Origin of the sequence: Clostridium sp. AF23-6LB, assembly GCF_003461085.1 — a bacterium.
In the GTDB taxonomy this organism is placed as follows: domain Bacteria; phylum Bacillota; class Clostridia; order Lachnospirales; family Lachnospiraceae; genus Coprococcus; species Coprococcus ammoniilyticus.
In genome coordinates this window covers 115,343-173,013 of sequence record NZ_QTWK01000005.1, presented here as the reverse complement: position 1 = coordinate 173,013, position 57,671 = coordinate 115,343, and the positions used below count along the sequence as shown (strand labels likewise).

Sequence of the window (57,671 nt, the reverse complement as noted above, 5' to 3'; positions counted from 1 at the left end):
TGTTCTGCCGACATAGCCATTCTTGACAAATGCCGTTCCGTATGGAATGCCGGATTCCAGTGAATATCCCTGAGCTGCTGCATTTCCCGATTCCGGAACACCTACAACCATATCTGCATCTACCGGACTGTCCTTTGCAAGACATCTTCCCGCGATCAGTCGGGATTCATAGATTCCCATTCCGTCAAATACGGAATCCGGACGGGCAAAATAGATATATTCAAAGATACATCTTGCATGCTTCTCCTGACACATATCCTTATAGGACTGAATACCATACTCCGGTGAGATCGTTACGACTTCTCCGGGCTCTACATCACGGATAAATTCTGCACCGATCGTATCAAGGGCACAGCTTTCCGATGCAAGAATATAGGCATTATCACGTTTTCCGATACAGAGCGGGCGGAATCCAAATGGATCTCTGGCTCCGATCAGCTTTCTTGGACTCATTACTACAAGTGAATAAGATCCCTTCACTTTTCTGAGTGCTTTCATAACTGCTTCCTCGGCACTTGCACTGTTCACACGTTCTCTTGCGATATGATAAGCAATAACCTCGGAGTCGATCGTCGTCTGGAAGATCGCACCTGTAAGTGCCAGTTCCTTACGAAGCTCCGGCGCATTGATCAGATTACCGTTGTGTGCAAGACCAAGTGTACCTTTTACATAGTTCAAGACTAATGGCTGAGCATTTTCTATCGTACTCGCGCCGGCAGTTGAATATCTGACATGTCCGACACCGATATTTCCTTTTAATTTCTCAAAGGATTCAGGTGTGTACACCTCGTTTACCAGACCCATGCCCTTCATGGAGCTTACCTTCCCCTTGGGACCTTCCGTGTCTGATACTGCGATACCACAGCTCTCCTGTCCTCGATGCTGCAATGCAAACAATCCATAATAAATGGAGGTTGCAACATCATTGTTGTCAAAATCATACATTCCGAAAACACCACATTCTTCATGCATCTTGTCATCATTCTCAAAATAATGGGATCTTATATTCTCGTTCATGTTTTGCCTCTCGTATTTTATTTTTTAACACACTAAGACTTTATACGTTTTCTGTTTTTCTGTCAATGTTGGAATGTGAAAAATTATTCCGGAAATTAACAGCCATTTTCTCTATATTGCATAACCTTTCTCTTTGATCAGATCTACCATCTGATATACATATTTGTTGCAGAGCTCATCACTCTCTGCTTCTACCATAACACGGATAAGCGGTTCTGTTCCGCTCTGGCGAAGAAGAAGTCTTCCGTCAGAACCAAGCTCCTCTGCGATCTTCTGATTTAATGCCTGCACATCCGGATCATTCATAACCGCATCCTTACTGGATACCTTTACATTCACCAGAAGCTGTGGGAAAATTGTCAGGCTCTTGAAGCACTCTGATAATTTACATTTGCGTTCCAGAATAACTTCCATGATCTTCAAAGACGTCAATACACCATCTCCGGTCGTTGCATATTTGGAGAAGATGATATGTCCTGACTGTTCGCCGCCGATAGAATATCCATGCTCCATCATGGATTCAAATACATATTTGTCACCGACTGCTGTCTTATCATAGGAGATTCCCTTCTTATCCAGTGCTTTATATAAGCCAAGGTTTGACATGATCGTTGTTACGATGGTATTCTTATTCAGTTCTCCACGTTCCTTCATATAACGTCCGCAGACATACAGGATCTTATCTCCGTCTACTAACTCACCCTTATCATCAACACACAGACAACGATCTGCATCACCGTCATAAGCAAATCCTACATCCAGTCCTTTTTCTACTACAAACTTCTGCAGTCCCTCAATATGGGTAGATCCACAATTTGTATTGATATTGGTTCCGTCCGGATCATTATTGATTACATAGGTCTTTGCTCCGAGTGCATCAAATACTGCCTTTGCAACCTGATAGGCTGCACCATTTGCACAGTCCAGGCCAACTCTCATATTCTTAAAGGATCGGGTAGGGATCGTCATCAGGTATCCCATGTAACGGTTTCTTCCCATAGAGTAATCAATCGTGCATCCGATATTTTCTTTTGTAGCCAGTGGAATCTCCGGAATCTCACCATCGATATAACGCTCGATCTCTTCTTCAACCGCAGCCTCTAATTTGTAACCCATGCCATTGATGATCTTGATACCATTGTCATAGTATGGATTATGGCTTGCCGAGATCATGATTCCACAGTCGAAGCCATCCGTTCTGACAATATAAGAAACACTTGGCGTCGGTGTTACATGCATCAGATATACATCTGCACCACTTGCCGTTAAGCCCGCAACTAATGCATATTCAAACATATAACTTGAACGTCTGGTATCCTTACCGATAACCACCTTTGCCTTGCCTTCCGGATTCTTCTTGCCATAATAATAGCCAAGATAACGTCCGACCTTGAAGCTGTGCTGTACAGTAAGATCCTTATTTGCCTCACCTCTGAATCCATCTGTTCCAAAATATTTACCCATAACTGTAAACCTCTTTCTTTCAACTCAGTTTGAACTACTTAACTTCTTCTTTTTCTTCTTCCGGTGATACCAGCAGAGAAACTGCTCTCCGATGTACAGAGATCTCGGATGTGGTATACTCCCCGCCATACTCTCCATCCAGTGTCCATGCGATCGGTTCTTCGCTCTCGATCACGACACGATTGGTTCGGAATGCTACCATATTGGTCTCATTCGTATTTCCAAGGAGCAGCGAATTGATGATTCTCTGGAGATCTGCAAGATTCTGGATCTTGCGAATCAGGACTCCTTCAAATAAACCATCGTCGAATTCAACTCCATGGCTGGTCAGACTTTTATATCCGCCGACCGATACTGAATTCGATATCATACCGAACATAAACTCACCGGTATATGTCTGGTTATTAAATTCTATCTTCAGATTATATGTGGGAACATTTACAAGACTCTTCATACCCTGTAATACATATGCCGCATGTCCTAAAATATTCTTCATATTCTGAGGGGTTGCATATGATGTATCAGAGAATATGCCAAATGCTGCAACATAGACAAAATAATTCTTATTCAATTCTCCGACATCTACTGAAAAAGGTGCGGCAGTGACAAGCTGTTCTGCTGCCTCGATTGCTTCTTTCGGGATCTCAAGACTTCTGGCATAATCATTTGTCGAGCCACATGGGATATAGCCAAGCGGCCGGTTCAGTCCACATTCCATAAATCCTGTGACTGTATTACCAAGCGTTCCGTCACCTCCGGCACATACGATCACATCGTAGTTCTCTCCTTCTTCTTTTACGACACGGGCAGCATCGCCGACTCCCTGTGTCAGATAAATTCTGACTTCATATTCTTTCTTGCAAAAGACATCTATCACATCTATAAGACAATTCTTCAAAGTTGTTCGTCCCGCTTTGGGATTTACAATAAACAGCATCTTCTTCATATTCATACCTCATTACTGTTTACAGGAACACATTTATCCGATTGCTCTGTTCCCGTCTGACTTATGCTTTATGCATTGTGATTCTTTTTATATTCCATGTAAAGATCGTATCCTTTTTTTCTGAGCTTACAGGATGGACAATGACCGCATCCTTCACCCGGAATACCATTATAACAAGTAAGTGTCATATCTCTGATAACATCAAGTCCGCCGAGTTCATCTGCCAGCTTCCATGTCTCCATCTTATCGATCCACATCAATGGTGTGATAATATCGAATTCATAGTCCATCGCAAGATTCAGTGTTGTATTCAATGATTTGATGAAAATATCTCTGCAGTCAGGATAGCCGGAGAAATCACTCTGGCTGACACCTGTTATGATGTCGCTGACGCCCTTCTGTTTTGCGTAGATCGCTACAAATGTCAGGAATACCATGTTTCTTCCATCTACAAATGTATTCGGTGTACCGACCTCCGGCGCATTCTCGTCTACCTTCATCTCTCTTCTTGTCAATGAATTTGGTGCAAGCTGATTCAACAGACTCATATCCAGAATATGATGCTCTACTCCAAATTTTTCAGCAATCTTCTTTGCACATTCTAATTCTTTTACATGCTTTTGTCCATAGTCAAATGATACTGCGTATACTTTTTTATACTTCTTAAGTGCCCATAACAGACAGGTCGTACTGTCCTGTCCACCACTGAATACAACAACTGCTTCATCTCTGTTCTTCAAATTCTGCATCTTTCATATCCTCCTATCGGTTCATCATCAATACTTTATTCTGTAAATTCACATCATTCTCAAATGCTCCACGGAACGTCGTTGTATAGGTCTTCGTTCCCGGCTTCTTAATGCCCCTTGCTGTCATGCAGCTATGATTGGCCTCGATCAATACGGCTACATCCGGTGAGCCTGCTGCCTTTCCAACCACATATGCGATATCGGATCCGATCCGCTCCTGAAGCTGCAACCGCTTCGCTACCATGTCTGCGATCCGTGCGATCTTGCTGAGTCCTAAGACCCTGCCATGTGGGATGTATGCCACTGACACCTTCATATCATACATCAGTGCCATATGATGTTCGCAGTAACTGAACACCTCGATATCCTTTACGAATACCATATCACTTGTATGTGCCGCATCTTCCTCTTTGAATGTCTTGCCAAACATCTCAGCAATCTCATCGTTGGTATAATTCATTCCCTCAAATACTTCTTCATACATTCGCGCAACACGGTCCGGTGTCTCTTTTAAGCCTTCCCGGTCAGGGTCATCACCAAGTGCTACAAGAATTCCACGAATATGCTCCTTTATTGCTTCTTTATCAATTGCCATTTCTACTCCATTCTCTTATTACTCTTAATCGATTATGCAAATAATATGTTAATATCAATATCTGCGGTTTCATCCGTTTTACACTCCACGCATCTCCGGATCCCAGATATACTTATGAAGCTGTAACTGTAATTTTACACCATTCATTTCATTCTCGATCATAAAATCAACGATATCCTCCGGATTGATCTTGCCGTATACCGGACTGATATAGACGTTTGATTTGATATCCAATGCCCATTCATGAATAATGTCTCTTGCTGTTTCCAGATCCTTGATCGAGCCGGATACGAACTTTACCGCATCCTTCTTATCAATGTAGTTATAATTGGAGAAACACATATTGCTTTCCATTCCGCTTCCCGGAAGCTTATAATCAAGTGTAAATGCTACCCGGTCTGTCAACGCTTTAAACTCTGCGATATCCACACTTCCGTTTGTCTCTACTTCTACCTGAAGTTCCTCATCCATCGCCAGCATCAGGAGCAGCTTATCGATATCCTTCTGGATCAATGGTTCTCCACCGGTTAATGTCACGTTTCTGACTCCGGTTCGCTTGATATAGTCATAGATCTCTGCATCCGTCAGTTCTTCGTATGGGGCATCTGCTTCATTTGCCCATTTGGTATCACAGTAACTGCAATTCAGGTTACAGCCTGTAAAACGAATAAATACCGCCAGTTCTCCGGCTTTTACGGATTCACCGTTGATGCTGACAAATCGTTCTGCTACTTTAAATTTTGCCATTTCTATTTCCTTCTTACTTTTTGTATATGATATTCTTCGATGTCATATCTCTGATATGACACCTTTGATCGATTTCATTTATTATCATTTTCTTTTATTATGCTTCCGCATAAGTTGCTGCATTGGTCGGGGTCTCATAAACTGTGGTACGAAGCACCTGATATCCCTTATCTGCCATATATTCATAAAAATACTTTGCCAGATTCTCTGCTGTCGGACGTACCGGAAGCTCGATGATACGGAACTGTTCTTCTGCCAGTGCTTCCATCGTCTTTTCCTTTAATGTACCTTTCTCCATGATCAGGCAATGATCCATCTCTTCTGTTTTCTCTCTAAGATCCTTTTTCAGATCTCCAAAATCTACAACCATGCCTCTGGTCTGTCCGTCCTGCATCAGCTTCTCGCCGCCGACTTCAACTTCAACCGTCCAACGGTGTCCGTGCAGATTTCTGCATTTACCCTCATAGCCCGCAAGGAAATGCGCGCTGTCAAAACTTGAATTTGTCTTTAAACTGTACATATTTTCCTCTTTCTTTTATTTTCGAATGTTATATTACACAGTTGTCAGCTTGTACGATGTAATAAGCATCGACATTTGTGTAGTTTCGTTATGAGACCTGCACTAGCTGTCAGCACCAAGCCCATGTTTGAACCCGTATGGGTGAGTTTGGGCGACTGCTGACAAATAGGCGTGCAGGTCGAATAGAAACGAAACAAGTCGGGCGATTACATCGTACAAACTGACAGCTGTGCAATATAACATTCCTATGTAAAAAACGCGCATATAGGAAAATGCCCTTCATGCGCGTTTTTTCCTAGTTTTGTTTAGTGACAGGATGGTATTAATGAACTGTCATTTATTCTGTTTCTGTATTGCCTGTCAGATATGACCGGCATCTGTTTTTAGATATTTAAGAACTTCTTTACGACGCTCTCCATTTCTTCTTTGTCACATACTGTGTCGTGAAGAACAGGAGCTGTACGGATGTCCTCAATCGCCTGTGGAACCTTTACGCCGGATAACTTGCACAGCTCATCGACTAATTCAAAGTCGCTCTTTGCTGCATAAGCTTCATCAATAGATTCCATAACACTTCTTGTAAACTTATATGGGCTTGCTGTAGAAGCGATAACCGTAGGAGTCTTATCTCCTGTTTCATTTACATACTTGTCATATACGGTTGCCGCTACTGCTGTATGTGTATCCATAATGTAAGAATCCGATTCATATACCTTCTTGATCGTTGCTGAGGTTTCTGCTTCCGTTGCATAACCGCCCGCAAATTCAGCAAGCTTTGCTTTCATCTCATCTGTGATTGTATATACGCCTTCTGTGCTTAACTGCTTCATCAGTGCTGCATTCTTCTCTGCATCATTTCCTGCAATCTTGTAGATCAGTCTCTCTAAGTTGCTTGAGATCAGGATATCCATAGATGGTGATGTTGTTAAGATAAATTCACGATTTCTGTCATAAGTACCTGTTGTAAAGAAATCATATAATACCTTATTGTCATTTGATGCACATACGAACTTCGCGATCGGAAGTCCCATTTCTTTTGCATAATATGCTGCAAGGATATTTCCAAAGTTACCGGTTGGTACAACAACATTGATCTTGTCGCCAGCCTGGATCGTACCGTCCTTAACCAGTCTTGTATATGCATATACATAATAAACCATCTGCGGAACCAGACGTCCGATATTGATTGAATTGGCGGATGAGAACTGATATCCTTTCTCGTCCATGTATGAAGCAAGCTTCTCATCTGAGAACATCTTCTTAACACCTGTCTGTGCGTCATCGAAGTTGCCTGTAATTCCTACGACAAATGTGTTTTCACCCTTCTGGGTTACCATCTGCTTCTCCTGGATCGGGCTTACACCATGCTTTGGATAGAATACGATGATCTTTGTTCCCGGTACATCTGCAAATCCTGCAAGTGCTGCCTTTCCTGTATCACCGGAAGTAGCTGTCAGAATAACGATCTCGTTCTTTACATGATTCTTCTTTGCGGATGTTGTAAGCAGATAAGGAAGAATGGATAATGCCATATCCTTAAATGCAATCGTTGAACCGTGGAATAATTCCAGATAATATGCACCTGCTTTATGTACGAGTGGTGCGATCTCCGGTGTATCAAATTTCTTGTCATATGCTGAATTGATACAATGCTTTAACTCTTCTTCTGTAAAATCCGTAAACATCAGCTTCATTACTTCATAAGCAACCTGCTGATAGTTCATCTGCGCCAGATCTGTAAGACTGACATCAAGAGCAGGAATACTGTCAGGAACAAATAATCCTCCTTCATTCGCAAGACCTTTTAAGATTGCTTCTGATGCGGTTGCTGTTTCATTTGCATTTCTTGTACTTCTGTATATCAATTCCATATGGCACTCTCCTTCTGTTTTATTTACTCTTTTGATTTATGCAGGCTTTCTTTTTCCGATGCTTTCATCCAGACATCCTGAATTCGACCTGCAAGCGTCCACATTATAGCATACCCATTTTCAAAACACAAGACGGCGGAGGTATCTCTCAAATCTGTTTTTTATATTTTATAGAATTTGATCGATCTTCCGCCATCTGTATTTTCTATTCCCTTCTGTTACAAATGGAATTAATTATTTTACTTTAATGGTAATGGTTGCTTTCTTACCACTTCCATCTTTTGCTTTTGCTGTGATCTTAACCGTTCCCTTCTTCTTTCCGGTTACCTTACCCTTAGCTGTTACCTTTGCAACCTTCGGATTACCGGAGGTCCATGTCACTTCTTTACTGATTCCCTTTGTCGGAGTCAGCTTTGCTTTTAAGGTTATAGACTGTTTCTTCTTGATCGTTACTTTCTTTACTGCCTTTTTCTTCGATGTGATCGTAACCTTCTTAACTGCCTTTTTCATAACCTTAACCGTATAGGTTGCTTTCACCTTGCTGTTGCCAACCGCTGTTGCTGTTACCTTGATCGTCCTTCCCTTAGCTGCTTTCTTCACTGTCAGCACACCCTTGCTATTAATAGATGCATATTTCTTATCCGATTTACGGATTGTCCATTTTACCTTCTTATTTGTCGCTTTCTTAGGTGTAACAGTTGCTTTCAAAGTCAGCTTCTTTCCCGGAGCGATCTTTTTGGTTGCTGCCTGAATCTTGACCTTTGTCGGTTTGACTGTCTTCTTTGGTGCTTCTGTTGTTAGTTTCTCGGTCGTCGGCTTTTCGATCGCAGGTTTCTCGGTTGTCGGCTTTTCCGGATTCGGTGTTGGTGTTACTGTTTCTTTCTTCTTTACCGTAACGGTGCAGGAGCCTGTAACACCACTTCCGTCCTTCGCTGTTACCGTAATAACTGCAGTTCCGGCACTTACTCCCTTCACTTCACCAGTCTGCGATACACTTGCCACTTTCTCGTTGCTGCTCTTCCAGTCAAATGTCTTCAGTGTTGCATTTGCAGGTATAACGGCCGCTACTGCGATCCGTTCTGTATCACCAATATTTAATACCACGCTGGTCTTGTTTAACGTGATCTTCTCGATCAGTATCGTATCCGGAATCTCATCTCCATTTTCATCCTTTGGTTTCGATGAAAAGATATCCTTTGAACCTGAAGAGGATGCTACTGTATTGTCTCCAGCCAGAATGATATTGTCTGATTTGATCGGTGGATTCTTCGTATCCTGATTCGCTCCGACCGTTACCTTAGACTCCTCGATCCGTACAGTATCTGCTTTGATCGCCGTTCCTGTCTCATCTGTACCTGCGACAAGCTCTGCATCCCGGATCAGAACTGTGCCGCCTGCTAAGACGCCTCCATCAACCGATACCTTTCCGCCTTTGATCGTTATATCTCCTGCTGCAGATATCTTTCCGGATACTGTAAGGAATCCATCTCCGCTGATCACAAGTCCGCCGTCCGTCTCAACATTACCTGCGATCGTTACCGTTCCTTTTCTTGCAATCTCCGTCTTACCATCTGCATTTCCAATGATCGCAACGGCTCCAACCTCTGCCTGATCCAGTGTGACCCTGGTTGCCCCACCTGCCTTAATAACAAGCTCCTTATTCTTACCTGTGATCACATAGTCCCTGCCGTCTTCCGTAAGTGTGAGAACCGGTTCCGTATAGTTGACTGTTATTTTGCCATCATCTGTCCGTAAAGCATCCTGATATTCTTTGTCCGTAATCTTTGCTATATCGATCGTATATGGATCCTGAACAAGGGTATATACCGTAAGCAATTCCACTGCTTTTCCTGCATATGCAGTTGCAGTTTCTGCATATCTGCCTGAAACTGTATACTTTGTAAAGCTACGTAATCCGGCAAATTCAATTGTCTCTCCATTGGAGACTGCCTGTTTCCATGTCGTTCCATCTACGGAATACCGGACACCCGCTTGACCGGAGATCCGGATCGTATCCTTTGTTCTTGCAAGAAGATCCACACTATCCGGAACCGCTGTCTGTTTTGCCTTTCGTACTTTTACAGAAACCATCTTTTTATAAACAGCATCTTCATCAGAGTTCTCGATCTGATACTGCTTCTTGCTTGCATCACTCCATGTAAATACAACCTCATACTGATTGATACTATTTTCTACTTCCTGTTCGCCCATTGTTACATCCGGGGTGCTCCATGCAAATGTTCCATACCCGGTTGAACCGCCAGCAAGGGTAGAATCAGAAAGCTTCTGTCCATATACCAGCTCAGAAGCCTCCGGGAATGTGATAGCCGGAAGTCCTGCTCTGCTGACTGTTATCGTCACATTCTGTGTGATCGTTCCTGCTGCCGCATCATACCCTGTGATCTGGTCAAATGCATAATTCTTCTTCGCATCGGAACAAAGGGTTAATACCACCTGTCCCTGATACGTTCCTCGTTCCGGTTTTGCTGCTGCATCTGCCCATGCAAATGTTCCATAGGTCTCATCTCCACCGGATAATCCTGACTCAGAAAGAGTCTGACCGGTTACGATCATTCCTGCTGTCGGGAATGTAATTCCCGTTACCGGACATTTCGCAACCGTTGCAGATACCGGAATCTGAAAGGACTGTCCATTATCTGCCTCTATCAGCAGATTGTCGCTGTAAGTACCTGCATCCTTACCATTCTTTAATGATACGATCACAGTTGTTTTTCCTGCCGGTGCAAGCTTTCTTTCACTATCACCAGATAACGCAAATGCACTTCCTGCACCTTTCTCCAACTGAAGCGCTGCAGTTCCATCTGCATCTCCTTTATTCTCTAATACCAGTTCTGCCGTAGAACCGGTCTCATATCCATAAATAACCGGTGCACAGGTCAGTACAGTCTGGTCTGTTGAAAATACTGCCTTCGGTGCTGCTTTTACCGTAAGCTTGCAGCTTGCCGTAAGCTTGGTCCCATCCATCGTTGCCGCCGTAATCGTTGTTGTTCCTGCTGCAAGAGCAGTTACCTTTCCGGCATCCGAAACCGTTGCAATCTTTTCATTCTCAGACTTCCAGGTAACCTTCTGTTCCGCTGTCTTTGGTATGACCGTTGCTCGAAGTGTAACTGTTTCCCCTTCTGTCAGCGCACAGATTTCCTGATTCAGCTTGATCTCTGTTGCCTTTACTTCTTCCTCTGTATCATCACCGGAATTTGTTCCATAATAAGTCTTCACGCCTACAGCAGCAAGTTCTGCCGCAGAGGCTGTCTTTGTACTATAATTCGTTGCATTCTTCTTTGCATAAGATAACTTTACTGTCTTATCATTCTTGTGAACCAGATAAAGTCCTGCTGCCGCACCAACCAGTCCGGCATTATAATCAAGTGCTACTTCATTGCAATAATAATCTCCCTGATCATCTTTATAGGTTCCATTTGCACCAGGTCCTCCTACCAATGCCCCAAGCAGCGTATAATGATTGCTGTTTATAATCTTTGAATCTGTCGATCTGGATGCCGCTCTGTGATGCGGATATTTACTGGAGTTCTCGTTATAGCCTACGATATAGCATCGTTTATTCGGATTATCTCCTAACATATAGTTCATCTGACTGGTTGCCCAGTCTGCATATGTTGTTTTTCCTGTCAGCTTATCATATACCAGACCGGTAAACTGCTCTGCTGCACTGTATCTGCAGGAGCCCCAGTCACTAACACAGTTAAATACTCCATCGATGGCACTCTTGCCTTTGCATACATCTGTAATGCTTGCAATCTTTGCAGTATCCTTCTGCAGCATGCATGCCAGCGCTCCGGTATTTCCCCAGTCCAATACCCAGTACTGATTCACACCATTATCAGAATTATCTTTATATTCGTTATAAATAGAATTATAAGAGGTATCACCTGTCGCAGCAGCAAGTGCACTTGCTGCAAATGCATAGTCATCACCATATGATCTTGATGCATAAAATGTTGATGCGCCCTCGGTTGCACATGCTTTATTATTTTTCTCTACAAATGTAAAGAGATCCTTTGCTGTCTTTAAATCCTCATTATTTCCAAAGTTAATATAGTTCAATGCCAGCGCTGCGATCGCAACACTCACTTCATCTGTAGCCGGATTGCTCGCATCTGCAAAGAATGCCGGACGACTGATCGTCTGTCCCTCCGGTGCTGTCCATACACCATGATCTGTATTACCGTCACCTACCTGATAGCAGAATGCGATAACCTGATCTCCCTCATACACTGTACACCGCTTAAAGTAATCGCAGAAATAATCCGTGATCTTCTTCAGATGTTTCTTCTGACCAAGCTCGTCAAATGCATCCTTGAACTGATAATAGCTCATTCCAAGCATAGATGCTGCATATCCCTGTGGAAGTCCGAATTTCACATGATCGCCTGCATCATGGAAACCACCGGAAGCATCTACATTGTAGATTTTTCCATTCTTTGTATATGTTACATTTTTATCATAGGTATGGCAGTTTCCACGCCAGGAAAGTGCACAGGTGTCTTCCAGATAACCACACATATTTGCATCATAGAAATACAGACTTTCCTGTAATGCCTTTGCATAGTTGAATTCTACATCCAGATCTTTATTCGTTGTGGTATCACCGGATGAGGTTCCACCGGAACCGCCGGAGCCGCCTGTATTATCATTGGTATCTCCCTTAGAATAATCTACAGAAGATGAAGTTCCTTTGTTATAATAAACTCCCTTTACCTGAATACTGGATGCATCTACATATTTTGCTGCGAATCCACCACCTGGTATATCATTCTGCATTGTTCCTGCCGCAAGGACTGCATTTCCCCCACTCTGCATCGGATACATATAGATCGTATCACCATCTGCCACAAAGGTTGCATTCCAACACTTAAATGCCGAAGCAGTACCGGATGGTACCTGTAATACTACGATCCAGTCACAAATCGATGCTCCCGTATTATTGCTGATCGCCATTTCAAAGCCTGACCAGTCATTGCTTGGTGTTCCTTGATTCTTCACGGTTGCTGTCACACCTGATGAATACTCTCTCTCTGTTCCAAAATCAGAAGAATCGGAACCGCTGCCGGAATCTCCACCTGAACTGCTGCCTGAGTTTACCAGAACCGCCTCTTTAATCTTGTATGTAATACTTGTTACATTTTCAAACTGAAAACCGAAATTATATAACTGACCGGATTTGCTATAGAATTGTGTCAGGTCCAGTTCTACGGTCTGAGTGCCGGAGCCTGCATTCACATTGATCCATTCACCCTTCCATGTTCCTTTCGCATTTACAAACGCCTGTCCGCCAATATTTCCGGTTCCATCGGCTGATGATACCTCGAAGCTGACACGAAGCTTGGTAAGCCCCGCACTCTTAAGCTCCGACAGATCGCTGTATCCGCCATTTCCAAGATCAAGGCTGACCTGATTATCCACATTTCCACTTGCTGTCACCTGATCCGTACTGTAAGACAGCGCAATCGTCTCCCCCGCTGCTTCTGTCTTGTCTGAAGGAATCACCACAAGGCTTACTGCCATTGCAAATGACAGCATCCATGCTATGACCCTTGTAACCCATTTGTCCCTTTGTCTGCTCATACCTTCTCCTTCCTTTTTCTCAAAAGCCGTTCCAGCAATACCCCACTCATCCATTACCTGTCTGCAACAGCTTTTTCTATAAATTCACAGTTAAATTAATTATACCAATAACTGCCAGATCCCACAATGAAAATTGCCTGCCTAATCTCACAAATATTCCCCTCTATTTTCGTACATACGGGACAAAATATAAGGTCCGGATACTTATCTGCGCGATGAATTCTGGCCGTCATATAGAAATATGTGCAAGCACAATTTCTGCATAACATGTATAACAGATAAAGCCCATGTATGGTAACAGTCTTCTATGATCGGGAATGACATTCATGTAGTTTCGTAATGAGATACACTCTAGCTGTCAGCACCAAGCCCTTGTCTGAACCCGCAGGGTGAGTTAGGGCGACTGCTGACAAATAGATGAGTGTATCGAATAGAAACGAAATGAGTCATAACCGATCATAGAAAACTGTTACCATACATGGGCTTTATCGTTGCCACACAGTGAGCAGGGCATGGTCTACTCGCTGCGCAAAAAAGGACAGAACCTTTTGGGTTCTGTCCCGCTCTGTCTATACTGAATTATTTAACATATACATCAACAGTTCTTCTTCCGTAGTTTAAAGCTGCCTGATGGCTTGAGAAGAAAATATCAATTCTGTTACCATGAATTGCACCACCTCTGTCCTCAACGACATATGTGTGCCCATCAATGATAAGCTCTGTACCAAATGCAAAACTGCTTGGTGCTGCAATGGTTCTTCCTTCTGTTGCATAAGTACCGCTGGCTGTAATTCCATCGGACTTACCACAGCAACGAGAACATCCACAATAAGCTGTTGTTGTGTATGTACCAAGATAAGTTCCTGGCTGGTAGCTGTCATCTTCTACAAGAATTGCACCTGCTGTTGCTTCCTCTGTAGCTTCTGTTGCTTCGATTCCTGTCTGCTGCTTCTTATCTGTAGCCTCTGTTGTATTCTTCTTTGATTTCTTACCGTTTGACTTTGCTAATTCTGTCTCTTCTGTAGTTGTTACTTCTGTGTCCTCTGTTGTTACCAGCTCGGTTGTAATATCTTCTGCAGTGATATCTGCGGAGGATGCTTCCTCTGTTGGTTCTTCAGCAGTCTCTTCTGTAACATCCTCTACGAGGTTTGCACTTGTTGTATCTTCCTTCTCAGCAAAAGCAAGCTCTGCTTCTGTAGCTATTGTGGCATCCTCTGTCGGTACTTCTTCTTTCTTTGCCAATGCAACTGCTTCTGTTACTTTTCCGGTCTTCTCAATCTTAGCTGATAACTCAGCGTCCTTGATCGACTTCTGTAAATCTGTGTATTCAATCTTAGAATATTCAACCTTAGTATCTTCAATTGCTGTAGATTCAAGCTGGGATACAGCTATCATTTTTGCATCGGAATGGAGTTTGGATTCATCGGATGCAAATGCGATCACAGATGCAACTCCAAGGGAAGTGGATACTACAGCAATACCTGCTCTTTTCAGATATTTCTTAAGATTCTCAGAAAACATCTGGCTGGAGCTTGAAAATTTCTTCATAATATTCTCTCCTTAATTTCTTTTCGGTTTCGAAATTGTTACAAAAAGATTAACTCTTGTTTGTATCGTTATTATAATGCCTGACAATCAAAAGGTCAAGCAAACCAGCCATTTTTATCAATTATGTCGTAGCTACAAAATCTTTCATCATTATTTCGTGGTATTTATAACCAATTTGTGCATTAATTAATTGTGTATATTGCACATTTTAGCATCTTAACAATTATGCAACAACTTAGCACATTGGACACTTCCACGAAGGTAATTTCTTAAATTTTAGCATCAAAAGTGCATTTTTTCTTAAAAAAAATAGAAATAATTTTGAATCACGCACGCATCCGGCTGCATATATTTCAAAATCATCTCTATTTGTTTCTATTATCCTTATTAATTATGTTAAAACATTTTCAAAACTGTATCATAACTGCATCTAAACGTATTATATTATAACTCCAAACAACGTCTGACACACCTGCGGATTCATACATGACTTAAAGCAGCATTCCATCTGTCCATGCATCAAGCAGTTCCACCATCTCGTCATAGTTCTCTACCTGATTGATCAGATTCCGAAGTCTGGAAGAATCATACATACCTGCCGAATACCATGCCACATGCTTCCGCATCTCATGGATTCCTGTAAATTCCCCTTTAAAATCAATCATCAGTCTGGCATGGCGAAGCATCGTCTCCTTCACCTGCTGCTTATCCGGTCTTGCCGGAATCTCTCCTGTCTCAAAGTATGTCTTTAATTCATGGAAGATCCATGGATTGCCACGCGCACCTCTTCCGATCATAAAGGCATCACAGTTGGTCTGCTCTTTCATCCGAATTACATCCTCCGGAGTCAGAATATCACCATTCCCGATCACAGGAATCTTCACAGCCGCTTTCACGTCTGCGATCACGCCCCAGTCTGCATGTCCGTGATAATACTGTTCTCTGGTCCTGCCATGAACAGCCACAGCAGCCGCACCGCTTTCCTCTGCTATATGTGCAATCTCCGGCGCGTTAATATGCCCACTGTCAAAGCCGCTGCGGATCTTGATCGTGATTGGCAGCTTACACGCTTTTGTCATTGCCGACACGATCTTTCCTATTAGCAACGGATCCTTCATCAGTGCAGATCCCTCGCCGTTATTTACAATCTTTGGAACCGGACATCCCATATTCACATCGACAAATGCAAATCCACGGTCTTCGATCTTCCTCGCCATCTCTGCAAGCAGCTCCGGATCCGAACCAAACAGCTGCACACCGATCGGATCCTCTGCCGGCGATACCGCAAGAAGCGGTACTGTATTCTTATTATTATAATACAGTCCCTTTGCACTGATCATTTCCGTATATAAAATATCGCAGCCCTGTTCTTTCGCCAACAAACGAAATGGCTGGTCACACACCCCAGCCATTGGCGCCAAAACAAGTTTATTCGTAAAATCCATAAATACTCCTATGCCTGTTTTTGTTTATCCATAATAATTCGAAGACCATACAGTGTCAGATCCGGATCATAGGTATCGATGCAGTCGGTATTCTCATAAATCATCTTACCAAGTCCACCGGTCGCAACAACCTTCATATTATCAAAGCCGGATTCCTTCCGCATACGCTTTACAATGTATTCTGTCTGTCCGATATAGCCAAGACATACACCTGCCTGCATACTGGAGATCGTATCCTTACACAGTACCGTATCCGGCACCTTGATCTCAATTTCCGGCAGCTTCGCTGTTCCGCTCCATAATGCATTTGCACCCAGGCGAATACCCGGTGAAGTTACACCTGCTATAAATGAACCATCTCCATTTACCAGATCATATGTGGTTGCAGTTCCAAAATCGATCACCAGCACAGGTCCGCCATACATATGGTACGCTGCTACCGCATCTACGATACGGTCTGCACCAAGCTGTCTTGGATTTGGAATCGTAATATTAATACCTGTTTTTACCCCAGGCTCCACGATCAGAGGATCTAACTTAAAATATTTTCTTATTCCATTTGTCAGGGAATGCATCACATTTGGTACTACAGATGCAATAATAACTTCATCAATTACATCTAACGGAAGATTTCTCATTCGAAGCAATTCTCCCAAAAATACACCAAACTCATCTGAAGTTCTCGATATTCCCGTCGTCATACGGAATGTCTTCTCTAACTTTTCTCCGTCAAATAATCCCATCGTGATATTCGTATTTCCTACATCAATTGCAAATAGCATCTCTCACCTCTAATAGTCTTCCAGATAAAATACCTTATAAAACAATTCCAGACTGGAAAACAACTGCTGCTTGTCCTTCTGTAACTGCTTGATCTTCAACTCACATCCGATCTCATCATATAACAAATCCTCATCAAATGCTTCTGTTACAAGATTCAGGCTTCCCTCCTGGTCAAATTCAAGCCTCAGTATACCACCTACATCCTCTGTAAACAATACACACATGATTTTTAATTCTTTTTTTATTTCTTCCGGAAGTCCTTTAAACTCCTCATTCAGATAAAATTTCTGTTCGTACTTCGAACTAGCACATAATACAACCTTTTCTGGTTTCATTGTTTCTCCTATCCTATCACATCTGCCATATCATACATGCCTGCCGGTTTTCCTGCTAGGAATTTTGCGGCTTCTACTGCGCCCTTTGCAAATACTGACTTGGAATATGCTGTATGCTTGAACTCGATCACTTCATCGATTCCCGCAAAGATGACCTCATGTTCTCCAACAATCGTTCCGCCACGAACGGCTGAGATACCAAGCTCTTTCTTATCTCTCTTTTTTCTGACCTGACTTCTGTCGTAGACATATTCATATTCTCCGCCTCTTGCTTCATTAATAGAATCCGCAAGTGCTATCGCTGTTCCGGATGGTGCATCTACCTTCTGGTTATGATGCTTCTCAACGATCTCGATATCATAGCCTGCCGGTGCAAATACATTTGCGGCATCCTTTAACAGCTTCATCAAAGTGTTGATTCCAAGTGACATATTGGCTGACTTTAAGATTGCAACCTTTGCACTGCATTCTTTTACCTTTGCAAGCTGTTCATCACTTAAACCGGTTGTACAGAGAACTACCGGGATCTGTTTTTCCACACTGTAATCAAGAAGTGCATCCACTGCTACTGCTGCTGCAAAGTCAACGATTACATCTGCCGCCACATCACACTTTTTAATATCTGTAAATACCGGATATCCGTTATCTCTGTTATCTGCGATATCAATGCCTGCAACGATCTGTGCATTCGGATCATCCGCTACAAGTCCTGTGATCACCTGTCCCATCTTACCATTACATCCATGCATTATAATTCGAACCATTTTCTTTTCCTCCATTTATCCTGTGTTTTTCTCATTCTGCCGTAGCAGCCGCCAAATCTCTCATGCAGACATGAGCTTTGGCTGAGTACCCGCAAACTAAACAAAAATCCCGCAGAACCTGCGGGATTTTATATACTACAGACAGATTCCTGTATCCCTTCTGTCCATCTTTGTTTATATCATACAGCCTAATCCTCTACTGGATCATCTGTATTTTCTTTTTATTCTAAAGTAAGCCGTACGCTGTCATTGCGGCCTTTAACTTCTCTACATGTGCAGGTTCCATCTCTGTTAATGGCATTCTCATTGTTCCGCCGCATAAGCCCATAAGCTCAACTGCTTTCTTAACAGGAATTGGATTTACTTCACAGAACAGTGCCTCACACAAATCGATCGTCTTTAACTGGATATCAAGACTTCCCTTTACATCGCCGTCCATGAATTTCTTAACCATATCATGTACATCTCTTGGAGCAATATTTGCTGTTACAGAGATAACACCCTTTCCACCTAATGACAGGAGTGGTACTACCTGATCATCGTTACCGGAATAAATATCGATACAGCCATCTGCCAGTTTTGCAAGCTTAACTACCTGTGCGATATTACCGGACGCTTCCTTGATACCTACGATATTTGGTACAGTCTTTGCAAGTGTAACTGCTGTCTCCGGCTGAATGTTACATCCTGTACGGGATGGTACATTGTATAAGATAATTGGAATCTTTACAGAATTCGCAATAGCTGTAAAGTGTGCGATCAGACCATTCTGGGTTGCCTTGTTGTAATATGGTGTTACTAACAGTAATCCATCTACGCCATAGCTCTCTGCCTCTGTAGAAAGGTAAATAGCTGTTCCTGTACAATTAGAACCTGCACCTGCGATAACAGGGATTCTGTGATCTACATATTCTACACATGCCTTTATACATGCGAGATGTTCTTCATGTGATAATGTAGATGCTTCACCTGTTGTTCCACATACGATAATGGCATCTGTACCATTTGCAATATGGAATTCAACAAGCTCCTTCATCTTATCGAAATCAACCTCGCCATTCTCCTTAAATGGTGTTACTAACGCTACACCTGAACCTTCAAAAATTGACATAAATTTTTCCTCCTTAAAATCTAAAACCTGTAAATCCTCGTGGAATCAATTTTACTTCTTCTATACAGTATAAAAGGCCGGCACGCGAGCGCCGACCTTTAGAAATAATATACTTTCTGAAAAAGTAGCCCTCCATCTGTGACGATGACAGTCATACAGTTATTCGCTGCACAACCAGGTTACAGCCCTATGGATAACTGCTTCCTTCGGCGGTATCCCCTTTCAACACATATCATCTACCTCCATATATATCCATATATTTACTGATAAATACCGCGCCTCTACTGAATTTTCTTTTTTCCATTAGATAAAATTACTATATCATTCCTGTCTGTTTCTGTCAATATGTAACAACTTCTTTTCCCTGCCTGTTCATTGCTTTACCATCCCTTTGCCGTGCTACTCCAGACATTCCATTTTGCTGACAGATACCTCATAAGCCGTCTTGCTGATGATCTGGTCATTCCCGATCCGTTTCTGATATTCCCGGCTCTGGATCCTGCCCCAGACCGCAACATGCTCCCCTACCTTCAGCTTCCCTGCAAATCTTGCATTTCTGCCCCAGCAGATACATGGAATATAGTCACTCTTGCCATATGCCCGGTTAACTGCAAGCAGAATATCTGCAATCTCTCTTCCAAGTGGTGTCATACGGTACACCGGCTCCTTGCAGATATAACCATCCAGATAAATCTGATTTGGTTTGTTTTCCGCTTCGTCCTCCTCATCATCCAGTACCGATATCTCCCTGACAAATACCGATAAGATCAGACGGTTTCTCGTCTCCTCATGTTTGTTATAAGAACGGAACTGTCCTCTTGCAACCACCTTTTCCCCAATATGGGAATTTTCTACATCAAATAACCGGTCAGATACCATAAGTGGTATTACGTCATAGGTATCACTCAGTCTGGCAACAACAAGATCCACCATATAAAATCCCTCTCCGAAGATCTCATGACTGAACGTAAAGTCTGACGCGATCTCCCCCGCTACGATCACCTGGTTATTGTTTAATGTTTTTTCCATGCTTTTTCTCCCTTCTGGTATATCCCTTCGAATGTATACCATAAAATATATTCTTATATACCAGAAGATATGCTGCCTTTTTTTGTCTTGTTTTGTCTATTATCCGATCATTTTCGCTGCCTGTATGCTTCATATGCAAGAAGTGTCGCTGAAATTGCAGCATTTAAGGATTCCACCTGACCTGCCATCGGAATACGGATCAGGCGGTCAGCCTTTGCAGAAAGTTCATAGGTCAGACCGTTTCCTTCATTTCCAATCAGGAATGCATTGTTCTTTTCAAGTTTTCCCGCGTACAGATCCTGTCCGTCCAGATGCGCCCCATAGACAACAATTCCATGTTCCTTTAACCTGTCAACCGTACCCATGAGATCATCCACATAGACAAATGGCACCCGGAAGATCGTTCCCATTGTAGATCGTACCACCTTAGGATTGTATATATCACAGGAATCCCCTCCAATGATAATACCTGTAACGTCAGCAGCCTCTGCTGTCCGCACGATCGTACCCAGATTACCGGGATCCTGTATGGATTCCAGCACCAAAAAAGTGTTTCCCCCCTCATGTTTAGCCATCACAGAAATCAAATCATCCATCGTGTAATGATATCTATCCACGACAGCAAGAAGTCCCTGCGGGGTTTTCGTCTGTGACATCGACTGAAACACACTGTCTGATACAACAACCAGTCGTCCGTCCTGTTCTGTGATCCCTTTTACAGAAAGCTCCGCTTCATATTTTCTATATGCCGTTTCCGATACAAACACCTGCTTTACCCGGTCAACCGGAAGTTCCCGGAACATACGGCTTCCTTCTACTATAAATACCTGTTCTTCTTTGCGGAATGCCGCATTTTTATTTAACTTGTTGATATTCTTTATCTTAGGATTTGAATTTGCAGTAATGATCTCCATACCTGCATCCTCCTGTCATTTTCTTTTCCAGCAATCCTTCAGAATCTGCCATGTAAGCAATCCAGACACGACCGCTGCTATTTCTTCTTATTCGGACGAACGGTTACACGGCTGACACCATATTCCAGCTTCAGCCGGTCTACGATACCGGAAGCTCCGTCTACCATAAAGCCCCTTCCCATATTCTTGTATTGCTTTTCCTGTTTGATGAATATATATACCGGACAGTTTCCTTTATATTCTTCCAGGATTGACAGGAACTCTTTCTCCAGCTCATCATATTCTTTTCTATCATCAAAGCATACCCAGACCTGCAGATCACCCTCTATAAATTCCGGTTTTCCTGTATTTTCTCTGCGAGGCTTCTTCCTGCCACTGTTATTATAACGGCTGAAATCATTTCCTGCCGCCACTTCATCAAAGGTCAGGATCTCTTCCGCGATCAGCTTCGCGTCCTCCTCTGAAACCGTCGCCCGACCCTTTACAAAGATCTTATTATCTGTCGTCAGTTTCTCCCGGTAATCTTCATATTTCTTTGGAAATACAATGATCTCCGTCTGTCCGACCATGTCCTCCAACGTAACAAATGCCATGTTCTGATTGTTCTTTGTCAGCTTCACCGTAACACCTGCTACCATGCCGCCAAGAATACAGATACTCTGATCCGGAACTCTTGCCCGTCCTTCTTCCTCATCGATCATGAAATCCACCGATGAAAATGCCGTTTTCTCACTCATCAGTTTCTCATAATCAAGAAGCGGGTGGCCGGATATATAGATACCAAGCACAGATTTCTCAAGTGCCAGCTTCTCCTGCTCGTCATATTCCTCTACATCCGGAAATTTCGTCTTTGCCGCTTCTGCAAACTCACCGCCAAAAAATTCTGCAAATGACATCTGTCCTGCAGATGAATTTTTCCGCTCTTTATAGACTTCATCGATCATCATCGGATATGCCATCATCATCTGGCGTCTCTTCACACCAAAGCTGTCAAATGCACCTCCAAGGATCAATGCTTCTACCGTCTTCTTATTGGTCTCCTTCGGTGTCATACGAACCAGAAAGTCCTTCATGTCTTTATACGGTCCATTTGCCTCCCGTTCTTCTACAATCCGGTCTACTACTGCACTTCCGACACTCTTGATCCCTGACATGCCATATCGTATCGCACCCTTGGCTGCTGAGAAGCCGCTGTAGCCTTCATTGATATCCGGCGGCAGGATCTGGATTCCCATCTGGCGGCAGGACTGAATATAACCCGCCACCTTGGAACTGTTATCCTTTACTGATGACATCAGCGCCGCCATAAATTCAACCGGATAATAGCATTTTAAAAATGCTGTCTGATAGGCAACAACCGCATATGCTGCTGCATGAGATTTGTTAAATGCATATTTTGCAAAATCCGTCATATCATCGAAGATTTTATTTGCAGTTGCTTCCGGGATGCCTCTGGCGATACAGCCCGGCACTCCTAATTCTTCATTTCCATATACGAAATACTGGCGTTCCTTCGCCATGACATCTGCTTTCTTCTTTGACATGGCACGGCGCACCAGATCGCTTCGTCCTAGTGTATATCCGGCAAGCTTCATAACGATCTGCATAACCTGCTCCTGATATACAATACAGCCATAGGTTGGTTCCAGAATCTCCTGAAGCTCCGGCACGTCATAGGTAATCTTCTCCGGATGTTCCTTACCATTGATATAGTTTGGAATAAAATCCATAGGTCCCGGGCGGTACAGAGAGATTCCGGCTATGACATCTTCCAGACTCTGAGGCTTTAACTCCTTCATGAAGTTCTTCATACCGGAACTTTCAAGCTGGAAGATACCCTCTGTCTTACCTGACGTAATCAACTCGAATACCTTTTTATCATCATAATCGATATGATCGATATCAATATCAACGCCGGTCTCCTGCTTTATAAACTTTACTGCATCCTGAATAACGGTCAGAGTACGAAGTCCAAGAAAGTCCATTTTCAGAAGTCCTAATCGCTCGATCGTTGTCATTGTAAACTGGGTGATGATCGAATCATCACCGCCTCTTGCAAGCGGTACATATTCATCGATAGAATCTCTGCCGATCACGACCCCGGCCGCATGCATACCGGTATTTCTTGGAAGTCCCTCTAACTTTCTTGCCATATCGATCAACTGTTTGACATCTGCATTTTCCTCATACATCTCTTTCAGATCCTTGCTAACCTTCAGAGCTGTGTCAATATTCATGCCGATCTCCATCGGGATCGTCTTTGCTACCGCATCACAAAGTGCATATGGGAGATCCAGTGCGCGACCAACATCACGGATAACATTTCGTGCCGCCATCGTCTGGAAGGTTACGATCTGTACGACCTTTTCTTTTCCATATTTACGGACAACATAATCGATAACTTCCTGCCTTCTCTCGTAACAAAAATCCACGTCGATATCAGGCATGGATACACGCTCCGGGTTCAGGAATCGTTCAAACAGTAAGTTATAACGGATTGGATCAATATTTGTGATCTCAAGGCAATAGGCTACGATACTGCCTGCCGCAGATCCACGACCGGGTCCGACAGCAATCCCATGATCCTTTGCATATCTTATAAAGTCCGATACGATCAGAAAATAATCTACATATCCCATTTTCTTGATCGTATTGATCTCATAGGTCAGACGCTCCATCAACTCCGGTGTTACCGGGTTATAACGCTTCCTGATTCCCTCCATACAGAGCCTTTCCAGATACTCCTCGGCCGTCAGTCCATCCGGCACATCAAATTCCGGCACCTTCTGCTCGCCAAATACGATCTCTACATTACAACGGTCTGCAATCTTCTGTGTATTTGCAAGAGCCTCCTTCGCATAAGGGAAAAGCTCATACATTTCTTCCTTGGATTTCAGATAATACTGTCCACCTGTATAGCGCATACGATCTTCTTCATGTACCTTCCGGTTTGTCTGGATACACAGAAGGATATCGTGTGCCTCCCAATCCTCCGCAAGTATATAGTGAGAATCATTCGTTACGACCATCGGAATACCCAGCTCTTTGGACAACCGCATAACACCCGCATTTACCGTTGCCTGTTCTGCCAGCCCATGATCCTGCATCTCAAGGAAATAGTTGTTTTCTCCAAATATCTTCAAATGACGGAGTGCTGCCTCTTTCGCTCCTTCATAGTTATTCTTTCTTAAATTGACGGCAACCTCCCCCGCCAGACAGGCTGAAAGCGCGATAATGCCCTCATGGTATTGTTCCAGCACTTCCAGATCTACTCTTGGCTTATAATAAAAGCCCTCCGTAAATCCTCTGGATACGATCTTAGACAGGTTCTTATATCCCTGATTGTTCTCTGCGAGCAGCACCAGATGATAATATCGTTCCTCACCTCTGGTATTCTCACGGTCAAATCGTGACCCCGGACTGACATAGATCTCGCAGCCTATGATCGGCTTGATTCCCTCTGCCCTTGCTGCCTCATAAAAATCAATAACTCCATACATAACGCCATGATCGGTAATCGCAAGTGAATCATACCCCAGTTCCTTCGCACGCTTTACCAGACTCTTGATCTTCGCCGATCCATCCAGCAAGCTATATTCTGTATGCACATGTAAATGTGTAAAATCCATATTTATCCCTCCGGCTTTTCAGCCTCTCTTCCGTTTGTTTACTTTCTCCAGTCTGACGTTACTGTCAATAACGATCTTATTTCTATTTTTCTTCGGTTTTTTATTATGCAATACTTCCCGCCGTATATAGTCAAAAGTATAATCTTCCCCTTTTTCTGCCAGCATAACCAGCAGACTCTCAAGCAATGCATCCGTTTCCGGATGGAGCAGATGATTCTTTCTAGCCTTACCTTTTCTGAAATATTCCAATGGGAAAGAATCGTTATACTTCTCTTTATTATAATTCTTACTTGCTGCAATCCGGTCACAGAACATCTCAACTACATATTTTTCCGGCATTTTACAGCCCGCTAACGCACCGGAATGATCGGTGCTGTAATCTACCCAGTATTCCAGATGATGCTTATTTCTTCCTTTATGGTGCAGCCAGGCACTTGTATAGCCTTTATCCTCTCGTTCCGCATCATTCGGGCTTCGGTCTCCCTGATAATACTTCACACCCACTGAAAACTCCGCCCATGAGTATTTGGACAGATCATGCAGCAGTCCCTGTTTATATAAGCCTACCCGGAAGCAGTTTTTCATAACCAGCCACTTATGATGGTTGATCGTTTTCAAATGTTTATACCAGTTCATGTTCATGAAACGTTTCATCTCCGATTTTATTCTAAATATTATCCATCTTTTTATTGTATTTCATTTTGCCCTTTTTGCCAACACCCAAGAAAGCAGTTACCTGAGAAAAATTGCGATTATTTTTATCATCCATTAAAAACGGATAATACCTCTGCTTTATTATAATTTAATTTCATAATTCTACCCCTAAACTGCCCCTAAAACCATTTTAAGACATAAAAATACCCCGAATCCCTTGCTTTCTCTTAGGTTTCGGGGTATAAGGTTCAAAGCCGAAAAAGGGACTCGAACCCTCGACCCACGCATTACGAATGCGTTGCTCTACCAACTGAGCTATTTCGGCGTTTGTTAAAAGTTCCAGATGCCGTATAGCGGAACATTTAAAAGTCCGTTATTCATATACATGTCATCTGTTGAAATTCTGATAGACGTTGCATTGTTATATCTCTGCTTGAACACCTTGGAACTCTGTGCCTTCGTATGTGGCTCTGTCTGTACATCAACCGGTACAACCTCACCATCACCTTCATACACAAAATCAACCTTCGCTGTTGCAGATGATATCCAGAAGAACAACCTGCCAATATTCTTATTCGCATATAATTCTTCCATCGCATACTGCTCGGCTATCATGCCATCCATCGTATCAACGATATTGGTCTGATCTATATCATAATAATGAATGCCTGCCATAATCCTTAAAAGTCCATGATCCAAATGATAGATCTCAAAGGACTTTTCATCCACCTGCTCTGCAAGTGGCAATATACCATGTTTTACACGGTACACCTGACGGACAACTCCGATCCGTACAAGATGGTCAACTGACGACTCATACTCTCTGGCTCTCGCCTTTGGATCTACGTATCCGTACATAAACTTTTTATTCTCTTTGGTAAGCTGAACAGGAATACTGTTCCAGATCAGCATCACCTTTGTTAAAAGTTTCTTCGGTGTTACTTTTACTATATATTCGGTCATCTTGTCAAGTGTTTTTTGCAAAATACCGTCAACTTCTTCAAAATTTTCATTTTTGTAATATGCATTTACCGCTTCCGGCATTCCCCCGGTCACTAAAAATGCATCCAGCATCGTATCTACGCTTGCCCGTACCTCCTCCGGCAATCCTTCCAGTCTCTGGTTCTCAATGTACTTCCAGAGCTTTCTGCCTTTTCCTGCCTTTAAAAACTCATCAAAGGTCATCGGCGTTAACTCATACACAAAGAGATCATCCTGGCATTCTGCTTCACCCGGCAACATTCCATTCACTGTTGCAAGCATACAGATTCGCACGCCGCTGCTTACCCTGGCATATTCTACCAGATTCGGAACCGCCATTGTACTAAGCTGTACATTATCAAAAATCAATAACTTTCCCTGAAAGTCATATTTATCCAATGAAGTTGTTAATTTCGCATGTAGTTTCTCCGGCTTTCTCTCCTTTGAAATATACTGACAAAAATCCGGATACTGCTCCAGATCGATAAGAATGTGTTCATCAAAAAAACCTGTAGCAAAATCAAGGGCTGCCCATGTCTTTCCTACAAACTTTCCTCCTCTAATGAGTGCTGCTTTATTTTCTCCAATCTCATACCATGTTGCCAGATTGTTCATGATATTTCTAAACATTTGTACTCACCTCTACGACAAACACATTTGTCATTTCTACATGCTGCTTCAACAGACACTTGCCCGAAGAATTATTCTCCGGGCAAGATACTGCTTTAAAACATATTGTTCTAAATTCTATTAAGCATCTTTTCCTATCGAAAGGAATCCATTCTCATTTGCCTTAAGAAGGAATGCAAGACCAATGTTCTTTCTGTTTTCACCTGTTGCTTTGTAGATCTCACCAGTCTCAACCAGAGATTTTGCAATCGTGTTCAATACATCTTTGAACTGCATCATCTCCCGTCTGTCCTTCGAACTAAGCTTAAAGATATACTGATTCTTTGAGCTGATCAAAAGAATACTGTATGTATGGATGTTATCCTTCGAACTTCTGATCGCAGAACCGATCATTCTGGAGTTCGCAATAATAACCTCTGCATTCTCATCTGGCAGATATTCTGATACAATCAGTTTATAAATCTTCAGATAATCCTGCTCTGCTGTCGCATTGACAGGCATCTCAGCCACCGCAAATTCAACAACAGAATCGGCGAGCTTGATCGTACCGCCTTCATCATTGATCGTTGCTGAACATTCTTTTGGAACACATAAGCGGAAAAACTTGTTCTCCACAATCTTCTGTCCCTTACCCGGTTCACGGATAATCAGATCTACATAATGCATTTCCAGTTTGTTCATCGCTACGATAGCAGTCTCATCACCGGTCTCTGCCAGCTCGATCAGTGCATCATACAAACTCCAGATCTGCTGTGTTGTAAACGGAACCAGTTCAAACAGCTTTTCGATAGCCGGAACGTAACCCATACTTGCATTTTCGATATAGAGCTTGATAGCCTCTTCGTTATCGAGTCCCTTTTCAACCTTGTAATTAATAACTCTGAACAGATTTTCCTTATCCCAGTCATCAAAGTTCGCATTAAAGGCTTTCTCAAAATACTTGATACTCTTGATCTCGCCCTTATAGTTTTCCTGTTTCTCCTGAAGCTGATAGATACGTCCAAGTTCATATCCTGCTCTGGCACTTCCAAGTCCAAGTGCTTCCAGATATGCTTTCTCAATCTCGTACGGCGTTGCTATATAGAAAATCTGCTGTTGTTTCATCATTGCGATCTTAATTGCTGCAGATTCACTTCCTGCCTGAACCGCTCTTTCCCATTTCTCAACGGCCGTCTGGAGATCTTCACCCTTCAATTCCTCAAGATCCTTGATATAACCTTCTGCTTCCGGTATACCGTTCTCTCTTGCCTTCTTGAAATATTCCAGAGCCTTTCTTCCATCTCTCTTGGTACGGAGTAATCCATAATAATAAATACGTCCCAGATAGAATGCAACTCGCTTATGTCCCAGCCGTTCTGCATTCTCGTACCAGTTCAAAGCTTTCATGTAATCTTTCATCTGCTGATCGTATACATTACCAATCAGGAACGCAAGTTCCGGATCCTTCGTCGCTTCAAACAACTGCTTTGCATAACTAATCGTCTTTTCCAGATCACGGTATGGGCTGTCCTCATCATAGTATAGCTCTACAAGCAGATAACTTGCTTTGATGCTTCCAAACTTCAGTGCCTGCTTTGCAGCCTTCATGGCACCTTCATAATCTTCCAGATAGTAACAGTAGATTGCTTCATTGTAATACTGCATATCTCTCCGGTTTGCACTTTCTTCACTGACCAGTGTCGGATCAATAAATGCAAATGAGTTTGCTACCTCGAAGATAATCTCCTCGTACTGTTCAATGATCTCCATCGTTGCACATACGAAACGCATACATGCCAGTCGTCTTCCCTGATAGAACGCAAATGAAACAATACCCTTTTCCATATCCTTATGGTAGTATGTCGTGCAGATACCATCTGCATACTCTGTAATATATGCTTTCAACTGTAAATCTTCGTCAAATGCATCATTACAATATCTCAGATAGTTTTCCAACGTCTTCTTAGAATCCTTTGGTATACTGTCATAATAAACATAGATTGCAAAGTCTTTATATGTAAGGCTTGGTGCGTAATATTCTTCACCGGTTGACTCATTAATCGTCTTTACCCAGTCTTTTGGAAGTTTGTGGATATATCCTTCCACCTGATTGTGTACATAGGAATACTGATACTGTAACCTGGATGCCTCGATCACCTTATATCGTGGCTCTTTTCCCTTTTCTTTTCTTCTCTGGGAAATCTCCGTATACAGCTTATCTTTTTCCTCAAATTCCAGACTGTCTTCATGTGTGCTTGCATATAACACGCGCTCATAAGATGCCCTTGCCTTTGCATCACCGGCATCAGCAAGCTTCTTATACCACTGCATTGCCTTTTCCAGATCAACAGGAACGACGAAATCACTCTTATTTCCATATTCATCAATCCGGTTCAGACCGCTTTCATAAATAGAACCAAGGCTCATGTATGCTGCCTTGATACCATAATCCGTTGCTGCCATCTCGAAGTACTTGATTGCCTTTGAAAAATTCTGGATTTCCAGCATCATCTTAGCAAGCTTGTATATCACATCACCATCACGGTTCTGATTCACATACTTCTCGTAGTATTTTGTAGACTTGTTCATATCTACATTTATTTTTGCGTTGCGGTAAACACCCTTTTCATAAAACTCAGCAAGTGCGAGAAGGGCATCATCTCCATATGATTTGTACTGGGTATCCATAATACCGATATCTGCAACCTGTTCCAGTATCTTAACAGATTCTTCAGAATCACCATTATCCATAAGATTCATAGCCTTGTTATACTGTAACTCTACATTATTAACCGGCGCTTTCTTTTTCGAGAATCTGGACACGAAAGGTATTTTCTTAAAAATCCCATCAAAAAATCCCATATCTGCTTCCTCCGATGACACATATCCATTAATAATCTGATTTTATCACATTCAACCAAAGCGTGCAATAAAAACACCAATTAATTAACAGAAGATTTTATGCATTCGCTGTCAGATATTCTGAGATCTCCTTTACTGCTGCTGCTTCATCTTTTCCATCTGCAATGACCGTAATCTCCTGTCCTTCTGTAAATCCCATACTCATCATGCCCATAATGCTCTTGGCATTGATTTTTTTGTCATCTGATACAAGATGGATCTGGCTCTCATACTGACTTGCGATCTGTACAAGCACTGCCACTGGTCTTTCTTCGGTTCCTTCGGTCATGGCTACCTTAACTGTTCTTTCTAACATTTTTTCCTCCTACACATACGACTTTTGTCTTAGGTCTTCTGCTATTTCACTTATTTTTCTTAATCTATGATTGACTCCCGATTTTCCAATGGGAGGATTCATCATCTCGCCTAATTCTTTCAGCGACGCATCCGGTTCTTCCAGCCGGAGTTCTGCAAGACTCCGCAGATTATCCGGAAGATATGTGATACCTCTTGTTTCTATCACATAATTGATATCCTGGATCTGTCGGACAGCCGCACTGACTGTTTTATTCAGATTCGCTGCTTCGCAATTTACCCTGCGGTTTACATTATTACTTATATCTTTTAATATTCTCACATTTTCCATATTCATTAAAGAAATGTGAGCGCCCATGATGTTCAACATATCAACGATCATGGTTCCATCCTTTATATAACAGACACTATACTTTTTTCTGGCAATGACACGGCTTTCGATATCAAGCTCCGCCATGATCTTCCCGATCATTCCGGCACGATCCTCATTATTACAGACGATCTCCAGATGATATCCTTTCTTCGGATCACTGACCGATCCGGATGTCATAAATACACCTTTGATAAATGCCCGTTTGCAGCATTGCTGCTGCACAACCATCCGGTTGACTGTCATATCCTGACAGCTTACCTTTGCTACGCCATTCTGAGATATCCCAAAATCAGGCGAGAGCTTCAGTGTCTGCATCATCCGTTCGATCTCCTGTTGCTGATCTAACACCATCCGGTAGATTCGGCTGTTGCTCCCGGTTCTTTTTACGGAACATTCCATACGGATATCAAATAATACCTTGATCAAAGCTGCCATCGTCTTTGCTATAATACTGCGTTCTGTCGTTATACAGAGTTTAAAGAGTGAACCATTCCTGTACCATACATCTGCCACCATCGACATCATTCCTGAAAGCTCTGCGATCCTGCAGTGTCTGGCACTGCTGATATTCTTCGCAAGTTCTGCTTTTACTTCCGAGGAAAAGGACATATGTCTCACTCCTGTTCTACAATTTCTTTACGACTGCATCTTTTCCGATATCACGGTGATATATTCTCACAGTGTATGTGGATTTCTGCAGACGACTATATACTTCATTCGCGATCGTTACAGAACGGTGTTTGCCACCGGTACAGCCGATCGAGATAACAAGCTGGTTCTTGCCTTCTTTAATATAATTCGGAATCAGGAACTGTACCAGATCTATAAATTTATCCAGAAATTCCGGTCCTTCCTTACAGTTCATGACATAATCCTGAATCACCTTATCATTTCCGGTCAGTGGTCTCAATTCTTCATCATAATAAGGATTTGGCAGGAATCTTACATCCTGCACAATATCCGAATCTCTTGGGATTCCATATTTGAAGCCAAATGACATAATGGTAATGATAAAATTCCCATATTCCATATTCTGCACAAAGATCTTATCCAGTTCAGATTTAAACTCCCGAACCAACAAATTCGTTGTATCTATGATATAATCGGCTTCATCCTTGATAAAGCCAATCAGTTCTCTTTCTTTTTTGATACCATCTATGATCCTTCCGTTCTTTGCAGATAATGGATGATTCCTTCTTGTTTCCTTGAACCGTTTTACCAGTTTCTCATCTGAACATTCCATAAACAGGATCTCATACTGGTATCCATTTTCTTTCATGTCATTTAAGCAGGCATTCAACTGGCTTAACGCTCTTCCACTCCGGATATCGACACTGATCGCCACGTTATCAACTTGAATCTGTTCATCATATGCAATTTCCGCAAAACGCTTAATAAGCTGGATTGGAAGATTATCCACACAGAAGTATCCTGCATCCTCCAGCGTTTTCATCGCTGTTGTCTTTCCTGCGCCGCTCATTCCTGTCACAATTACAAATCTCATCCTAGAATGCCCCCAGTGTCTTTATCTCAAGCTCCAGATCCACACCGGAACTGTCTTTTACTTTTTTCTTTACATCGTCTACCAACTGCATAACATCAGCCGCCGTTGCGCCGCCTTTGTTCACCACAAAACCACAATGCTTCTCTGATACCTGAGCTCCTCCTACAGTATAACCGCGAAGTCCCGCATCCATGATCAGCTTTCCTGCAAAATATCCCTCCGGTCGTTTAAAAGTTGATCCTGCCGACGGATATTCCAGTGGCTGCTTTGAGATTCTCGCTTCTGCCAGCCGTTTCATCTCTTCATCTATCTTATCCATATCTCCGGTCTGAAGTTCAATTACAGCTTCCAGCACAACCAGGCCATCCTGTTCTGCCTTGCTGTGGCGGTAGCCGAATTCCATATCTGCACCCGCGATCTCATAGATCTGTCCATCCTGATCCAGCACCTTTACAGATGTGATAATATGCTTCATCTCTCCGCCATATGCTCCTGCATTCATATAAACAGCACCGCCAACGCTACCCGGTATACCAGATGCAAATTCCATTCCGGTCAGTCCGTGCTGTTTTGCTGTTACCGCAGTTTTAATCAGGGATGCACCTGCCTGCGCAGTGATCCTTGTTCCTTCCACCGTGATCCTAGACATTCCATCTGCTATATGAATGATCATTCCACGATAGCCAGCATCTGATACCAGTAAGTTGCTTCCATTTCCCATAATAAAAAACGGAACTTTTTCCTTTTTACAGAGGTCTGCAAGCTCTGCGATCTGCTCCGGTTTCTCCGGTTCAGCAATAAAATCTGCTTTTCCACCGATCCGGAAGGTTGTATATCGGTTCAAAGGTTCTTTTGTTTTTATTCTGTTTTCTCCTGTGATCGCTGCTGCGCTCTCATAAAACGATGTCATATAATTTTAAACTCCTGACCTGTTTTTATTCCGGATTCTCAAGAATCTTATAAACCTGATAGACAAAACAAAGCCTTTAACATAAGGTTTTGCATGCTGTTCCAGTTGATTTCTCAAAATCTCAAACACTACCATACAATATCATACATTAAAGGCTTTTAGAATTCAATATTAAAAATGTATAGAATTTTCAGGGCGTTTCAACCCGATTTATGTAATTTCACATAGTTTACTTAATACTTTTACTGATTCAGTATACTGCACGCACCACCATACATACCCGCATCGTTACCAAGTGTAGCAAGTGCAAACTTGGTCTGTCTGCATGCATGAAATGCATATTGTGCAAAATATTTTGCAGTTGTATCGATCAGGATATCTCCTGCTCTGGATACGCCACCACCGATTACGAAGATTTCAGGATCTACTACACATGCGATCTGGGCAAGTGCTTTTCCAAGAACCTTTCCATGATTTTCTACCAGTGTTGCTGCAAGCTCATCACCTTCTTTTGCTGCATCAAAGATCTCTTTTGCTGAAATGTACTGGATCTGACGAAGCTTGGATGGCTTGTCTGTTGTATTTAAAATGATCTTTGCCATACGAACGATACCGGTTGCTGATGTATACTGTTCCAGACAGCCCTTGTTACCACATCCGCATACTTCTGTCTCGTCGTCATTTACGCAAATATGTCCGATCTCACCGCCTGCACCGTTGGTTCCCGCGAGCATCTTTCCATTTAAAATAATACCGCCGCCGACACCGGTTCCAAGTGTTACCATTACGATATCCTTATGGCCTTTTCCGCCGCCCTGCCACATCTCACCGAGCGCTGCCATGTTTGCATCATTTCCGGCTTTTACAGGAAGGTCTAATAATTTGCTGAGTTCTTCTTCTACATTGAAGATTCCCCATCCAAGGTTTACACATTTGATAACCGTGCCGTCTGCCTTTACAGGACCCGGAACACCCATTCCAACACCTGCTACATCAGACTTCTCGATCCTTTTCTCTGCCAGTTTATCTTCAACAGATGCTGCGATATCGCTTAAGATATATTTTCCGCCTTCATCTGTTCTTGTTGTGATCTCCCATTTCTCAACCATCTCACCCTGTGTTGTAAACAGACCGATCTTTACGGTTGTTCCTCCGATATCTACTCCAAATACATAGTTTGCCATTTTTCTACTGCTCCTCCTTATTTGCATTGCCCTTCATAATATTCTGCGTCACTCTGTTATATAATTCCTGTGCCGCATTATATCCCATCTTCTTCTGTCTATGGTTAACCGCTGCAGATTCAACAATGATCGCGATATTTCTGCCCGGACGGATCGGAATATTATGACTTACGACTTTATTTCCAAGAAATTCCGTGTACTGGTCTTCCAGTCCCAGACGGTCATACTCCGTATCCTTGCTCCACTCTTCCAGATTGATGACCAGATCGATGTTCTGATCCAGCTTTACACATTCTACACCAAACAGTGATTTTACGTCAATGATTCCAATACCACGCAGCTCGATAAAATGTCTGGTAATATCCGGTGCTCGTCCAACCAGCGTCGCATCACTGACCTTCTTGATCTCAACCACATCATCTGCAACCAGACGGTGCCCTCTCTTGATCAGCTCCAGAGCAGCCTCCGATTTACCGATACCACTCTCACCCATGATCAGAACACCTTCGCCGTATACATCGACCAGTACAGCATGTACGGATATTCTTGGTGCCAGTTCTACATGGAGCCAACGATCTACCTCATGAACAAATGCAGATGTAACAGCACTTGATGTGAGGACAGGCACTCCGTGTTTCTTTCCTGCTTCTATAATAAATTCATATGGTTCCAGATCTCTGCAGAATATCAGACACGGCGGCTTATATGAGAAAAATTCATTTATGATCTTGATATTTTCTTCCTCTGTATGCATCGCCGCAATATAGGCATGTTCTACATTTCCGCATATCTGGATACGTCCTGCATCAAAATGTTCAAAGAATCCTCCAAACTGTACCGCCGGGCGGTTCATACCCGGATCCTGGATCAGCACCTTATCGGTATCGATCTCCGGTGTATAATTCTTCAGATTCATTTTCTCTATGAGTTTGGATACTGTTATACTATAAACCATCTTCTCCTCCTGTTTTCCCTAGTTTCAGTTCTTGTTTCATTATATTCTACAACCTATTTATCGTCAATTCATCAATTTATTTTTTCAGAAAAAAAGCCACCTGTTTTCTGAATCTTATGTTATACTGATTTCTATGTGTGAATCTGCTGTTTTTAGAATACGCAGCGGAAAGGATATGAATTCAAAGTATGTTTAATTTTGAAGAAGAATTAAAAAAACTGCCTCATACACCGGGTGTCTATCTGATGCATAACAAGACCGATGAAATCATCTATGTCGGCAAAGCCATTGATCTGTATAACCGGGTACACCAGTATTTTCAGTCAGGATATAAACGCTCACCTAAAATCGAAAAAATGGTCAGCCACATCGCGTGGTTTGAATATATCATCTGCGAATCTGAAATTGAAGCACTGGTGCTGGAATGTAATCTGATCAAAGAACACCGTCCGCACTACAATACAATGCTTACGGATGACAAAAGCTATCCATACATCAAGATCACAGTCAACGAGGATTTCCCTCGTATTCTGTTCTCGCATCAGATGCACCGGGATCACGCCAGATATTTTGGTCCTTATACTAATGCAGGTGCTGTCAAGGATACCATTGATCTGTTAAAAAAACTATATCATCTGCGAAGCTGCAACAAAAAGCTGCCACAGGAAACAGGGCTGGATCGTCCATGTCTGTATTACCACATCGGACAGTGCAAGGCTCCCTGTCAGGGTTACATCTCAAAAGAGGACTACAGCAGACAGGTGGGACAGGCAATCCATTTTCTGACCGGGCATCACCAGCAGACGGTAAAAGAACTGGAAGAAAAGATGAAACAGTTGGCAGCCGATATGGAATTTGAACAGGCGGCAGAGGTTCGTGATCTGATCGAAAGCATCAAGCACATCGCATCAAAGCAGCGTGTTGACAACACAACAACCGATGACCGTGACGTGATCGCGATGGCTACCAACAACATGAACGAAGGCGTTATCTCGGTCTTTTTCATCCGAAACGGCAAGATGATCGGCAGAGAACATTTTCATATGACCGGTGTGCAGTCGGAATCTTATGGAGATATTATGGCTGCATTTTTAAAACAGTATTACGCTTCTACTCCATTTCTCCCTAAGGAGATCATTCTGGAGCATGAAGTAAATGAGCAGGAGCTGATCGAACAATACTTAAGCGAACGACGGGGAAATCTGGTACACATCCTCACACCTCAAAAAGGTGACAAAGCTAAGCTGTTAAAGCTTGCGCGTGACAATGCTTTTCTTGTTCTGACACAGGATACTGAAAAGCTGAAACGGGAGCAGGCTCGAACAGAAGGTGCTGCAAAGGAACTGGCAGAACTGATCGGTGTCCCATCTGCCAAACGGCTGGAAGCCTTCGATATCTCGCACATCAGCGGCTACCATTCGGTTGCTTCGATGGTGGTCTTTGAAAATGGAAAAGCCAGGCCAAATGAATACCGCAAATTCAAATTAAGAACGATCGACGGACCGGATGACTACGCCAGTATGCGCGAGGTTCTGACAAGACGATTTACCGATGAACGTTTTAAGGTCTATCCTGACATCCTTATGATGGATGGTGGTAAGGGACAGGTCAACATTGCCCTGGAGGTTCTTGACGAACTACATCTGAATATTCCGGTCTGCGGTATGGTAAAGGATGACTACCACCGGACCAGAGGACTGTATTATAACAATAAAGAAGTGGAATTTCCAAAGAATACACAGGCATTTGACATGGTTACCCGTTTGCAGGACGAAGCCCACCGTTTTGCCATCGAATATCACAGAAGCCTCAGGAGCAAATCTCAGGTACATTCTATCCTTGAGGATATACCGGGCATCGGCCCTGCCAGACGAAAGGATCTGATGGGGTACTTCAAGGATATTTCAAGGATCCGGGAGGCATCCATCGAAGAACTGATGCAGGCGCCATCCATGAACCGGAATGCCGCCGAAGCGGTGTACGGATTTTTCCACAAGGAGTGAGCTAACCTGTGAATATATCTGCAAAAGATGGAAATAGCATAATATATTTGGACACTTTTGACCTTACCAACCAGGGGACGTTCCCACTCGTTTCCACTCTGTGTAACTTCGAACTAACCTCGGCTAAGCCTCGCTAAGGTCTCAGTTACTCCTGCAGCGGTACTAAGATGCTGCTAATGCACCATCACACCACAGGGGTGCGCTTTCGTTCTAAGCTCGTGCAAGCACTCACTAAGTACGAAATGTGAGTACCGGCGGACTCAAATGCCCCTGTTTTGGTAAGTCAAACTGTCCAAATATAATTTACTTTCTTATTTTTTTGCAGATATATTCACAATTATTTAATAAGGAGATAACGATGGAATATAATTTTTTTGCTATGATTTCAAGGATGAAATACATCGACCGCTGGGCGTTGATGCGGAATACCAGAGAAGAAAATCTGTGTGAGCACAGTCTGGAAGTCAGCATTATCGCTCATGCACTTGCCGTGATCGGCAATACCTATTATGAAAAGGATCTGAATGCGGAGCGGGCTGCTCTGATCGGACTATACCATGACGCTTCAGAGATCATAACCGGTGATATGCCGACACCGGTCAAGTATTATAACGATGCTATCAAGGAATCCTTTAAAATGATCGAGAAAACAGCCTGCTACAAGCTGTTAAACAAACTGCCGGATGAAATGAAACCACAGTATGAACCACTCTTCTTCCGCCAGTCCGGAGATGAATATATCTGGAAGCTTGTAAAAGCGGCAGATAAACTATCTGCTCTTATCAAATGTATGGAAGAAACCTCTGTCGGCAATCCGGAATTCTCCAGCGCCTACGAATCCACAAAGATCGCTGTCGACAAGCTGGCTGCCGACCTTCCGGAGGTTGAACGCTTTCTGTCTGACTTCCTCCCGGCCTACGGCAAAAACCTCGACCAGCTTCAATTTTAAATAATTCTTGTTTTCAGATAGAGCCCAACAGGCATAAAAAACTGAATGCAACAGCATTTTCAGATAACAATATCAAAAGTCACCGGCATATATCACAGCATACACTGTTATGAAGCAAGCCTTTCCGAGCGTCGGTACTTAAGTTGCGTCTTTTGCAACTTTATGTACCGCTACGCCGAGGAACAGAGCGCAAGCGTCTTGCGGAATAACATGTGTATACTGCGATATATGGCAGTGGCTTTTCGTTAATCATTAGCAAATGCTGTTGCATTCAGTTTTTCTATTTATCTCTGTGGTTCCACCTGAGCAAGAATTGACATGAATTCTTTGCCGGTGATCGTTTCATGTTCTATAAGAAAGCTGGCGATAGAATCCAAAGCTGCCATATGGGCAGACAAAAGTTTCTTTGCTTTATTATAGGAATCTCGCAGCATATCACGGATCTCCTTATCGATCTTGGTTGCAGTCTCATCGGAACACTGAAGGGCAAGATTTCTGTCCAGATACTGTCCTTCTATTGATTCAAGCTGCACCATACCGAATTTATCTGACATACCATACATGGTTATCATAGCCCTGGCGGTCTTGGTCGCCTTCTCAATATCATTTGATGCTCCTGTCGTTACAGAGTCAAATTTCAATTCTTCCGCTGCACGTCCGCCAAGCAGGGTTATAAGCTCTGCTTCCAGCTCTTTCTTGGATTCCAGATATTTTTCTTCTTCCGGAACCTGCCATACGTAGCCCAGAGAACCCATGGTTCTTGGAACGATCGTAATCCTCTGGATTGGCTCCGTGTGTTTCTGAATTGCAGCGAGTAATGCATGTCCGACTTCATGATAAGCAACGATCTGTTTTTCTTCTTTGCTGAGCAGACGATCCTTTTTCTCTTTGCCGGCAAATACAACCTCTACCGCACCGATCAGATCCTGTTGGGAAACCAGACTTCTGCCATCTCTGACGGCTGCCAGCGCTCCCTCATTTATGATATTTGCAAGATCCGCACCAACCGCACCTGAAGTTGCAAGTGCCAGTTCATGAAGATCAACCGTTTCATCCATCTTGACATTCTTGGAATGAACCTTCAGTGTATCGATTCTTCCCTTCAGATCCGGCTTCTCTACGATAACTCTGCGGTCAAATCGTCCCGGACGAAGAAGTGCCTTATCCAGTACCTCCGGGCGGTTCGTTGCCGCAAGGATCACAATACCCTTTGATGTATCAAAGCCATCCATCTCCGCAAGAAGCTGATTCAGGGTCTGCTCCAGTTCGGAATCTCCACCATGTCTGGAATCTCTGCTTCTTCCAATTGCGTCGATCTCATCAATAAATATAATACATGGTGCCATCTGTGTCGCCTGTTTGAACAGATCTCTGACACGGGAAGCCCCCACACCGACATACATCTCTACAAAGCTGGATCCGGACATGGAGAAAAATGGTACATTTGCCTCACCTGCCACAGCTTTTGCAAGCAGGGTTTTACCGGTTCCCGGAGGGCCGACAAGCAGCGCACCCTTTGGCAGCTTCGCACCGATATCCAGATATTTCTTTGGATTATGAAGGAAATCGACCATCTCTGTCAGAGATTCCTTAGCCTCTTCCTCTCCGGCAACATCCGCAAAGGTAACACCTGTTTTCTTCTCAACGTAAATCTTCGCATTTGCTCTACCTACACCGCCGCTTCGCTTCATGATCATCGACAACAACAGATAGAATGCAACGATCATTACAATGTAAGAAATGATCGTGCCAACCATGGCACTTCCGCTCTCATCAATGCCTTCATATTCTGTTCCATATTTCGTCTTTGCCTGACGAAGCTTCTCTGCCAGACTGTCATCCGATATTCTGGTTGCAGTATATTTTGTCTTACTGATCACCTTATCATCGGCATTATTTTCAAATACGATCTTGCTTCCATAGATCTTTACGGAACCAACCTCGCCCTTATCTAACATCTCGATAAACTGACCATATGTGACTTCCTCTTCCCTGCCGGATGACACCCGGTCAAATACGCGCCAGAATAAAAATGTCAGTAAAATGGAAATAACCAGGATCACCATGATCGAGCGATTGTTTCTTCCCTTATTTCCATTATTATTGTTATTATTGTTATTATTGTTGTTATTACTGTTATCAGGTAAATTGTTGTCCAATCAGAACCTCCTTTTTATACAGCCTGCCTGCTGTATTCTTCTTTTGTATATATTTCCGGCAATTCCGCATCCATTATAACCACGTTTTTCCCGGCTTTCAAGATGGTACTGCTTTTGTTCATGAAGATTTAACCTTTCTATTCACCCAGATAGTCCATCGCAATACCAAGAGAGGTTTCTCCTCTGCTGATCGTCAGGCTCCATTTTCCGATCTGAAGGTCTGTATAATTTGCACTGGAATCATCCGCAGAATACTCCTTTTCCTGATAGGAGCGGATCATCTCTGTTGTCCGTTCCAGACTGTCGCCCTGAAGCGTTTCATCCTCAAGTGCCATTACCAGATCTTCATAGATCTGATCCAGACAGAAACCATCATCGACATCCGGCGGATACTGCCATATTCGGACAGAGTGGATCGCCTGTGTATTCAGATCACTGTTTATGCTCACATCAATGCCATATTCGTCATCTGAAATATACTTTTCTTTATTATAGTATGTAAATGTATCTCCGTTTTGATACGAGTATTCATACAAACTCAGATTCCCGGCAGTCCCTGTACTTGTATCTTCAAATAAAATGTCATCTTCCTCTGCATTCTGTAAAAAAGCAGCCTCCAGCTCATCACTGGTGACGCCCTCATAATGAGCCACACCATCACAGGCTTCTCCCCGGTCATACACTTCATCGGCTGATAAGCCAACCAGACTGTCTGTGCCATAATCCGTGGTTTCTCCCGGCTGATAGATATAGCGGTAGCTGTATCCGTTCTCATCTACATAGTTTTTCTCATCCTGTTCATCCAGCATCTCATGTAATTCATCCAGAGATTCCTGCATCTTCTGCTTATCCCGGTACTGTTGCCATGCATCCCACAAGCTGCTCATCCGGAAGCATACTCCAATCGCAGCCAGAAAAAGCAGGCCAGAGATCACACTCTCTGCTTTTTTCGATTTCTTTTTCTTTGTCGTATAGGTCGTATCCAGATTCGGCATAGGGTTTGCCGATGTCGGAGTCCGATTCGCCCATTTCGGAAGCTCGGTTTCAAACTCATCATGGCAATCCGTTACTTCATCCTCAACTTCAGGTTTGTCCGCACTGTAGTCCGATACATCCCCACTATATTGATACTCTCTCTGATAATCTTCAGGCTCTCGTCTTTCGTTCAGATAAAAGCTGTGGCTGGTTTCTATCGGTGTTACAAACCGTTTACAGGTTTTACAAAAATTAATACTGTTTACTTTTCCATCACATATCGGACAGATCTTTGTTCCCATAAGTACCTCCTCTTTCTTTTCGATACTTTATTTCTAACGCTAACTTTATATTCTTTTTCGGCATCCGTCAATATTCTTTTCTCCGGCTTGACATCCCCATGGAAACTCACTATTATTTTTTTAACTTATGATCTACAGGAGGTTTATGTCACATGCCCGGTTTTCTGATGCATCTGATCGAGGGTGAAATGATAATCAATAAAATAAATACAGGTGTAACTTCCGCAGCCGATTCCCGTCTGTTGGCAATAAAGGCCGACCCGGAACAGTTTCTCCTCGGCTGTATCCTGCCGGATATCACGGATAATAAAGAAAGAACGCATTTCCGTCCGGCATGGCAGAAGAATCTGATCACTAAATATCCGGATCTTGATTATATCCGTGCTCTCTACCCGGATGATGCGATATTGTCACCGGCTGACTATGGCATCCTTGCACATCTGCATCTGGATACCCACTATGTGACTGATTTCTGGCCGGACTATTTTACTATAGAAAATACCGCAGGGAATACCTGTTTTGATACAAGACAACCTTTGTATGTTCACATTTCCTCACAACCGGAAAAAAAGATTCCTCTGGCAGAATTTTTCTCTGACCGGTACTTTTATGGAGAATATGATAGGATCAATCCACGTCTACTAAAGGACTTTCATCCATATATACCGGAACAAATCACTTATCAGCCGGAGCTTGTACATATTACAGAATGCCGGCCGGAGGATCCGTCACAGATCACAAAAGCTCTGCAGACGTACATTATTCAGAATCCGTCACCTGCCCCGGAAGCTTCCGTCACCCGTGCTGAGATTTTTCCATATGATGCAGTCATTGAATTTCTGGAACATATGGCAGATACATTTTTTACAGAATTCATTTAACCTGTCTTCCATATCAGCAGCCAAAATAATATTTATAATTTCACCCATAACAAACAGCCATCGATGCGTCGGAAACGGATCCGTATATGGATCCGGCTTCCTTTTCATCAATGGCTGTTTGTTATTTTCCCGCTTATTTAATCTTCGCTTTTACTTTAACGGAATAAGCACCATATGTTTTTTTCTTATTCAGAGTTTTGTATGCTCTGACCTTGAAATAATATGTCTTTCCTTTTTTCAGGCTCTTCTTTGTCAGATTCAGCTTCTTTGTATCGCCGATCTTCTTATACTTGCCTTTCTTTGAGGTTGCCATATATACCTGATATCCACTGGCACCGGCTACCTTCTTCCAGCTTATCTTACATGCCTTTGATTTCGCTGTCGTCTTTACTGATTTTACCTTTGACGGCTTCGTTACAAATGCCTTACTCTTCTCTTTGCCCTTTATCTTAGAGTTTCCTGACTTCTTATAAGCATATACACTATAAGTGTATTTGGTTCCTGCTTTCAGCTTCTTCGCACTGTAAGAAGATGCATTCTTACCCACCGTTTTTATAAGTTTCTTCTTGCCGGAGCCCTGCTTCTGGTAGATCATATATCCATCTGCATCAGATACCTTCTTCCATGTGATCTTTGCAGAAGTTGTCTTGATCTTGCTTACTGTAATCTTTTTCGTTACACCAGGCTTCTTCACATTCGGTGTGGTCTTTGCCTTAATCGCAAATGTCTTTGACGCACTTCCTGTATAATTGCCTTTTCCGGTTATCACAACCTTCGCTGTACCAACATTTGTATTGTTGGAATATGCTGCCGTGTAATCTGTATTCAGCTTCAGCACCTTACCCTTTAATGTAACAGTAACTGCAGGTGTTAACGCTTTTCCGGTGTAAGTCTGATCTGCCACCGTTATAACTGCCGCAGACAGATCTGTCTTTGTAACCGGTGTCGTCTGTTTTACAATTGCAAAATACTGTGTCAATGTACCGGTGTAATTTCCATTTCCTGTAATCTGTATCACAGCCTTGGTTGTCGGCTCTGTATTCGACTGATACGATACCGTATAGTCTGCAGATGCACCGGCGCCCAGCACTGCATTTCTTGCTGTATCCTTGACAATAACGGAAGGTGTGACAGCCTTTCCTGTATAGGATACGCTCTTTGTATAGGACACTGTACATTTCTCTATCTGTTTTGGAAGGATCGTAAAGGTTCCATATCCTGTATTTTTAAAGGAATCCGAAAGACCATTTACCGTGATCCTTGCAGTTCCGGCATTGATATTTTCAGAATAGAGCACACTGTATTCGGATGGATCGATTACTCTGCCGGATACCTTTACTGTAACAGCCGGCTTCTGTTCCCTGCCGTTATAAGTCTGGTTCTCGGCCGTTATCTCTGCCTCCTTGAGATTGATCTCCTGTTTCTGGATTGAGAAATACCGGTCTATTGTTCCTGTATAATTTTCTTTTCCTGTGATCCGGATCCGTGCAGATGTTGTCACTTCTGTATTGTTCTGATAGCTGACATCATAATCCACATTTTTCTTCAGCTCAACTGCTCCATCCATTACCTTTACTTCCGGACAAACCTGCTTTCCTGTATATGACATCAGATTTGTATAAGTCACAGAAGTGTCTTTCAGAGGCTTCGCCTGGATCGTAAATTTTTCAGTTATCGTTCCCTTATAATTGCCTTTGCCTGTAACTGTGATCGTTGCAGTTCCGACATTGATATTGTTGGAATATGTCACATCATAGTTTGCAGCCGCCAGTGATCTTCCACTTATCAGAACAGTGCATCCCGGTTTCAGTTCTCCTCCTGTATAGGTATATGGAGAACCTGTAACCATGATAAAACCGCCATTATTTATATCAAAAGGCTGAATGGTAAAGGTCTTTTCAACTGTTCCATCATAATTGCCAAGACCTGTAATCTTTGCTTTTGCAGTTCCGGCATTGATGTTATTTGTAAATGCAGCTGCATAATCCTTGCCCTTTGTAAGCGTTTTGCCGTTAAAGGTTACTGTAATATCCGGACTTAACGCTGATCCTGTATAAGTCACTGTACCCACATTCATTACCAGTGAATCATTCAGCGATTTCCGCGTGATCGCAAAAGTTCCAGTTGTGGTTCCCTTATAATTACTGCCGGTTCCGGTCACAGTAACGGTTGCCGTTCCGACATTGGTATTGCCGGAATATGAAACACTGAATTCTGACAGATTTGTAATCCGCTTTCCACCTGTGGTTGTAAGGCTTACAACTGCCGGTGTAAATGCCGCACCTGTATATTCATATGACCGCTGTACAAGTGCTACTTCTGCACCTGTAATATCTGCTGCCACGATCTTAAATGTCAGGGTTCTTGTACCTGTATATGCTCCGATGCCCTGGATCGTAATGGTTGCAGTGGAACCGACCGTCTTATTGTTGGTTACTGTTACAGTATAACTCTCACCTTCTACCAGAGTAACTCCATCCCGTGTGATCCTAAGCTTCGGAATAATGGCTTGGCCTCCCTGATACTCCTGATCTCTGATCGATGCTATGCTGATTGAACTGTCATTGATGTTTGTTACAATCTTTGTGATCTTAAATGTACAGGCCTGTGTACCGCTGAAATTTCCATTTCCTGTGATCCGGATCGATGCACTGTCTGTTTCATTTATATTATTGCTATAGGAAACAGTGTAATCCGTTCCTGCCTTCAGTTCATAGGAACCATAGGTCAGTTTTACAGAAGGCTTTACCTCGGATCCGGTATATACCATCTCTTTGCTGTATTCTGCCTTACAGCTTGAAATAGCTCTGGCTGCGATCGTGAAGGTCGTCTTTGAACTTCCGCTGTAGTTACCTTTTCCGGTGGCTGTAATCGTTCCTGTACCGGCATTGATATTATTTTTATAGGATAATTCATAATCTGCATTGGCAGCTAAAGTCGTAGTTCCAATCTTTACGGTTGCTGTCGGCTTCTGTTCACTTCCTGTAAATGTACATGCTGTAATATTACTGAAAACCGCTCCGTTGATCGATTTCTTTGTAACAGTAAATGTTCCCACTGCATTTCCTGTAAAGTTTGCATTTTTTCCCTTTATAGTTACCGTTGCCGTTCCACAGTTTGTGTTGTTCGAATAATTCACAGTGAAATTCGTCATACTGGTGTAGGTCTTTCCGGATACCGTTGTAAAGGATGTAACACCCGGAGTCTGTGGCATGCCTGTATATTCATAACTGTCTGCTTCCAAAACAACCTTTGCATTTGTCAGATCAAGTGCAACAACATTAAAGGTTGCTTTTCTTGTTCCTGTATAATCATTGATTCCCGTAATGGTTACTATTGCTGTAGATCCTGCAGTATAATTATTGGTATAAGTAACCGTATAATCTGTATTCAGAGTGAGGATCGTACCACCATTTCTGACTGTAACCGCAGGTCGGAGTCCCTGTCCTGCATTATATTCCTGATCCGCGATTGCATCGACAGTAATCGTTGAAGCATTGATATCCGTACGGTCTCTGACGATCTTGTATGTCAATATTTTTCTTCCTGTAAAATTACCTTTTCCTGTCACTGTAGCAGTCGCTGCCGTTGTCTCATTTATATTATTGGAATAAGCAACGGTATAATCCGTACCCTCTATTAAGAGCTTCTGACCATATGTGATACGGATATTTGGAGTTACGGCACTTCCTGTCCATTTTACGCTCTCATCATAACTGAGCGAGCAATCTGTCAGCGCTCTTGCACTGATCTTGAAATTTACAGATTTCGTTCCACTGTATCCGTTCTTTCCGGTGATCGTAACCGTACCTGTACCACAGTTGACATTTGCGCCATATGAAACGGTGTAATCGCTGTCCTTCGTCAGTGTTTTGCCATCATAGGTCACTGTAACCTCCGGTTTGATCTGCGCTCCGGTATAGGTCTGATCTGCAATTGTGCTGCACACTGCCCCTGACAGATCCGGCAGGGAAGAAATAATCGTAAAATATACAGTTTTGGAACCTGTATAGTTTCCCTTGAACGTAACAATTACCTTTGCCAGATTGCCGGCTGCTACATTATCTTTATAAGATACCGTATAATCCGTTCCTTCGGTCAGTGTATATCCATCTGAAGTGACCGACGTTACTGTCGGTCTGATCTCTGCACCTGTCTGATCAAAGGATGTCTGGTTCAATGTTACCTTTGCTGTATTCGTCACATCCAAAGGATTGACGGTCAATGTACCGGTAACGGTTCCTGTATAATTGCCTTTTCCTGTCGCACTGATTGAAACCGTACCGGCTGTCTTTGCTACATAGCTTGCAACTGTATAATCGGTTTTATTCGTCAATGTTGTTCCCAGTTTGCTGTCATAAACACTGATCTTTGGTGAAAATACTTCTGCTCCATATTTATATGTTGCAGGCTCTGCCGTCAAGGCTGCCTTTGAAATATCTCTTGGATTGATCTTAAAAGTAAGGGACTTTGTATTTGTATAATTACCGCATCCACTGATCAGGACTGTTCCATTTCCTGCATTTGTATTTGCGGAATAGGATACCGTATAATCCGTTCCCTGCTTTAATGTCGTGCTTCCATCCTTTACCGTGACAGCCGGTGTCTGTGCCTGTCCATTATATGTACATGATGCTACATTCACGGTCGTCTGTGATATATCCTTTAAGGCTGCACTTCCACTGCTAATCGTATAGTTCAGGGATGTGCTTCCGGTGTAACAATCCTTACCTGTGATCGTCACGGTTGCAGTTCCCGGATTTATATTGTTGCTGTAAGAAAGTGTATAATCCACGTCTTCTTCCAGATACTGATAATCATTATTCTCATCCAGCCAGGAGTTCACATCAGCGATCGTAACCGATGGCTTCTTTTCCTTTCCATCATAGCTGTAATTGGAATTGCTTAGTGTGATAATCTGATTCTGGATATTGGCTGCCTTCAGATACCAGGTATAGGTTTTGGAACCACTGAAATTATTCATTCCCTTAATCGCTGTTGTTCCCTTAGAACCAATCTCCAGATAATTCTCTGAAAGAGTAACATTCTCATAATAATCTTTCTCCGCTACCAGAACCTTTCCATTCCAGGTAACCGATTGGACTGTCGGAGAATTCGCCAGATTCTTTACATATGGAACATAATACTTGCCGGATACAATTGTCGTATCGGATGCAAATTTGACCGTTGCTTTATTAATCGGTGTGACACGGATTTTGAATTTTGCCGTATTGCTTCCTGTATAACCCTTTTCCGGTTTACCGGTTATCGTTGCCACGGCAAGCTCGGTTGCAGTTGACACGTTCACGTTATTTGTGTATACCACATCATAACAGTCCGACGGTACTTCCTCCCCATCTACCTTTACCGTAACCGGTGCTTCGATCGCCTCTCCGGTATAATAATTACCAAGACCGGTTTCCGTCGTTGCTACAACAGTAACCTTATGTGCTCCATCCTTTCCTGACAGATCGATCAGATCCGCTGCCTTCACCCAACCTGCAAATGGAATTCCTGCCCCGCCATACGGCACGATCATCGTGATGACCATGACAACGGTAAGGAACCATGCTGCTGCTCTTTTTCCATGTTCTCTCATGCTTCTAAAATGCCCTCCTTGCTGTTATGCCCGCTGTATTATACACTTTATACAAGATGTCTCTACATTTGTACTGCCCCTCTGTGCATATTTTTCATTTCATCCTGTCTCTTATGATATTGCATAAAAAATACCCCAAATGCAGTTCCGCGCAAACAAAATTTAAGTAAATTTTACCATTTTTTGTATGCCGCTTCAATCCGCATTTGGGATATTTTTTTATTTTATATAATATGTTACACTAACTGGTTGGAATATAGAAGATATCCAGCATCTCTTCTACCAGACTTCCCGTGTCTACCTGATACTCATCAAAATGAGCAGGGCGTCCATACGTTCCCGGAAGCTCCTGTATATCCTTCTCTGCAACTGCTATATTCATTCCACGCATTCTGCTGAACAGATACAGGCAGGCATCTCTGTCCAGATTCGTCTGCAGATATGGACTTGCTGCCTCGTATACCTTCTTTATGATTCCCTTATCATCGGAATAGCACTGTTCAAACCGCTCCAGCCAGCCTGCCAGATACTGACTCTGACGTTCCATCCGTCTGCCATGTTCACCGACTGCATCCGTTACCGTATCCATCTTTTCCAGATACCGGTATGCGTCATCGCCCTGTAAGGTGACTACATCCTTCTCAAAGACATTCTCACTGATCGTATCTCTGGCTGTCAATGTTACCCCGCTCAGGACGTCATTGATATCTGCCATTGCATCCATATCAAGTGCCACATAACCGTTGATTGGAAGATTATACATCAGTCCGGATACCGCATGTGTAAAATTCTCACAACTGACGATCTCTCCATCCCCATAACCATATGCCAGTCCGATCTGCATCCGGTCTGTAAGTGCTGTTTTTCCTTCTATGGTTTTAATATCCACATCTGTCATACTGTCACGATTTATATTAATAACGTGAAGCTTATCATTTCGAAGATCAAATACCACCAGGAAGCACAGATCGATTCTTCCGCCATACCGAACATATTCAGAGCCGTTTGCATCCGAATAGGTCAGGGCATCATCTCTGTCTCTGAGATCCGCTTCCGTCGTGACTTCTGTATCCTCTGAGGGTTTTTTTGACTTCTTTGACTTTTGGGGCTTTGTTTCCTCCGTTTCCGCCTCTGTTGTCTTCGGTTCTTCGTTCTTTTCCGATTCCTTCGGCACATACTCGGAATTGTCAACGCCAAATACCAGAATCGATACGGTATCTGTATTATAAACGTAGTTCTTTCCTTTGTATGTGATAGCCGTTGAAGAAGATCCGTCGGTATGAAAACTCACCTTTTCTCCCTGCGCATTTTCTGCCAGCTGATTCTTTCCATTCATATACATTCTGGCAAATATACCGGCAGGAATCCCAGTCACAACCAGCACCACAACAAGCAGGATCACACAGACCTTTTTCCTGAGACTCCATGGATCTTTCAGCTTTTTGGGTGCATGTACCGGTCTGGATTCCAGTTCCGAATCCAGCTTCTTCTTTTCCCGTTTCGCTTTCTCTGCCTTATTCCGAAAAAATTCTTTTCTGATATCCTCTGTCTGGATGCCTTCGGCAGCAATCTCTTCCTGTGTTTCCTGCACGATCTCTTTTATAAGCTGATCGACTGCTTCTTCACCCGTCTGAGGAGCCGGGTCAGCCGCCGGTTCTTCCGTCCGGCTGACCGGACTGCTGTTTTCGGTTTCCTGTTTTACATCTGTCTTTTTTACTTCTGACTCGTTTCCTTCTGACTGTCCATCCTGCAATGCTTCTGCAAGCCGGATTGCTTCTAACAGCTTCTCGTCAAATAAATCTTCCATATAACAACCTTATGCGTACAGTGGATACTTCTCTACAATACTCTTAACAAGTGCTTCTGCTTTTGTCTTGTCATTATCAATCACTGCTGCCTTGATTGCCTCAGCAATTGTCTCCATATCAGCTTCATTTGCACCTCTGGTCGTAACCGCCGGTGTTCCGATACGGATACCACTTGTTACAAACGGAGATTTTGGATCATTTGGTACTGTGTTCTTATTTACAGTGATATGAACCTCATCTAAAAGCTTCTCTACTTCTTTACCGGTACGGTCCAGATTCTGAAGATCTACCAGCATAAGGTGGTTATCTGTACCGCCTGATACGATATTGAAGCCTCTTGCCATTAATGCAGATGCAAGTGCTGCTGCATTCTTTACAACCTGTGCCTGATACTCCTTATATTCCGGCTGTAATGCTTCCTTTAAACATACTGCCTTACCTGCGATGACATGCATCAGAGGTCCGCCCTGGATACCAGGGAATACTGCCTTATTGAAGTTGAATTTCTCATTGATCTCGTTGCTGCACATGATCATACCACCTCTAGGTCCACGAAGTGTCTTATGAGTAGTAGTTGTTGTAACATGTGCATATGGAATCGGGCTCATATGAAGGCCTGCTGCTACAAGACCTGCGATATGTGCCATATCTACCATCAGATATGCACCAACCTCATCTGCAATCTCACGGAATCTCTTGAAATCGATTGCTCTTGCATATGCAGACGCACCCGCTACGATCAACTTTGGCTTGCATTCCTTTGCGATCTCAAGAACCTTGTCATAATCTATAAAGCCATCATCATTTACACCATAAGGTACACAGTGAAAATATTTACCGGACATATTTACAGGTGATCCATGTGTCAGATGTCCGCCATGATCCAGATTCATTCCCATAAATGTATCGCCAGGATTTAAAATAGCAAAAAATACTGCCATATTGGCCTGTGCTCCGGAATGTGGCTGAACATTTACATATTCACATCCAAATAATTCTTTTGCACGCTCTCTGGCAAGATCTTCCACTACGTCTACATACTGGCATCCGCCATAATATCTCTTTCCAGGATAACCTTCTGCGTATTTGTTAGTCAGATGGCTTCCCATGGCTGCCATAACTGCCTTTGATACGATATTCTCTGATGCGATCAGCTCCAGATTGTTATTCTGTCTGTTCAATTCATCCGTCATTGCTGCCGCAACTTCAGGATCTACTTTTGTAATTTCATCAAATCCAAACATTTTCTTACCTCCTGGTATGTAATAATATATAACGCATTAATAGAAACAGTATACCATGTCCTCCCTTTCCATACAAGCCAACAAGTAATAGAAATAGGATAGAAATAAAATTGATGGGAATAAGATCAGATCTTATTTTTCAGAAATGGAAATATTTTCACTTCGCCCCTTGACAAATAAATTTCTCTATACTAATATTGATGAGTATGTTTACATTGAATTGTCCGTGTCCGGTTTTAATGTAAAAACCTTATTATAATCTATAATTCAAATGGAGGTAGAGAATTTTGGCTAACATCAAATCTGCAAAGAAAAGAATTGAAGTAATTGACAAGAAGACTTTAAGAAACAAGATGATCAAGTCTAAGGTTAAGACAGTTATCAAAAAGGTAGAAGCTGCTATCGCTGCTGGTGACAAAGAAGCTGCTCAGGCAAATCTTCTGGTTGCTATCTCAGAGATTAACAAGGCTGCTTCAAAGGGCGTTTACCACAAGAACAATGCTTCTCGTAAAGTATCACGTCTTACAGCCGCTGTCAACAAGATGGCTTAATCTGACTCATATATATTTTTATAATTGATTACATATGTAAGGCTGCACATATATAATCAAAACCGTCAAAAAAACAGAACCCTAATGGGTTCTGTTTTTTTGTGTAATAATTCCGGCATCCAAATCGCAATACCTACGGTATGTTTTGACTCACTGCATTCCTGCGCGTCACATACCAGCTACCGACTCAATGATATTAACAACACTTCCACCGCCACTACATCCGATGCCTGACTGGTCTTTAATTTGTAATCGGTATCCTGACAGGCTTCCATGATCTTCTTCAGCTCCTGTTCCGAATAATTCTGGCACTGTTCCGCATATTTCTTCACCGACCATGACGGAATGCCTAGCACCGATGCCGTATCTGCATAATTTTTATTCTCGGCAAGACACATCTTTGTTTTTAATAACAGATCATACTGTCTGGCGATCAAAAACAAAATTCGCATCGCAGGCTCCCTGTTTTCAAGCAGCTCATGATATAGGTGAAGTGCACGATCCTGCTGCTTTCTGGATATGGCATCGATCATCTCAAATATATGTCCCTCCGAATTGCCAACGCAGAGAGCTTCCACATCGGATACAGTTACATCCTCCCTGTCTACCGTATAGCTTATCAGCTTATCAATCTCATTCTTGATCGAATTCATATCTGATCCGGTATGCTCAATCAGGGAACGGATCGCATCATCGGTTATCCGTTTTCCTTCTCCCTTGAACATTCCCTTAACCCATACAGCAAGCGTCTTCTCATTTGGCGTTTCAAAGCACAGGGCTTCTCCCAGTTTATCAACGGTCTTATATAATTTATTTCTCTTATCAACTTCTGACTCAACAAACAGGATCAGCGAAGTATCCGGCAGCTCTTTGATCCGCTCCGCAAATTCCTCACAGCTCTTTTTAAACAATCCGGTTCCTTCTGCCAGCACCACACGCCGGTCAGCGAAGAATGGCATTGTCTCACAGAAGCCTATGATCTCCATCGGGTCGATCTTCTCTCCTGCAAACTTTGCAAAGTTCATATTGTCCTCACGGTCTGTTACCGCCGAAAGCAATTTGTCTCTGTACTGGTTCACAAGATATGTTTCATCTCCGTATAACAGATATACCGGAGCATAGCTTTCATTCTTTATATGCTCGTTGATAACCGCCATTGCATCCTTACCGCTCTGTTTTTTTCCTGCTGCCATAGCTATGTCTCCTTTCTTTCCTGTTCCAGTCCATTATGCCAAATACCGATTTGATTTTCAACACCTGTCTATGATATTCTTCCGTAATACAGATGGTCACGCCATGTTCCAAATGCTTTTGTTACCAGTCCCAGTACAAAGCCTACCAGAATCGCTGCCATGACTGTTCCGATTCCCACACTGCCAACACTATGTATTGCGATCAAACATGTAACTAACGATATGATAACCATACTGCAGTCAAATCCGATCTTAACCTTTGGAAATGCAATACCGGTGATCGCTGATACTGCCTGCATCGCTCCCTCTCCTGCAAGCGGCATAATATTTGCCGGCAGATAGAAGAAGATTCCGACAGCGATCAGAACAACACTGATCAGCATCATTCCCAGTCGTATCAACATATTATCGGTAGATGGCAGCAACGCCACAAGTGAATTACATAAAGTTGTAAATTTTCCAAATATAATTCCAACTACAATCTGACACAGATTGATCCATTTAAAATTTTTCCGTAATAACAGGATCTGCAGCAAAACCAGCACAACATGAAACAGGATAGTTGCGTTTCCCATCTCCACACCAAATACACAGGTAATCGTATATGGGATCGAGCTTACCGGCGATACCCCAAGGTTTGATTTTACCGATACGGCTATTCCTGCCGTCATGATAAATAAGCCTCCCAGATATGCCACCAGCCGGATTCCCAATCGATCTTTCCACTTCATTTTCTCTCACCTTTCTCTTTCTGACTTTAAACCACAAAAAAAATCTGGTATCATACATCTACCAGACTTTTATCTACTGATCTATTGTAAGAAATGGCACTGGCGAAGTCAAGCGGCTTTGCGTATAGTTTGTGAGATATTACCAAATCCAGACCGAAATTCAGACCGTGATTTCGATCTGATTATCCTCGATACATAGAACACAGCTCTCATAATATCCATCACCTGTCACCCGTGGTCCGCTGACAACTTTATATCCGTCCTCTTCCAGTCTTTTCGTCAATGCATCGACTTTCTCTCTGCTTCCAACTGAAAAAGCGAGATGAATATACCCTGTTCGTGCCAGCTCTTTTCTCACATTGGATACCCGTGGTTTCTGCATGATCTCCAGTCTTGCTCCATCCTCAAAGCTTAAAAAATACGACTGAAACTCTGTTTTCGGATTATAATACTGTTCTCCCGCAGCAGCATCAAAATACTTTATAAAAAATTCTTTTGTCTTTTCCAGATCCTCTACATACATTGCAACATGTTCGATCCGCATCTCTGATATCCTCCTGTTTTCTATGTACTTAAAAAATATAACCTAAATATAAAATTTATCCAATCCGGATTATCCGGGTTGTCAATTCAACTCTTTTCTGTTATAGTAGCAAAGGTTTTTGAGAATATCAAATACCAAAATCTAAAATTCGATTTTCAAATGGAGGTGAATTTTCATGGATAGCTGCGATCGTATTGGACGAAGTAAAATATGCGATGTTATGATAAGAAAGCATAAATGGATGTGGCTGTCTATGAAGATCCGATAACCCCATCTTATATTGTTGTGTGCCTTTTCATACATCGCATCAGACGATCCTGACCATCCGGTCTTCACACTGAGACGATGTATTTTTATGTCTGAAAACAGGCAGGAAGGAGGTCACAATGACAAAAATCACAGTATTTAAAAAAGATTATGTAACAGAACTCGTAAAAATCATCCGTAATACAAAGAACGCACAGGTATTGCAGAAGCATTTGGCAAACTATCACGACAAAGATGTCGCAGAAGCAATCACACGGCTAAACGAAACAGAACGAATGCAACTATACACTATGATCGGCACCCCACGGCTTGCAGAGATCTTCTCTTATCTGGATGATGCCAAGCCGTATCTAGATGAACTGTCACTTGATAAAGCCGCAAGAGTCATATCCGATATGGATGCGGATGATGCTCTGGATATTCTGGATGAACTTTCCGCCGAGCAACAACAGGAAATGGTTGCCCGTCTGGATGATGATTCCCGGAGAGATGTAAAGAAGCTGCTTTCTTACGAAGACGATGAGATTGGAAGCTGCATGACGAACAATTATATCTGTATTCCGGACACCTTATCCATCCGTGAAGCTATGAGTACACTGGTTCGGCAGGCAGGAGAACATGACAATATCTCGACGATCTATACCACTGATATAAATGGTCAGTTTTCCGGTGCTATCGATCTGAAAGATCTGATCATCGCACGGGAAAATGACTCTTTGTCAAATATTATCAGCCGCTCCTATCCGTCTGTATATGAGCATGGGAAGATTGCAGACTGTATCGAAGATCTCACCGATTATGAAGAGGATTCCATCCCGGTTTTATCGGAAAACGGAACCATTGCCGGTATCCTGACTGCAAATGATATCGTGGAACTGGTGGATAATGCTATGGGTGATGACTACGCAAAGCTCGCCGGTCTTACATCCGAAGAAGACCTGAACGAACCAACCTTTACCAGCATGAAAAAGCGTCTGCCATGGCTCATCATCCTTCTGTTCCTTGGCATGGCGGTATCCTCTGTGGTAGGAATGTTTGAATCCGTTGTTGCGGTGCTTCCAATCGTGATCTGCTTCCAGTCCCTTGTCCTTGATATGGCTGGAAATGTCGGCACACAGTCCCTCGCTGTTACGATCCGTGTACTTATGGACGAAGACCTGAGTACTAAAAAGAAGCTTTCCCTTCTTATCAAAGAAATGAAGATCGGCTTCTTAAATGGTGCAAGCCTTGGAATCATGGCACTCCTGTTTTTAGGAATCTATATCCACTATTTTAAGAAATATATATGGGCATCTGCATTCCTGATCTCTGGCTGTGTCGGCATCTCGCTGATCGTTGCAATGGTGATCTCAAGCTTTGTCGGAACTATCATTCCTATGTTCTTCCACAAGATCCATATTGATCCTGCGGTTGCTTCCGGTCCACTCATTACAACGGTCAATGATCTGGTTGCCGTGATCACCTACTACGGACTGGCAATGGTATTTTTGATCAATATTTTTCATATTTAGGTTTTGAATCTTCATCGTTCCGGCAAAAGACAGGTTGTTTTCTATAACAGAAATCACTTCTCTTTTGCCAGGACTTTTTTACATCGTGTTTCTGTTTTCTTTTACCGGAACTTTTTTACATCATGTTTCTATTTCCTTTTGCCAGAACTTTTTTACACCAGGTTTTTGTTCCACATTTTGGACATTTCAAATATCTTGTTGAAATCATATGCATTCCCATTGTATATGCACCAAAGGTCGGAACAAACAGCTCATTGCAATGACGGCATTTGTAATAACCGATGGTGCGCTCACCTTCCATCGCAACCATAAGTCCACAACCAAATATAACACATGCGATCACTATCAGTAATATCTTAACCGGTACTGCGATCACCTCTGTATACACTGCAACAACCATGATCAATGTAATAAATGATATCGTTGCAATTAAACCCGTTATAATTGTAGGAATTAATTTCTTCTTGTTTTCTTCTCTTTCTTTAATCATATTCACCATATTTTCCTCCGCTTTCTTTTGATATTCTTCCTCAGACACTCTTGCACCGGACAACAGTTCATTTACCGTAATGTCCAGTTCCTTACATAAAGGTAATAACAGAGACACTTCCGGGAATCCCTTTCCACATTCCCATTTGGAAACTGTTTTATCACTGATATTCAGTTTTTCTGCAAGCTGCTTCTGTGTACAACCTTTTCTTTTTCTTTCTGCTGCAATAAACCTGCCTATACTGATCTGATCCATATCTGCCTCCTTTCTGACCAGATTATTACATACCTGCATCCGGCATCATACCCATAAAGCGTAGAAAATGGTGAATTTCTGCGAATTCTACGCACTGTAGAGTATAGTTTGCCACTTCCTTATAATAATTATATCATGTGCTTCGCACATTCTATGCATTCCGCAAAATCAGCATCCTTGCGAGCAAATAATTTTGCGTTCATTATATCAAATGTGTCATTTATCCGAAATAATATTCTGCCACTTGCTCTATTCTTTCCATTCCGATAGGACAAGCACTGGTTTCATATGTCATAATTAAATTAATAGATGGTATTATTCCATTATCACAATATGTTTTTATTTTCCTACAGGCATGACTCGCATATTCTGGATTGTCCATCATACCGAAATGTTCCCAATAATAATACTCTCCTGTTTTTGGATGTCGAATCGTAAAATCCGGATACATTACTATCCCATCCAGCACCAATTGATTTTCATATCGAAATGGTATTCTTTCCCGGAATAAAACATTATCGATCATTGCTTCTGATTTAGAACGAAGATACTTGCCCTGCGTCCCTTTTATATTCAAATTCTCCGGATATTTCTTATTTGTTTCATATTCTTCTGTCATCCATGCTTCTAAATTTTCTGAATGCGGTCCAAATGCCTTTCCCAGCAATTCAATGTAACCATCATTTTCCAATAACATATCAGATGCATTATTTTCCTTTTGCACTTTTCTTATATACGCATTGCATGCTTCA

The 57,671-nt window shown here is 42.6% G+C and carries 42 protein-coding genes, 1 tRNA gene and 1 riboswitch (2 of these 44 running past the window's edge); of the genes, 5 read left to right on the top strand and 38 right to left on the bottom strand.

Features of this window, described 5'->3' with window-relative positions:
• From purF to hprK, 28 genes are all read right to left on the bottom strand, one after another.
• Nucleotides 1–1,017, bottom strand: the 5' portion of a protein-coding gene (purF, locus tag DWY07_RS12200) for an amidophosphoribosyltransferase (RefSeq protein ID WP_021944855.1). 459 nt of this gene lie to the left of the window's left edge; only the first 1,017 of its 1,476 coding nucleotides appear in the window; it begins with the start codon at nucleotides 1,015–1,017; the stop codon falls past the left edge of the window.
• Between the two features lie 111 nt (nucleotides 1,018–1,128).
• Entirely contained in the window at nucleotides 1,129–2,481 is a 1,353-nt protein-coding gene (gene glmM, locus DWY07_RS12195) for a phosphoglucosamine mutase (RefSeq protein WP_117808469.1), read from the bottom strand.
• A gap of 34 nt (nucleotides 2,482–2,515) precedes the next feature.
• A complete protein-coding gene (locus DWY07_RS12190) occupies nucleotides 2,516–3,427 on the bottom strand; it encodes a diacylglycerol kinase family protein (protein WP_117808470.1) in 912 nt (303 codons plus the stop codon).
• 68 nt (nucleotides 3,428–3,495) lie between these two features.
• Nucleotides 3,496–4,176, bottom strand: coding sequence for a 7-cyano-7-deazaguanine synthase QueC (gene queC / locus DWY07_RS12185; RefSeq protein ID WP_117808471.1), 681 nt, complete (start codon nucleotides 4,174–4,176; stop codon nucleotides 3,496–3,498).
• 13 nt (nucleotides 4,177–4,189) lie between these two features.
• The gene (gene folE / locus DWY07_RS12180; protein WP_008401371.1) at nucleotides 4,190–4,771 is read right to left on the bottom strand and encodes a GTP cyclohydrolase I FolE; all 582 of its coding nucleotides are present in this window, start codon (nucleotides 4,769–4,771) and stop codon (nucleotides 4,190–4,192) included.
• Between the two features lie 78 nt (nucleotides 4,772–4,849).
• Nucleotides 4,850–5,518, bottom strand: a complete 669-nt coding sequence (queE, locus tag DWY07_RS12175; RefSeq protein ID WP_117823384.1) for a putative 7-carboxy-7-deazaguanine synthase QueE — start codon at nucleotides 5,516–5,518, stop codon at nucleotides 4,850–4,852.
• 97 nt (nucleotides 5,519–5,615) lie between these two features.
• Nucleotides 5,616–6,038, bottom strand: a complete 423-nt coding sequence (gene queD, locus DWY07_RS12170) for a 6-carboxytetrahydropterin synthase QueD (RefSeq protein ID WP_117823382.1) — start codon at nucleotides 6,036–6,038, stop codon at nucleotides 5,616–5,618.
• 383 nt (nucleotides 6,039–6,421) lie between these two features.
• Entirely contained in the window at nucleotides 6,422–7,909 is a 1,488-nt protein-coding gene (thrC, locus tag DWY07_RS12165) for a threonine synthase (protein ID WP_117785116.1), read from the bottom strand.
• 234 nt (nucleotides 7,910–8,143) lie between these two features.
• A complete protein-coding gene (locus DWY07_RS12160; RefSeq protein ID WP_181983930.1) occupies nucleotides 8,144–13,513 on the bottom strand; it encodes a glycoside hydrolase family 9 protein in 5,370 nt (1,789 codons plus the stop codon).
• Nucleotides 13,514–14,092: 579 nt separating this feature from the next.
• Nucleotides 14,093–15,061, bottom strand: coding sequence for a 3D domain-containing protein (locus tag DWY07_RS12155; RefSeq protein ID WP_226801067.1), 969 nt, complete (start codon nucleotides 15,059–15,061; stop codon nucleotides 14,093–14,095).
• Nucleotides 15,062–15,552: 491 nt separating this feature from the next.
• Nucleotides 15,553–16,506 carry a tRNA dihydrouridine synthase DusB gene (gene dusB, locus DWY07_RS12150; RefSeq protein WP_117823378.1) on the bottom strand — a complete coding sequence of 318 codons (954 nt, stop codon included), beginning with the start codon at nucleotides 16,504–16,506 and terminating at the stop codon, nucleotides 15,553–15,555.
• An 8-nt stretch (nucleotides 16,507–16,514) separates the two neighbouring features.
• Entirely contained in the window at nucleotides 16,515–17,288 is a 774-nt protein-coding gene (locus DWY07_RS12145) for a type III pantothenate kinase (RefSeq protein ID WP_021944847.1), read from the bottom strand.
• 9 nt (nucleotides 17,289–17,297) lie between these two features.
• Nucleotides 17,298–17,624, bottom strand: coding sequence for a DUF6145 family protein (locus tag DWY07_RS12140; protein WP_008401359.1), 327 nt, complete (start codon nucleotides 17,622–17,624; stop codon nucleotides 17,298–17,300).
• An 8-nt stretch (nucleotides 17,625–17,632) separates the two neighbouring features.
• On the bottom strand, nucleotides 17,633–18,388 hold the full coding sequence (dapB, locus tag DWY07_RS12135; protein ID WP_021944846.1) for a 4-hydroxy-tetrahydrodipicolinate reductase: 756 nt from the start codon (nucleotides 18,386–18,388) through the stop codon (nucleotides 17,633–17,635).
• A 226-nt stretch (nucleotides 18,389–18,614) separates the two neighbouring features.
• On the bottom strand, nucleotides 18,615–19,499 hold the full coding sequence (gene dapA, locus DWY07_RS12130) for a 4-hydroxy-tetrahydrodipicolinate synthase (protein WP_021944845.1): 885 nt from the start codon (nucleotides 19,497–19,499) through the stop codon (nucleotides 18,615–18,617).
• 117 nt (nucleotides 19,500–19,616) lie between these two features.
• A riboswitch (Lysine riboswitch) is annotated at nucleotides 19,617–19,791 on the bottom strand.
• Between the two features lie 107 nt (nucleotides 19,792–19,898).
• Nucleotides 19,899–20,528, bottom strand: coding sequence for a single-stranded DNA-binding protein (locus DWY07_RS12125; RefSeq protein WP_242997360.1), 630 nt, complete (start codon nucleotides 20,526–20,528; stop codon nucleotides 19,899–19,901).
• A 107-nt stretch (nucleotides 20,529–20,635) separates the two neighbouring features.
• A complete protein-coding gene (gene rlmB / locus DWY07_RS12120; RefSeq protein ID WP_173788954.1) occupies nucleotides 20,636–21,442 on the bottom strand; it encodes a 23S rRNA (guanosine(2251)-2'-O)-methyltransferase RlmB in 807 nt (268 codons plus the stop codon).
• Between the two features lie 77 nt (nucleotides 21,443–21,519).
• Nucleotides 21,520–25,071 (bottom strand): DNA polymerase III subunit alpha, encoded by a 3,552-nt coding sequence (locus DWY07_RS12115; RefSeq protein WP_117823374.1) that lies wholly within the window; start codon nucleotides 25,069–25,071, stop codon nucleotides 21,520–21,522.
• 18 nt (nucleotides 25,072–25,089) lie between these two features.
• Complete coding sequence (locus DWY07_RS12110) at nucleotides 25,090–25,707, bottom strand: DUF5662 family protein (RefSeq protein WP_242997373.1); 618 nt, start codon at nucleotides 25,705–25,707, stop codon at nucleotides 25,090–25,092.
• 270 nt (nucleotides 25,708–25,977) lie between these two features.
• Nucleotides 25,978–26,050 (bottom strand) — tRNA-Thr (locus DWY07_RS12105).
• Between the two features lie 5 nt (nucleotides 26,051–26,055).
• Nucleotides 26,056–27,336 (bottom strand): DUF4143 domain-containing protein, encoded by a 1,281-nt coding sequence (locus DWY07_RS12100; protein ID WP_226801065.1) that lies wholly within the window; start codon nucleotides 27,334–27,336, stop codon nucleotides 26,056–26,058.
• A 120-nt stretch (nucleotides 27,337–27,456) separates the two neighbouring features.
• Complete coding sequence (locus DWY07_RS12095) at nucleotides 27,457–30,177, bottom strand: SEL1-like repeat protein (protein WP_021944839.1); 2,721 nt, start codon at nucleotides 30,175–30,177, stop codon at nucleotides 27,457–27,459.
• Between the two features lie 97 nt (nucleotides 30,178–30,274).
• Entirely contained in the window at nucleotides 30,275–30,532 is a 258-nt protein-coding gene (locus DWY07_RS12090) for an HPr family phosphocarrier protein (RefSeq protein ID WP_021944838.1), read from the bottom strand.
• A gap of 9 nt (nucleotides 30,533–30,541) precedes the next feature.
• Entirely contained in the window at nucleotides 30,542–31,513 is a 972-nt protein-coding gene (whiA, locus tag DWY07_RS12085; RefSeq protein ID WP_021944837.1) for a DNA-binding protein WhiA, read from the bottom strand.
• A gap of 16 nt (nucleotides 31,514–31,529) precedes the next feature.
• Nucleotides 31,530–32,408 (bottom strand): RNase adapter RapZ, encoded by an 879-nt coding sequence (gene rapZ / locus DWY07_RS12080; RefSeq protein WP_117808479.1) that lies wholly within the window; start codon nucleotides 32,406–32,408, stop codon nucleotides 31,530–31,532.
• 1 nt (nucleotide 32,409) lies between these two features.
• Entirely contained in the window at nucleotides 32,410–33,318 is a 909-nt protein-coding gene (murB, locus tag DWY07_RS12075; RefSeq protein ID WP_117823372.1) for a UDP-N-acetylmuramate dehydrogenase, read from the bottom strand.
• A 242-nt stretch (nucleotides 33,319–33,560) separates the two neighbouring features.
• Nucleotides 33,561–34,502 (bottom strand): ROK family glucokinase, encoded by a 942-nt coding sequence (locus tag DWY07_RS12070; protein ID WP_021944834.1) that lies wholly within the window; start codon nucleotides 34,500–34,502, stop codon nucleotides 33,561–33,563.
• A gap of 4 nt (nucleotides 34,503–34,506) precedes the next feature.
• Nucleotides 34,507–35,457 carry an HPr(Ser) kinase/phosphatase gene (gene hprK, locus DWY07_RS12065; RefSeq protein WP_008401344.1) on the bottom strand — a complete coding sequence of 317 codons (951 nt, stop codon included), beginning with the start codon at nucleotides 35,455–35,457 and terminating at the stop codon, nucleotides 34,507–34,509.
• Nucleotides 35,458–35,645: 188 nt separating this feature from the next.
• Here hprK and uvrC point away from each other — a divergent pair, with 188 nt between their 5' ends.
• Together uvrC and yfbR are read left to right on the top strand one after the other, a co-directional pair.
• Nucleotides 35,646–37,460, top strand: a complete 1,815-nt coding sequence (uvrC, locus tag DWY07_RS12060; RefSeq protein ID WP_117823370.1) for an excinuclease ABC subunit UvrC — start codon at nucleotides 35,646–35,648, stop codon at nucleotides 37,458–37,460.
• Nucleotides 37,461–37,818: 358 nt separating this feature from the next.
• On the top strand, nucleotides 37,819–38,409 hold the full coding sequence (gene yfbR, locus DWY07_RS12055; protein ID WP_117808482.1) for a 5'-deoxynucleotidase: 591 nt from the start codon (nucleotides 37,819–37,821) through the stop codon (nucleotides 38,407–38,409).
• Between the two features lie 284 nt (nucleotides 38,410–38,693).
• On the opposite strand, the gene ftsH is transcribed toward yfbR, so the two are convergent.
• Together ftsH and DWY07_RS12045 are read right to left on the bottom strand one after the other, a co-directional pair.
• Nucleotides 38,694–40,568, bottom strand: coding sequence for an ATP-dependent zinc metalloprotease FtsH (gene ftsH, locus DWY07_RS12050; protein WP_181983929.1), 1,875 nt, complete (start codon nucleotides 40,566–40,568; stop codon nucleotides 38,694–38,696).
• A gap of 137 nt (nucleotides 40,569–40,705) precedes the next feature.
• Nucleotides 40,706–41,845 (bottom strand): hypothetical protein, encoded by a 1,140-nt coding sequence (locus tag DWY07_RS12045; protein ID WP_117808483.1) that lies wholly within the window; start codon nucleotides 41,843–41,845, stop codon nucleotides 40,706–40,708.
• A gap of 152 nt (nucleotides 41,846–41,997) precedes the next feature.
• Between DWY07_RS12045 and DWY07_RS12040 the strand changes: the two genes are divergently transcribed.
• On the top strand, nucleotides 41,998–42,726 hold the full coding sequence (locus DWY07_RS12040; protein WP_117808484.1) for a hypothetical protein: 729 nt from the start codon (nucleotides 41,998–42,000) through the stop codon (nucleotides 42,724–42,726).
• 133 nt (nucleotides 42,727–42,859) lie between these two features.
• On the opposite strand, the gene DWY07_RS12035 is transcribed toward DWY07_RS12040, so the two are convergent.
• The 3 genes from DWY07_RS12035 to glyA all read right to left on the bottom strand — a co-directional run bounded on the left by DWY07_RS12035 (nucleotide 42,860) and on the right by glyA (nucleotide 51,377).
• The gene (locus DWY07_RS12035) at nucleotides 42,860–48,325 is read right to left on the bottom strand and encodes a fibronectin type III domain-containing protein (protein WP_117823368.1); all 5,466 of its coding nucleotides are present in this window, start codon (nucleotides 48,323–48,325) and stop codon (nucleotides 42,860–42,862) included.
• Nucleotides 48,326–48,566: 241 nt separating this feature from the next.
• Nucleotides 48,567–50,132 (bottom strand): LCP family protein, encoded by a 1,566-nt coding sequence (locus tag DWY07_RS12030; protein ID WP_117823366.1) that lies wholly within the window; start codon nucleotides 50,130–50,132, stop codon nucleotides 48,567–48,569.
• Nucleotides 50,133–50,141: 9 nt separating this feature from the next.
• Nucleotides 50,142–51,377 carry a serine hydroxymethyltransferase gene (glyA, locus tag DWY07_RS12025; RefSeq protein ID WP_117823364.1) on the bottom strand — a complete coding sequence of 412 codons (1,236 nt, stop codon included), beginning with the start codon at nucleotides 51,375–51,377 and terminating at the stop codon, nucleotides 50,142–50,144.
• 287 nt (nucleotides 51,378–51,664) lie between these two features.
• On the opposite strand from glyA, the gene rpsT reads away from it, so the two are divergent.
• A complete protein-coding gene (rpsT, locus tag DWY07_RS12020; protein WP_021944824.1) occupies nucleotides 51,665–51,928 on the top strand; it encodes a 30S ribosomal protein S20 in 264 nt (87 codons plus the stop codon).
• Between the two features lie 179 nt (nucleotides 51,929–52,107).
• Here rpsT and holA read toward each other — a convergent pair whose 3' ends face one another.
• The 3 genes from holA to DWY07_RS12005 form a co-directional block, all read right to left on the bottom strand.
• Nucleotides 52,108–53,121, bottom strand: a complete 1,014-nt coding sequence (gene holA, locus DWY07_RS12015) for a DNA polymerase III subunit delta (RefSeq protein WP_117823362.1) — start codon at nucleotides 53,119–53,121, stop codon at nucleotides 52,108–52,110.
• Between the two features lie 68 nt (nucleotides 53,122–53,189).
• A complete protein-coding gene (locus DWY07_RS12010) occupies nucleotides 53,190–53,852 on the bottom strand; it encodes a DUF6198 family protein (RefSeq protein WP_117823360.1) in 663 nt (220 codons plus the stop codon).
• A 160-nt stretch (nucleotides 53,853–54,012) separates the two neighbouring features.
• Nucleotides 54,013–54,396, bottom strand: coding sequence for a VOC family protein (locus DWY07_RS12005; protein WP_117823358.1), 384 nt, complete (start codon nucleotides 54,394–54,396; stop codon nucleotides 54,013–54,015).
• 386 nt (nucleotides 54,397–54,782) lie between these two features.
• On the opposite strand from DWY07_RS12005, the gene mgtE reads away from it, so the two are divergent.
• A complete protein-coding gene (gene mgtE / locus DWY07_RS12000; protein WP_117823356.1) occupies nucleotides 54,783–56,174 on the top strand; it encodes a magnesium transporter in 1,392 nt (463 codons plus the stop codon).
• A 115-nt stretch (nucleotides 56,175–56,289) separates the two neighbouring features.
• Here mgtE and DWY07_RS11995 read toward each other — a convergent pair whose 3' ends face one another.
• Both DWY07_RS11995 and DWY07_RS11990 read right to left on the bottom strand, forming a co-directional pair.
• The gene (locus tag DWY07_RS11995; protein WP_242997358.1) at nucleotides 56,290–56,919 is read right to left on the bottom strand and encodes a helix-turn-helix domain-containing protein; all 630 of its coding nucleotides are present in this window, start codon (nucleotides 56,917–56,919) and stop codon (nucleotides 56,290–56,292) included.
• Between the two features lie 220 nt (nucleotides 56,920–57,139).
• Nucleotides 57,140–57,671 carry the 3' portion of a hypothetical protein gene (locus DWY07_RS11990; protein ID WP_117808807.1) on the bottom strand. The gene runs 245 nt beyond the window's last position, so only the last 532 of its 777 coding nucleotides appear in the window; its start codon lies off the right edge, out of view; its stop codon occupies nucleotides 57,140–57,142.

What these genes read in the sequence shown, in the direction of transcription:
- DWY07_RS12115 (WP_117823374.1), bottom strand. Translation starts at nt 25,071, where the DNA reads ATGGATTTTACACATTTACATGTGCATACAGAATATAGCTTGCTGGAT.
- dapA (WP_021944845.1), bottom strand. Translation starts at nt 19,499, where the DNA reads ATGTCAATTTTTGAAGGTTCAGGTGTAGCGTTAGTAACACCATTTAAG.
- DWY07_RS12100 (WP_226801065.1), bottom strand. Translation starts at nt 27,336, where the DNA reads ATGTTTAGAAATATCATGAACAATCTGGCAACATGGTATGAGATTGGA.
- DWY07_RS12030 (WP_117823366.1), bottom strand. Translation starts at nt 50,132, where the DNA reads ATGGAAGATTTATTTGACGAGAAGCTGTTAGAAGCAATCCGGCTTGCA.
- queC (WP_117808471.1), bottom strand. Translation starts at nt 4,176, where the DNA reads ATGCAGAATTTGAAGAACAGAGATGAAGCAGTTGTTGTATTCAGTGGT.
- queE (WP_117823384.1), bottom strand. Translation starts at nt 5,518, where the DNA reads ATGGCAAAATTTAAAGTAGCAGAACGATTTGTCAGCATCAACGGTGAA.
- DWY07_RS12090 (WP_021944838.1), bottom strand. Translation starts at nt 30,532, where the DNA reads ATGTTAGAAAGAACAGTTAAGGTAGCCATGACCGAAGGAACCGAAGAA.
- rapZ (WP_117808479.1), bottom strand. Translation starts at nt 32,408, where the DNA reads ATGAGATTTGTAATTGTGACAGGAATGAGCGGCGCAGGAAAGACAACA.
- DWY07_RS12140 (WP_008401359.1), bottom strand. Translation starts at nt 17,624, where the DNA reads ATGAAACCAGAAAAGGTTGTATTATGTGCTAGTTCGAAGTACGAACAG.
- DWY07_RS12005 (WP_117823358.1), bottom strand. Translation starts at nt 54,396, where the DNA reads ATGCGGATCGAACATGTTGCAATGTATGTAGAGGATCTGGAAAAGACA.
- dusB (WP_117823378.1), bottom strand. Translation starts at nt 16,506, where the DNA reads ATGGATTTTACGAATAAACTTGTTTTGGCGCCAATGGCTGGGGTGTGT.
- yfbR (WP_117808482.1), top strand. Translation starts at nt 37,819, where the DNA reads ATGGAATATAATTTTTTTGCTATGATTTCAAGGATGAAATACATCGAC.
- DWY07_RS12070 (WP_021944834.1), bottom strand. Translation starts at nt 34,502, where the DNA reads ATGGCAAACTATGTATTTGGAGTAGATATCGGAGGAACAACCGTAAAG.
- holA (WP_117823362.1), bottom strand. Translation starts at nt 53,121, where the DNA reads ATGGCAGCAGGAAAAAAACAGAGCGGTAAGGATGCAATGGCGGTTATC.
- murB (WP_117823372.1), bottom strand. Translation starts at nt 33,318, where the DNA reads ATGACATCGTTTTATGAGAGCGCAGCAGCGATCACAGGAGAAAACAGA.
- DWY07_RS12035 (WP_117823368.1), bottom strand. Translation starts at nt 48,325, where the DNA reads ATGAGAGAACATGGAAAAAGAGCAGCAGCATGGTTCCTTACCGTTGTC.
- dapB (WP_021944846.1), bottom strand. Translation starts at nt 18,388, where the DNA reads ATGGTTCGAATTATAATGCATGGATGTAATGGTAAGATGGGACAGGTG.
- glmM (WP_117808469.1), bottom strand. Translation starts at nt 2,481, where the DNA reads ATGGGTAAATATTTTGGAACAGATGGATTCAGAGGTGAGGCAAATAAG.
- hprK (WP_008401344.1), bottom strand. Translation starts at nt 35,457, where the DNA reads ATGGTTTATAGTATAACAGTATCCAAACTCATAGAGAAAATGAATCTG.
- DWY07_RS12010 (WP_117823360.1), bottom strand. Translation starts at nt 53,852, where the DNA reads ATGAAGTGGAAAGATCGATTGGGAATCCGGCTGGTGGCATATCTGGGA.
- DWY07_RS11995 (WP_242997358.1), bottom strand. Translation starts at nt 56,919, where the DNA reads ATGGATCAGATCAGTATAGGCAGGTTTATTGCAGCAGAAAGAAAAAGA.
- thrC (WP_117785116.1), bottom strand. Translation starts at nt 7,909, where the DNA reads ATGGAATTGATATACAGAAGTACAAGAAATGCAAATGAAACAGCAACC.
- DWY07_RS12125 (WP_242997360.1), bottom strand. Translation starts at nt 20,528, where the DNA reads ATGGAAAAAACATTAAACAATAACCAGGTGATCGTAGCGGGGGAGATC.
- DWY07_RS12040 (WP_117808484.1), top strand. Translation starts at nt 41,998, where the DNA reads ATGCCCGGTTTTCTGATGCATCTGATCGAGGGTGAAATGATAATCAAT.
- folE (WP_008401371.1), bottom strand. Translation starts at nt 4,771, where the DNA reads ATGGCAATTGATAAAGAAGCAATAAAGGAGCATATTCGTGGAATTCTT.
- DWY07_RS12145 (WP_021944847.1), bottom strand. Translation starts at nt 17,288, where the DNA reads ATGCTATTTGCAATTGATGTAGGAAATACGAATATCACGATGGGATTA.
- mgtE (WP_117823356.1), top strand. Translation starts at nt 54,783, where the DNA reads ATGACAAAAATCACAGTATTTAAAAAAGATTATGTAACAGAACTCGTA.
- DWY07_RS12190 (WP_117808470.1), bottom strand. Translation starts at nt 3,427, where the DNA reads ATGAAGAAGATGCTGTTTATTGTAAATCCCAAAGCGGGACGAACAACT.
- DWY07_RS12045 (WP_117808483.1), bottom strand. Translation starts at nt 41,845, where the DNA reads ATGGGAACAAAGATCTGTCCGATATGTGATGGAAAAGTAAACAGTATT.
- DWY07_RS12110 (WP_242997373.1), bottom strand. Translation starts at nt 25,707, where the DNA reads ATGAACTGGTATAAACATTTGAAAACGATCAACCATCATAAGTGGCTG.
- whiA (WP_021944837.1), bottom strand. Translation starts at nt 31,513, where the DNA reads ATGTCCTTTTCCTCGGAAGTAAAAGCAGAACTTGCGAAGAATATCAGC.
- queD (WP_117823382.1), bottom strand. Translation starts at nt 6,038, where the DNA reads ATGTACAGTTTAAAGACAAATTCAAGTTTTGACAGCGCGCATTTCCTT.
- uvrC (WP_117823370.1), top strand. Translation starts at nt 35,646, where the DNA reads ATGTTTAATTTTGAAGAAGAATTAAAAAAACTGCCTCATACACCGGGT.
- rlmB (WP_173788954.1), bottom strand. Translation starts at nt 21,442, where the DNA reads ATGGAGATCATTACTGCAAATTCAAATCCTAAGATAAAGAATATCAAC.
- glyA (WP_117823364.1), bottom strand. Translation starts at nt 51,377, where the DNA reads ATGTTTGGATTTGATGAAATTACAAAAGTAGATCCTGAAGTTGCGGCA.
- DWY07_RS12155 (WP_226801067.1), bottom strand. Translation starts at nt 15,061, where the DNA reads ATGAAGAAATTTTCAAGCTCCAGCCAGATGTTTTCTGAGAATCTTAAG.
- DWY07_RS12160 (WP_181983930.1), bottom strand. Translation starts at nt 13,513, where the DNA reads ATGAGCAGACAAAGGGACAAATGGGTTACAAGGGTCATAGCATGGATG.
- DWY07_RS12095 (WP_021944839.1), bottom strand. Translation starts at nt 30,177, where the DNA reads ATGGGATTTTTTGATGGGATTTTTAAGAAAATACCTTTCGTGTCCAGA.